The 55,960-nt window shown below is 61.0% G+C and carries 56 protein-coding genes and 1 tRNA gene (2 of these 57 only partly in view); 17 read left to right on the top strand and 40 right to left on the bottom strand.

Annotated elements, in window-relative coordinates:
- Both EPK99_RS14510 and pgi read left to right on the top strand, forming a co-directional pair.
- On the top strand, positions 1-133 hold the 3' end of the coding sequence (locus EPK99_RS14510) for an alpha/beta hydrolase (protein ID WP_128443796.1). It extends 1,112 nt beyond the left edge of the window; 133 of the gene's 1,245 nt are visible here — the last part of the coding sequence; the start codon falls outside the window, past its left edge; its stop codon occupies positions 131-133.
- An 82-nt stretch (positions 134-215) separates the two neighbouring features.
- Positions 216-1,841 carry a glucose-6-phosphate isomerase gene (pgi, locus tag EPK99_RS14505; RefSeq protein WP_128443795.1) on the top strand — a complete coding sequence of 542 codons (1,626 nt, stop codon included), beginning with the start codon at positions 216-218 and terminating at the stop codon, positions 1,839-1,841.
- A 59-nt stretch (positions 1,842-1,900) separates the two neighbouring features.
- Here pgi and EPK99_RS14500 read toward each other — a convergent pair whose 3' ends face one another.
- The 4 genes from EPK99_RS14500 to pyrC all read right to left on the bottom strand — a co-directional run bounded on the left by EPK99_RS14500 (position 1,901) and on the right by pyrC (position 6,001).
- Entirely contained in the window at positions 1,901-2,827 is a 927-nt protein-coding gene (locus EPK99_RS14500) for a carbohydrate kinase family protein (RefSeq protein WP_128443794.1), read from the bottom strand.
- A gap of 62 nt (positions 2,828-2,889) precedes the next feature.
- Positions 2,890-3,585 (bottom strand): orotate phosphoribosyltransferase, encoded by a 696-nt coding sequence (locus EPK99_RS14495; protein ID WP_128443793.1) that lies wholly within the window; start codon positions 3,583-3,585, stop codon positions 2,890-2,892.
- Between the two features lie 84 nt (positions 3,586-3,669).
- Complete coding sequence (locus EPK99_RS14490; protein ID WP_128443792.1) at positions 3,670-4,848, bottom strand: GGDEF domain-containing protein; 1,179 nt, start codon at positions 4,846-4,848, stop codon at positions 3,670-3,672.
- 109 nt (positions 4,849-4,957) lie between these two features.
- Complete coding sequence (gene pyrC, locus EPK99_RS14485) at positions 4,958-6,001, bottom strand: dihydroorotase (RefSeq protein WP_128443791.1); 1,044 nt, start codon at positions 5,999-6,001, stop codon at positions 4,958-4,960.
- Between the two features lie 240 nt (positions 6,002-6,241).
- Here pyrC and EPK99_RS14480 point away from each other — a divergent pair, with 240 nt between their 5' ends.
- Entirely contained in the window at positions 6,242-7,168 is a 927-nt protein-coding gene (locus EPK99_RS14480) for a tetratricopeptide repeat protein (RefSeq protein ID WP_164901777.1), read from the top strand.
- 5 nt (positions 7,169-7,173) lie between these two features.
- Here the strand turns inward: EPK99_RS14480 and EPK99_RS14475 are convergent, their stop codons facing one another.
- From EPK99_RS14475 to EPK99_RS14450, 6 genes are all read right to left on the bottom strand, one after another.
- A complete protein-coding gene (locus EPK99_RS14475) occupies positions 7,174-8,211 on the bottom strand; it encodes a proline racemase family protein (RefSeq protein WP_128443789.1) in 1,038 nt (345 codons plus the stop codon).
- A 14-nt stretch (positions 8,212-8,225) separates the two neighbouring features.
- Positions 8,226-8,933, bottom strand: a complete 708-nt coding sequence (locus tag EPK99_RS14470) for an SDR family oxidoreductase (RefSeq protein ID WP_128443788.1) — start codon at positions 8,931-8,933, stop codon at positions 8,226-8,228.
- A 71-nt stretch (positions 8,934-9,004) separates the two neighbouring features.
- Positions 9,005-10,528 carry a glycosyltransferase family 39 protein gene (locus EPK99_RS14465; RefSeq protein ID WP_128443787.1) on the bottom strand — a complete coding sequence of 508 codons (1,524 nt, stop codon included), beginning with the start codon at positions 10,526-10,528 and terminating at the stop codon, positions 9,005-9,007.
- A 114-nt stretch (positions 10,529-10,642) separates the two neighbouring features.
- Positions 10,643-10,719: transfer RNA gene (locus EPK99_RS14460), tRNA-Arg, on the bottom strand.
- Between the two features lie 132 nt (positions 10,720-10,851).
- Positions 10,852-12,348: a sensor histidine kinase gene (locus EPK99_RS14455; RefSeq protein WP_128443786.1), complete on the bottom strand. Its 1,497-nt coding sequence runs from the start codon at positions 12,346-12,348 to the stop codon at positions 10,852-10,854.
- Between the two features lie 153 nt (positions 12,349-12,501).
- On the bottom strand, positions 12,502-14,526 hold the full coding sequence (locus tag EPK99_RS14450) for a methyl-accepting chemotaxis protein (RefSeq protein ID WP_128443785.1): 2,025 nt from the start codon (positions 14,524-14,526) through the stop codon (positions 12,502-12,504).
- 495 nt (positions 14,527-15,021) lie between these two features.
- Here EPK99_RS14450 and rpmH point away from each other — a divergent pair, with 495 nt between their 5' ends.
- From rpmH to yihA, 4 genes are all read left to right on the top strand, one after another.
- Positions 15,022-15,156, top strand: coding sequence for a 50S ribosomal protein L34 (gene rpmH, locus EPK99_RS14445; protein ID WP_128443784.1), 135 nt, complete (start codon positions 15,022-15,024; stop codon positions 15,154-15,156).
- A gap of 27 nt (positions 15,157-15,183) precedes the next feature.
- Positions 15,184-15,621, top strand: coding sequence for a ribonuclease P protein component (rnpA, locus tag EPK99_RS14440; RefSeq protein WP_128443783.1), 438 nt, complete (start codon positions 15,184-15,186; stop codon positions 15,619-15,621).
- Positions 15,605-17,413 carry a membrane protein insertase YidC gene (yidC, locus tag EPK99_RS14435; RefSeq protein WP_128443782.1) on the top strand — a complete coding sequence of 603 codons (1,809 nt, stop codon included), beginning with the start codon at positions 15,605-15,607 and terminating at the stop codon, positions 17,411-17,413. Before rnpA ends, yidC begins: the two co-directional genes overlap by 17 nt.
- Positions 17,414-17,542: 129 nt before the next feature.
- Entirely contained in the window at positions 17,543-18,202 is a 660-nt protein-coding gene (gene yihA, locus EPK99_RS14430; protein ID WP_128443781.1) for a ribosome biogenesis GTP-binding protein YihA/YsxC, read from the top strand.
- 98 nt (positions 18,203-18,300) lie between these two features.
- On the opposite strand, the gene EPK99_RS14425 is transcribed toward yihA, so the two are convergent.
- The 3 genes from EPK99_RS14425 to EPK99_RS14415 form a co-directional block, all read right to left on the bottom strand.
- Complete coding sequence (locus tag EPK99_RS14425; protein WP_128443780.1) at positions 18,301-18,858, bottom strand: fasciclin domain-containing protein; 558 nt, start codon at positions 18,856-18,858, stop codon at positions 18,301-18,303.
- 188 nt (positions 18,859-19,046) lie between these two features.
- On the bottom strand, positions 19,047-19,775 hold the full coding sequence (locus EPK99_RS14420) for an anti-sigma factor (protein WP_128443779.1): 729 nt from the start codon (positions 19,773-19,775) through the stop codon (positions 19,047-19,049).
- Positions 19,772-20,287 (bottom strand): sigma-70 family RNA polymerase sigma factor, encoded by a 516-nt coding sequence (locus tag EPK99_RS14415; protein WP_245582463.1) that lies wholly within the window; start codon positions 20,285-20,287, stop codon positions 19,772-19,774. The genes EPK99_RS14420 and EPK99_RS14415 overlap by 4 nt, the downstream gene beginning before the upstream one ends.
- A gap of 151 nt (positions 20,288-20,438) precedes the next feature.
- Between EPK99_RS14415 and argB the strand changes: the two genes are divergently transcribed.
- The gene (argB, locus tag EPK99_RS14410; protein WP_128443777.1) at positions 20,439-21,326 is read left to right on the top strand and encodes an acetylglutamate kinase; all 888 of its coding nucleotides are present in this window, start codon (positions 20,439-20,441) and stop codon (positions 21,324-21,326) included.
- Positions 21,327-21,346: 20 nt separating this feature from the next.
- Here argB and EPK99_RS14405 read toward each other — a convergent pair whose 3' ends face one another.
- Positions 21,347-22,249, bottom strand: a complete 903-nt coding sequence (locus EPK99_RS14405) for a DMT family transporter (protein WP_128443776.1) — start codon at positions 22,247-22,249, stop codon at positions 21,347-21,349.
- Positions 22,250-22,356: 107 nt separating this feature from the next.
- Here EPK99_RS14405 and EPK99_RS14400 point away from each other — a divergent pair, with 107 nt between their 5' ends.
- A complete protein-coding gene (locus EPK99_RS14400) occupies positions 22,357-23,070 on the top strand; it encodes a pyrimidine 5'-nucleotidase (RefSeq protein ID WP_128443775.1) in 714 nt (237 codons plus the stop codon).
- A gap of 257 nt (positions 23,071-23,327) precedes the next feature.
- Entirely contained in the window at positions 23,328-23,873 is a 546-nt protein-coding gene (locus tag EPK99_RS14395) for an EF-hand domain-containing protein (protein WP_245582428.1), read from the top strand.
- 101 nt (positions 23,874-23,974) lie between these two features.
- On the opposite strand, the gene EPK99_RS14390 is transcribed toward EPK99_RS14395, so the two are convergent.
- The 3 genes from EPK99_RS14390 to EPK99_RS14380 all read right to left on the bottom strand — a co-directional run bounded on the left by EPK99_RS14390 (position 23,975) and on the right by EPK99_RS14380 (position 28,548).
- On the bottom strand, positions 23,975-26,173 hold the full coding sequence (locus tag EPK99_RS14390; RefSeq protein WP_245582427.1) for a methyl-accepting chemotaxis protein: 2,199 nt from the start codon (positions 26,171-26,173) through the stop codon (positions 23,975-23,977).
- A gap of 227 nt (positions 26,174-26,400) precedes the next feature.
- Entirely contained in the window at positions 26,401-27,309 is a 909-nt protein-coding gene (locus tag EPK99_RS14385; protein ID WP_128443772.1) for a ribokinase, read from the bottom strand.
- Positions 27,310-27,357: 48 nt separating this feature from the next.
- The gene (locus tag EPK99_RS14380) at positions 27,358-28,548 is read right to left on the bottom strand and encodes a DNA recombination protein RmuC (RefSeq protein WP_128443771.1); all 1,191 of its coding nucleotides are present in this window, start codon (positions 28,546-28,548) and stop codon (positions 27,358-27,360) included.
- Positions 28,549-28,659: 111 nt separating this feature from the next.
- Here EPK99_RS14380 and def point away from each other — a divergent pair, with 111 nt between their 5' ends.
- The 3 genes from def to truA are packed head-to-tail and all read left to right on the top strand — an operon-like array spanning position 28,660 to position 30,940.
- The gene (def, locus tag EPK99_RS14375) at positions 28,660-29,175 is read left to right on the top strand and encodes a peptide deformylase (protein ID WP_128443770.1); all 516 of its coding nucleotides are present in this window, start codon (positions 28,660-28,662) and stop codon (positions 29,173-29,175) included.
- A 56-nt stretch (positions 29,176-29,231) separates the two neighbouring features.
- Positions 29,232-30,185 (top strand): methionyl-tRNA formyltransferase, encoded by a 954-nt coding sequence (gene fmt, locus EPK99_RS14370; RefSeq protein WP_128443769.1) that lies wholly within the window; start codon positions 29,232-29,234, stop codon positions 30,183-30,185.
- Positions 30,185-30,940, top strand: coding sequence for a tRNA pseudouridine(38-40) synthase TruA (gene truA, locus EPK99_RS14365; RefSeq protein ID WP_128443768.1), 756 nt, complete (start codon positions 30,185-30,187; stop codon positions 30,938-30,940). The genes fmt and truA overlap by 1 nt, the downstream gene beginning before the upstream one ends.
- A 6-nt stretch (positions 30,941-30,946) precedes the next feature.
- Here truA and EPK99_RS14360 read toward each other — a convergent pair whose 3' ends face one another.
- Genes EPK99_RS14360 through dapD form a run of 3 tightly spaced genes read right to left on the bottom strand, consistent with a single transcriptional unit; the run spans position 30,947 to position 33,583 of the window.
- Positions 30,947-31,543: a hypothetical protein gene (locus EPK99_RS14360; RefSeq protein WP_128443767.1), complete on the bottom strand. Its 597-nt coding sequence runs from the start codon at positions 31,541-31,543 to the stop codon at positions 30,947-30,949.
- A complete protein-coding gene (gene dapE / locus EPK99_RS14355; protein ID WP_128443766.1) occupies positions 31,527-32,723 on the bottom strand; it encodes a succinyl-diaminopimelate desuccinylase in 1,197 nt (398 codons plus the stop codon). The genes EPK99_RS14360 and dapE overlap by 17 nt, the downstream gene beginning before the upstream one ends.
- Positions 32,724-32,728: 5 nt before the next feature.
- Positions 32,729-33,583: a 2,3,4,5-tetrahydropyridine-2,6-dicarboxylate N-succinyltransferase gene (dapD, locus tag EPK99_RS14350; RefSeq protein WP_128443765.1), complete on the bottom strand. Its 855-nt coding sequence runs from the start codon at positions 33,581-33,583 to the stop codon at positions 32,729-32,731.
- Positions 33,584-33,727: 144 nt separating this feature from the next.
- On the opposite strand from dapD, the gene EPK99_RS14345 reads away from it, so the two are divergent.
- Positions 33,728-34,591 (top strand): LOG family protein, encoded by an 864-nt coding sequence (locus tag EPK99_RS14345; RefSeq protein ID WP_128443764.1) that lies wholly within the window; start codon positions 33,728-33,730, stop codon positions 34,589-34,591.
- A gap of 31 nt (positions 34,592-34,622) precedes the next feature.
- Here the strand turns inward: EPK99_RS14345 and EPK99_RS14340 are convergent, their stop codons facing one another.
- Positions 34,623-35,564, bottom strand: coding sequence for a nucleoside hydrolase (locus tag EPK99_RS14340; RefSeq protein WP_128443763.1), 942 nt, complete (start codon positions 35,562-35,564; stop codon positions 34,623-34,625).
- Between the two features lie 178 nt (positions 35,565-35,742).
- Here EPK99_RS14340 and EPK99_RS14335 point away from each other — a divergent pair, with 178 nt between their 5' ends.
- Both EPK99_RS14335 and EPK99_RS14330 read left to right on the top strand, forming a co-directional pair.
- Positions 35,743-36,168 (top strand): Hsp20 family protein, encoded by a 426-nt coding sequence (locus tag EPK99_RS14335; protein ID WP_128444236.1) that lies wholly within the window; start codon positions 35,743-35,745, stop codon positions 36,166-36,168.
- Positions 36,169-36,213: 45 nt separating this feature from the next.
- Positions 36,214-36,471: a BQ00720 family protein gene (locus tag EPK99_RS14330; RefSeq protein ID WP_128443762.1), complete on the top strand. Its 258-nt coding sequence runs from the start codon at positions 36,214-36,216 to the stop codon at positions 36,469-36,471.
- 11 nt (positions 36,472-36,482) lie between these two features.
- Here the strand turns inward: EPK99_RS14330 and trmB are convergent, their stop codons facing one another.
- From trmB to EPK99_RS14245, 17 genes are all read right to left on the bottom strand, one after another.
- Positions 36,483-37,181: a tRNA (guanine(46)-N(7))-methyltransferase TrmB gene (trmB, locus tag EPK99_RS14325; protein ID WP_128443761.1), complete on the bottom strand. Its 699-nt coding sequence runs from the start codon at positions 37,179-37,181 to the stop codon at positions 36,483-36,485.
- A gap of 81 nt (positions 37,182-37,262) precedes the next feature.
- Complete coding sequence (gene metK / locus EPK99_RS14320; RefSeq protein ID WP_128443760.1) at positions 37,263-38,522, bottom strand: methionine adenosyltransferase; 1,260 nt, start codon at positions 38,520-38,522, stop codon at positions 37,263-37,265.
- Between the two features lie 172 nt (positions 38,523-38,694).
- Positions 38,695-39,114 carry a helix-turn-helix domain-containing protein gene (locus EPK99_RS14315; protein ID WP_128443759.1) on the bottom strand — a complete coding sequence of 140 codons (420 nt, stop codon included), beginning with the start codon at positions 39,112-39,114 and terminating at the stop codon, positions 38,695-38,697.
- A gap of 150 nt (positions 39,115-39,264) precedes the next feature.
- Entirely contained in the window at positions 39,265-40,866 is a 1,602-nt protein-coding gene (lnt, locus tag EPK99_RS14310) for an apolipoprotein N-acyltransferase (protein WP_128443758.1), read from the bottom strand.
- Between the two features lie 73 nt (positions 40,867-40,939).
- Complete coding sequence (locus tag EPK99_RS14305) at positions 40,940-42,106, bottom strand: hemolysin family protein (RefSeq protein WP_128443757.1); 1,167 nt, start codon at positions 42,104-42,106, stop codon at positions 40,940-40,942.
- An 11-nt stretch (positions 42,107-42,117) separates the two neighbouring features.
- Positions 42,118-42,627: an rRNA maturation RNase YbeY gene (gene ybeY / locus EPK99_RS14300; protein WP_128443756.1), complete on the bottom strand. Its 510-nt coding sequence runs from the start codon at positions 42,625-42,627 to the stop codon at positions 42,118-42,120.
- A 16-nt stretch (positions 42,628-42,643) separates the two neighbouring features.
- Positions 42,644-43,699 (bottom strand): PhoH family protein, encoded by a 1,056-nt coding sequence (locus EPK99_RS14295; protein ID WP_128443755.1) that lies wholly within the window; start codon positions 43,697-43,699, stop codon positions 42,644-42,646.
- A 22-nt stretch (positions 43,700-43,721) separates the two neighbouring features.
- Positions 43,722-45,134 (bottom strand): tRNA (N6-isopentenyl adenosine(37)-C2)-methylthiotransferase MiaB, encoded by a 1,413-nt coding sequence (gene miaB, locus EPK99_RS14290; protein WP_128443754.1) that lies wholly within the window; start codon positions 45,132-45,134, stop codon positions 43,722-43,724.
- A gap of 82 nt (positions 45,135-45,216) precedes the next feature.
- The gene (locus tag EPK99_RS14285; RefSeq protein ID WP_128443753.1) at positions 45,217-45,840 is read right to left on the bottom strand and encodes a DedA family protein; all 624 of its coding nucleotides are present in this window, start codon (positions 45,838-45,840) and stop codon (positions 45,217-45,219) included.
- A gap of 111 nt (positions 45,841-45,951) precedes the next feature.
- The gene (gene olsA, locus EPK99_RS14280; protein WP_128443752.1) at positions 45,952-46,764 is read right to left on the bottom strand and encodes a lyso-ornithine lipid O-acyltransferase; all 813 of its coding nucleotides are present in this window, start codon (positions 46,762-46,764) and stop codon (positions 45,952-45,954) included.
- On the bottom strand, positions 46,761-47,189 hold the full coding sequence (locus EPK99_RS14275) for a Fur family transcriptional regulator (protein ID WP_128443751.1): 429 nt from the start codon (positions 47,187-47,189) through the stop codon (positions 46,761-46,763). The genes olsA and EPK99_RS14275 overlap by 4 nt, the downstream gene beginning before the upstream one ends.
- A 47-nt stretch (positions 47,190-47,236) precedes the next feature.
- Positions 47,237-47,731 carry a GNAT family N-acetyltransferase gene (locus tag EPK99_RS14270; RefSeq protein ID WP_128443750.1) on the bottom strand — a complete coding sequence of 165 codons (495 nt, stop codon included), beginning with the start codon at positions 47,729-47,731 and terminating at the stop codon, positions 47,237-47,239.
- A gap of 85 nt (positions 47,732-47,816) precedes the next feature.
- Positions 47,817-48,512, bottom strand: coding sequence for a tRNA (adenosine(37)-N6)-threonylcarbamoyltransferase complex dimerization subunit type 1 TsaB (gene tsaB / locus EPK99_RS14265; protein WP_128443749.1), 696 nt, complete (start codon positions 48,510-48,512; stop codon positions 47,817-47,819).
- Between the two features lie 19 nt (positions 48,513-48,531).
- Complete coding sequence (locus EPK99_RS14260) at positions 48,532-49,098, bottom strand: NifU family protein (protein ID WP_128443748.1); 567 nt, start codon at positions 49,096-49,098, stop codon at positions 48,532-48,534.
- 109 nt (positions 49,099-49,207) lie between these two features.
- Entirely contained in the window at positions 49,208-49,699 is a 492-nt protein-coding gene (locus tag EPK99_RS14255; protein WP_128443747.1) for a universal stress protein, read from the bottom strand.
- Between the two features lie 118 nt (positions 49,700-49,817).
- Complete coding sequence (trpS, locus tag EPK99_RS14250) at positions 49,818-50,882, bottom strand: tryptophan--tRNA ligase (protein ID WP_128443746.1); 1,065 nt, start codon at positions 50,880-50,882, stop codon at positions 49,818-49,820.
- 153 nt (positions 50,883-51,035) lie between these two features.
- The gene (locus EPK99_RS14245) at positions 51,036-51,428 is read right to left on the bottom strand and encodes a VOC family protein (RefSeq protein WP_128443745.1); all 393 of its coding nucleotides are present in this window, start codon (positions 51,426-51,428) and stop codon (positions 51,036-51,038) included.
- 353 nt (positions 51,429-51,781) lie between these two features.
- Here EPK99_RS14245 and EPK99_RS14240 point away from each other — a divergent pair, with 353 nt between their 5' ends.
- Positions 51,782-52,222, top strand: a complete 441-nt coding sequence (locus tag EPK99_RS14240; protein WP_128443744.1) for a YcbK family protein — start codon at positions 51,782-51,784, stop codon at positions 52,220-52,222.
- A gap of 13 nt (positions 52,223-52,235) precedes the next feature.
- Here the strand turns inward: EPK99_RS14240 and murJ are convergent, their stop codons facing one another.
- Both murJ and EPK99_RS14230 read right to left on the bottom strand, forming a co-directional pair.
- Positions 52,236-53,804, bottom strand: a complete 1,569-nt coding sequence (gene murJ, locus EPK99_RS14235) for a murein biosynthesis integral membrane protein MurJ (RefSeq protein ID WP_128443743.1) — start codon at positions 53,802-53,804, stop codon at positions 52,236-52,238.
- A 33-nt stretch (positions 53,805-53,837) separates the two neighbouring features.
- Positions 53,838-55,960: the 3' portion of a [protein-PII] uridylyltransferase gene (locus EPK99_RS14230; RefSeq protein ID WP_128443742.1), read on the bottom strand. Its footprint extends 712 nt past the window's final position; only the last 2,123 of its 2,835 coding nucleotides appear in the window; its start codon lies off the right edge, out of view; the stop codon is at positions 53,838-53,840.

Below are 55,960 nucleotides of genomic sequence, written 5' to 3'. Positions count from 1 at the left end.
CGGCGTGGCAAGTGTTGCCGTCAGCACGCCAATTTCGGTCTTCGATCCCGCAACTCGGCGAAGCTACGGCGAGCAGGTGCAAAGGCTGGGCACGGCTGTCGGAAACACGGTGACCACGGCTGCGGGTCAGTAAAGCTTCATCAGGACGCGCTTGATTTGAACAAGAAAGCGAATAGGTTCCCGCTCATCATCTGCCCGAGCGCGAGGAACCCCCTATGCAGGCTATTGTCCAAGAGCTGAAATCAACCGCCGAAAAAACCAATGCCACCGATATCCGGAGCGCTTTCGCCGCAGATCCGGCGCGTTTCGACAAGTTCAGCGCGCGTTTCGACGACCTGCTGATGGATTATTCCAAGACGGCGGTGAACGACGACATTCTCAACCTGCTGGAAAAACTGGCTGATCAGGGCGGCGTTGCCGCCAAGCGCGAGGAGATGTTCTCCGGCGTCGCCATCAATTTCACCGAAGGCCGCGCGGTTCTCCACACCGCGCTGCGCAACCGCTCCAACACGCCGGTTCTGGTCGATGGCAAGGATGTCATGCCGGACGTCAACGCCGTGCTCACAGCCATGGGCGCCTTCGCCGACGGCATCCGCTCAGGCGAACTCAAGGGCGCCACGGGCAAGCCGATCACCGATGTGGTCAATATCGGCATTGGCGGCTCCGATCTTGGGCCGGTCATGGCGACGCTGGCACTCGCTCCGTTTCATGACGGTCCGCGCGCACATTTCGTCTCCAACGTTGACGGCGCCCATATCGCCGATACGCTGAAGCTGCTGAATGCCGAAACGACGCTCTTCATCATCGCCTCGAAGACCTTCACTACCGTCGAAACGATGACCAATGCCGCCTCTGCGCGGGCCTTCATCGCCGAGAAGCTCGGGGAAGGCGCAGTCGGATTCCACTTTGCAGCGGTTTCGACCGCGCTGGACAAGGTCGCCGCCTTCGGCATCGAGAGTGACCGCGTGTTCGGCTTCTGGGACTGGGTCGGCGGCCGCTACTCCATCTGGTCGGCCATCGGACTGCCGCTGATGATCGCAGTAGGCCCGGAGAATTTCGGCAAATTCCTCGATGGTGCGCATGCCATGGACAACCATTTCCGCAGCGCCCCCTTCCGTCAGAACCTGCCCATGCTGCTCGGCCTGATCGGCTACTACCACCGCAACGGGCTCGGCTATCCGACGCGCGCCATCCTGCCCTATGACCAGCGGCTGTTGCGTTTCCCGGCCTATCTGCAGCAGCTCGACATGGAATCGAACGGCAAGGGCGTCACCATCGACGGCACCCCTGTGGAAGGCCAGTCTGGTCCAGTGGTTTGGGGCGAGCCGGGCACCAATGGCCAACATGCCTTCTACCAGTTGATCCACCAGGGAACGAGCATCGTCCCGACGGAGTTCATGATTGCGGCCAATGGCTTCGAGCCGGACCTGCGCCACCAGCACGACCTGCTGATCTCCAACGTGCTGGCGCAGTCGGAAGCTCTGATGAAGGGTCGCAGCTTCGAAGAAGCCAAGAAGCAGCTGACCGACAAGGGCATGGACGACAGCAAGGCGGATTTCATCGCCCCGCACCGCGTGTTCACCGGCAATCGCCCTTCGATCACCTTCGTCTACGACAAGCTGACGCCGTTTGCGCTTGGCCGGCTGATCGCGCTCTACGAGCACCGCGTCTTCGTGGAGGGCGTATTGTTCCGCATCAACTCCTTCGACCAGTGGGGCGTCGAGCTCGGCAAGGAATTGGCAACGGGCCTGCTGCCTGTGGTCGAAGGCAAGGAAAGCGCCGAGGGCCACGACAGCTCCACGCAAGGGCTCGTCAAGACGCTGGCCGGCTTGAAGAAGTAAGGTTCAACTGTGCGGACAAGAGCCTCCCGACCAGCATCGGGAGGCTCTTATTTTATGCGTTAGAGCCCGATTTCTTTAGCAAAGGGCGGATTGGCGCCGGCACGCGATACGGTAACGGCAGCGGCCTTTGATCCCAACCGAAGGACTGCGGCGATCTGGTCTTCAGTAAGGTTTGCGATCTGCGCCTTGGTCAGCAGGTTCTGCATCTTGAGCGAAGCCAGCACGCCCGCATCGAAGGTATCGCCGGCGCCGACGGTATCGACAACCGTCACCTTCTCGCTCGCCACTTCCACCCTATGAGCACTGGTATAGCCGACCGCACCCTGCGCCCCGCGAGTGACCACGACAAGCTTGGCACCGTGATGCAGCCAGTGTCGCGCCAGGGTATCCTCGTCACCGTCCAGCCCGAACCAGGCCAGGTCCTCGTCCGAAAACTTGACGATGTCCGACATGGCGGCCATGCGACGAATGCGCGCCAGATGTGACGCCTTGTCCTTGATGAAGCCAGGACGGATGTTCGGATCGAGCGAGATCACACGCTTGTCGTGCTCACGCATCATCAGCGTTTCATAGGTCGAGCCGCAGGGCTCCGGGATGAGGCTGATGGCGCCGAAGTGAAGGGCCTCGCAGTCGTCTCCAAGTTTTGGAAGATCGGCATCCGTAATCATCCGCCCGGCAGTGCCTTCGTCGTAGAAAGCATAGGTCGCATGTCCATCGACCAGTTTCACGAAAGCGATTGTGGTGGGGCGGGACAGCGTGGCGCAGTAGCTGAAATCAACATGGCTCTGGCGAAGCGTATCGCGCAGAATATCGCCCATCATGTCGTCCGAAAGACCGGTGAAGAAACCGGTCTCGATACCCAGCCGCCCGAGCGCAATGGCGGTATTGAAGATGGCGCCGCCGGCATAAGGCGCAAAGCCTTTTTCGCCTAGCGTCGTTTCGCGCGGAAGCATGTCGATCAAAGCTTCGCCGCAACACAGAATCATGAATTCCTCCCAGAAAAGCGCGCCTCTTCCGTTAATGGATTAAGCGAGCTTTTGTACAAAGGCTAGAGCGAAAGCTCAGTGACGCCACCATTGCGACCGGACCAGGCGAGAGGTGCATCGAGGAAAGCCTCGACCTCCGAGAGAGTCTTGTCGTCGAAAAGCCTCTGGTTGCGGGCAACAGCCAGAACATTGCGCCATGTGGCGATGTAGTGAAGCTGGACCTCGCCTTCGGCAAAGCGAAGCGCGCCGGCATCGAAGATGTCGTAGTAGAAGAGAGCGATGCCGTGATCGACGATCCCGCCCGCGGCGCGGATCGCATCGATGAACTTGAACATGCTGCCTCCGGCCGTCGTCAGGTCCTCGATGACGAGCACGCGGGCGCCTTCCGGCATATGCCCTTCGATCTGGGCGTTTCGGCCGTGGCCTTTGGGTGCCTTGCGCACATAGATCATCGGCAGGCTGAGGCGTTCGGCCAGAATGGCCGCAAAAGGAATGCCGGCCGTCTCGCCGCCCGCGATGCAATCGAAGGTCTCGAACCCGGCATTGCGCAGGATAGTCGCTGCCGCAAAATCCATGATCGCGGAGCGGATACGCGGATAGGACAGGAGCTTGCGGCAGTCGATATAAACCGGGCTCATCATGCCGGAGGAGAGCTTGTAGGGCTTGTCGGCGCTGAAGTGGACCGCTCCGATTTCCCAGAGCATTTTTGCCATCAGCTCTGCCATTACGCCGCGTTCGGGAAATGTGGTCTGGATCATGCGCCCGCTCCTTCTTGAAATACAGGCGCCATATCAGCATGGGGACGATCACGCCAGCAGGCGCAAGCCGCCGCACCGGAATTTTCAAGCGCTGGTGCGGTTCTCGCTGGTTCCGATCGACCGCAGATGCGCGGCCAGCTCGACGCGGTTTCGACCGCCGCGCTTGGCTTCGTAAAGTGCCTGGTCCGCCAGATTGAGCACGGCTTCGAACGGCTGGCCGCCCGGCAGCCCAACTGCGACACCGGCGCTGACCGTGCATCGAAGTACATGGCCACCGATCTCGATGTCACGCGCGCCAAAGCGTCTGCGCACCTGATTGGCGATGCGTTCCGCCCGCCCAGGCATGACCTCGTCGAGGATGAGCGCAAATTCCTCGCCCCCCAATCGCGCTGCAGTGGTCTGTGCCTTCAGGTCAGCCGACAGGTCGGACGCGAAAAGCTTGAGCACAAGGTCGCCGGCAGCATGGCCGTGCTCGTCATTGATGACCTTGAACCGGTCTATGTCGAAGACGACGACCGCGGTCGAAACGCCCAGCATGCGATGACCATGGCCATCGAAAAGCGCACGGCGATTCAGCAGGCCCGTCAGGGAATCTGTCATGGCTTCGTTGCGGTGATGGGCGGCAAGCCGCCACTGATGCAGCGCAAGCGATAGAGCGCCGATGCCGGTCATGCCGGCAATGCACACGCCGAGATTCAGGGTCTCTGCCCAATTATCCGGCGCGTGACCGAGGGTGAGGTTTCCTTCCTGGATTAGAACGGCCGCACACAGGACGAAGGAAATGCCGCTTACGGTATAAAGGATCACCATTCCGCCCAAAGGCACCGGCGCTTCCGCCCTTGCCAGCCAGTATTGGTAGGCTGTTCCCATCAATAGACCTGCAGTTAAGATGTTCATGACAATGAAGCCCAGCCCGTCCAGTCCTCCGGAAATCAACGGAAGCCCCATGCCTATGCTGATTGTTGCCACGGAGAGCGACCGATTCCAGGGACGCCCGCCCTTTCGAAACTGCACGGAAGCCGCATAGATGACCGAGAACCCGGTCATCAGCAGGCCGTAAGCCAGACCTGCGCTCACCAAGGTCGCGTTTACTGTATACGTGCTGTAGACGCCGATGCCCGAGACCGTAAAAAGCAGGGCTATAACCAGCGTCAACAGGAAGAAGTCGGTGCGGCGGGAAAACCAGGTGCCGAACAAGGTGACCATCAGGCACGCCGACGAAAACCCCAGCGCGAGCAGAAGAGAGTGATAATCCAGCATCATGCCAAGCGTTCTCTTCTCAATCGAAGCGGCTACGCGGCAAGCTAGTGATCGATCCTCTCCAAAAGGTTATCAAGCAATATCAACTTGCGCCTTTCAGTTTAATTAGGATTTACTGATCGACTACAGCCCAATGAAGTGGAAACATCGGATCAAAGACGGTTATGGCGCCTGCCCCGGTATGCCGCTTTACTGGAAAATGCACGGCCTCGTCTTGCTTGGCAAGTGTCATTGTTTCCTCGTTGAGCGGCAGCGCGTACCATTGCGGCCCATTGAGCGATACGAAAGCTTCCAGCTTGTCCAAAGCACCATCCTGCTCAAAGACATGGGCAAGGCAACTCATCGTATTCGGCGAGGTGTAGATGCCGGCGCAGCCGCAGCCGCATTCCTTTGAGGGATCCACATGCGGTGCCGAATCCGTGCCGAGGAAGAACCGCGCGTCGCCGGAGGTCGCGGCAGCCCGAAGCGCCAGCCGATGGTGTTCGCGCTTGGCGACCGGCAAACAATAGTAGTGAGGACGGATGCCCCCGACGAGGATGGCATTGCGGTTGATGATCAGGTGATGGGTGGTGATCGAGCCGGCAAGATTGCTGGCGGCGGACTTGATGTAATCGACACCGTCCTTCGTGGTGACATGCTCCATCGTCACCTTCAGCTCCGGCAGCCGCCGACGCAGCGGATCGAGAACAGTTTCGATGAACACCGCTTCCCTGTCGAAGATATCGACCTCCGGCGTCGTTACCTCGCCATGCACGCAAAGCGGCAGGCCGATCGCAGCCATGCGCTCCAGAACCGGCATGACCTTGTCCAGGTCGCGCACGCCGCCATGGGAATTCGTGGTAGCGCCGGCAGGATAAAGCTTCATCGCGGTAATGAGCCCGCTGCGCTTTCCCTGCTCCACATCCTCGGGATCGGTATGCTCGGTGAGATAAAGGGTCATCAACGGCTGGAACCGATGACCCTGGGGCAGCGCCGCCATGATGCGTTGCCGATAGGCTTGCGCGTCCGCCGTGGTCACCACCGGGGGCACGAGGTTGGGCATGATGATGGCACGGGCAAAGTGAAGACTGGTGTCGCCGATAACGCCCTCCATCACGGCGCCGTCGCGCAGGTGCAGATGCCAGTCGTCCGGGCGGCGGATGGTGATGGTCTTCATGACAGGTCCGTTTTGTCTGATCGACCTGCCTTAACATCATTGGTTCCACCAAGACAATCGCCTGACGCGAGAGCGAGATGAGTCGGCAATACTTGGCAGGACTTCAGCTCCCACCATGCCTCTCACGAAAATGTGCAGAAGATGAAGCTGATTCGCCGCCAAAGCACCGAAAGCCCAGGAACCAGAACGGAACTTGGGCGTTCGTTAAACAAATCGAAAGATATGGGATCGGAGCCGAAGATGAAATCCCGGGCAACCAAAGTCAACAGGGGATTTGCAATACTCACAGGCGCAACCGTCGCGCTCTGCGCCTTGACTGTTTCCCCCGATGCGGCGGAACGCGGACAGCTCGTTCTGGCCTCTGCAATGCAAAACGAATGCGACCAATTGGCAGGCAGCCCCTACGACGAACAGCGCAATGACGCTTTTTCTCCTGTGGATATCGCCAAGATCGGCAACCAGGCCGTCGATGCCTGCCGCGTCGCTTTCGAAACCTCCGGAAACCCCCGCTATGCCTACCAGCTCGGCCGCGCCCTCAACAATGCCAATCAGCCTGACCAGGCGATGAGCGCCTACGACGCTGCCGTCAAGGGCGGTTATGCTGCCGCCAAAGTCAATTTCGGCATGCTGATGGGGCGCCTCGGCGACGAACAGGCCGAGTTCCAGCTCTATACGGAAGCCGCCACCAGCGGCAACCGGCTCGCAGCCTACAATCTCGGCGTCGCCTATCGCGACGGCCTCGGTACGCAGCCGGACGTCAAGAAGGCGCTGAACTGGTTCGAGAGAGCGGCGGCTGCAGGTGACGATACCGCCGCTTTCAACATCGGCGCCATATATGACGAAGGCCACCTGGTTCCGCAGGACGACCAGACAGCCATCGCCTGGTACGATCTTGCCGCACAGCGCGGCAATACGGACGCCATGATCAATCTCGGCCTGATGTACGAATCGGGCGAAGGCATATCGGCCGACGCTAAGAAGGCCGCCGAAATGTATCGCGAAGCCGCACAGAAGGGCGACGTGTTCGGCGCCTACAAGTTCCTGCAGTTCCAGCAGGCCGGCGTCGTCCCCGCACCTTCCCAGGATGCAACGAGCGAAGGTGTCAACACGCTGGTGCTGAAGCAGGGCGACGTCGAAACGCCGGCTGACGCTGCCAAGGAGATCTAACGTCCTCAGATCTCTCCGGCGGACGGTCCCCAAACGTCTGTCATCGCGAAGCCATCGGCCAGCGGATCGAAGGGATCGAGAGCGACCTGATGCAGACCGAAGGTGAAACCGCGGCCGGTAATCGTCGGGATGATCGCGGAGCGACCTGCGACGATGGTTTCAGCTAGCAAACCCACTTCGAATTGCGTGCCGATGATGGAGCGCGACTGGAATATGTCGCCGACCTTGGCCTGTCCACGTGCATGAAGAGCCGCCAGATTCGCGGAATTCCCCGTGCCACAAGGTGAACGGTCGGCCCGGCCCGGCCACATCGTGGTGCAGGTGCGCACCGTGCCATCTGCTTCCGTATCTCGGAACATGACATAGGCGACGCCGGAGATCGCTGGAATTTCCGGATGGACAACGGAGACCTGCGCGTTGATCAGTTCCTTCAGCACCATGCCAGCCTTTACCAGCCCCGCAGCATTGGCTTTTTCGATGGTCAGCCCAATCTGTGCGACGTCCACCAAGGCATAGAAGACCCCGCCATAGCAGAGATCGACCTTGATCTCCCCCCATTCCGGCGTTTGCAGGCCGACGTCCAGTTCATGGACGAAGGACGGCACCATGGTGAGCTTGACCTTTTCGCAGCGCCCGTCGCGGCAGGTTGCCACCGCCTTGACCAATCCTGCCGCCGTTTCCAGCGTCACGACCGTCTCCGGCTCCTGCATCTCGACAATGCCCGCTTCCAGCAGCGCCGTGGTGACGCAGATGGAGTTCGAACCGGAGCTCGCATGCGCCTGATCCGGCTGCAGGATGATGAAGGCCGCATCCGCATCCGGATGCTTGGCCGGCAGCAGAAGATTGACGGAGCCAATGGGAGCACCGCGCGGCTCGAGACACAGGAAGCGGCGAAGCTCCTGGCCTTTCGGATCGGAGTTCAGCCAGGCCAGCTGGTCGGCGATCGTATCGCCTGGGATTTTCGGAACGCCACCGATAGCAACGCGGCCGATCTCGCCTTCAGCATGGACATCCAGAAGCTGGATCGTACGCTTCCACCTCATCGTCTCTCTCCTGCTCAGACGTGACGCGTCACGCCGCCATCGACCCGGATGTTCTGGCCGGTGATGTATCCGGCGCCGTCGGATAGAAGGAAGGCCGCGGTCTTGGCGATTTCCCGAACCTGGCCGATGCGCTTCATCGGCACCTTGTCCGCCGTCTCCGGCTTGTGGTTCAGGCTGTCGATATAGCCGGGCAGGATGCAGTTCATGCGAATATTGTCGGCAGCGTAGCGGTCGGAATATAGTTTAGTGAATGCGCCAGCCGCCGCCCGGTATGTGCAGGATACCGGGAAGACCAGTGTCGGTTCATAAGCGGCGAACGTGGTGATGTTGACGAAGGCGCCCCCGCCCTGGGCCAGCATGATCGGCGTCACCAGACGCGCCATGCGCACCAGCGACAGCACCATCATGTCCGAGCCGAGCGTCCAGGATTCGTCCGTGATGTCGAGAAGATCGCCCTTCGGCGGATGTCCCGTATGGTTCACGACCGCGTCGATGCGGCCGTAGCTCTTCATCGCAAGATCGACGATCGCCTGAATGTCCTCGGCCTTCTCCGCTACGCCGCGGGATGCAACGCCACCGAGCTCATCAGCGAGCTTTTCGCAGCTTTCCGACGGCGACATCAGCGCCAGGCGGTAGCCCTGCTCATGCAGTTCGCGGGCAATTGCTTCGCCCATTCCCCGCCCACCGCCGGTGATGAGCGCTACCTTCTGCGTGTCAGCCATGTGTCAGCTCCCGATTCAGCCTGTTCAACTGCCGTCAGATATATCAACGGCAGCGCCTTTGCATAGCGGGTTCACTGCAGCCAGGCATAGGCGAGCTTCCACAGGGGTCTATTCCCACGGCTGAAATGATAGGGAAGCTCCAGCATGCCGGTAGCGGATGGAGACAGTCCTCGTTCCTGCGCGATCGCAGCCAGATCGGGCACCGTTTCCGACGAGCCGGCATCCACAGGAAGCCAGACAACCAGAACCGGTCCTGGCGGTTTGACCGAAGCCACGGTGGCATCCCTAAGGTCGCTGGCGTCGATGACAGGCACATGAGGGAACTGAAGACGCATATTACCGGCAAGGTGCATGCCCTCAGCGATGATCAAAGCCGGTTGCCGCTCCGCGCCCAGCCGTTTCGCTGCCACGTCGAAGGGCATGTTCATGCGCCCATAGGAGCCGGTCACGCCCGCCCCAAATGTCTTCGCCGCCGAAGGCAGCAACACGACGACCATGATGACGAGAAACAGCGGCACGAGACGTGCAAACGCCCGGCTGAAATCGGCCCCGGCTCGCTGAAACTTGAGGAGAAGGTAAAGCGGCAGGGGGAGCAGATAGGGGTCGAGCCAGCGCTCGGTGATCTTGGTCGTGCCCGCAATCAGTATCACCATGACGACGCCGATCAGCGAAAACAGCATGATCCTGGCAAGCAACTGTGTCCATTGGTCACTTGCCTGCCAGGCTTCGGCAACGGACCGGCGCATGGCCAGCCCAAGCACGACAACGGCCAGCGCGCCGAAGGCAATGCAGGCGAGAACCAGCGAACCGAGTGCCCGCGCAATCCGCGCAAGACCATGTGGCGCATTGGCTTCGACCATTTTGGCAATCGTGCCACCGGTTGCCAGATCCACATGGTTCTTCAGCCAGAACGCATGGGGCAACACGATCGCGAGCGCGAGCGCTATCATTAGCAAGACACGCAGGTCGAGCAGGCGCGTGCGCCAGTTCCTGTCGCAGAGGACGGCGAGCAACGTCGCAACCGGCAGAAGTACAAAATTGTATTTCGAGATTGTGCCGATGCCGATGGCCAAACCCAGGATCGCGTAACCCTGCCAGTCAGGCCGCGACAGGGTTCGGGTGAGCCCATAGAGAAAAAGGGAAGCGGCCATCAGAACCGCGACAGTGTGCGTCAAATCCTGTTGCGGCATGTAGGAAAGCTGCGGCAGCGCAAGCAGGCTCAGCATGGCGAGCGAGATGAAGACCGGCCGGTTTGATATCTCGCGGGCCGCAAGGCCATAGAAGACGTAGCATAGGAAGAGCATCAGAAATTTCGGCAGTGCCAGCGACAGAAGCGACATGCCGAGGAGCGAGACGACTGCAGTCTGGACCCAATTGTAGAAGGGCGGCTGCGGGCCATAGCCAAGCAGCCAATTCTGCGAAGAAAGGGCCTGTTCCGCCTCGTCCAGCGTCAGCCCGTGCGGCAGCATCAGGCGCACGAAAATGCTCAGGATGAAATAGGCACCGAAAAAGATCGCCGTAGGCTCCAAGCCGCCGGCCAGGAAATGGGCCAACCCGCTATCCGTCTTCGATCCTGCAGAACGCATCAGGGCCATGGCTCCCATCCATCTTCCGGCTTACCACCGCGCAAACAGCAGGTGGCACGCAGACGGTGCGCGATCAACCACTAAATATGCGGCAGGAATACAAGAATATTGTGAGGGAGAAAATGGCGCACCCGGAGCGATTCGAACGCCCGACCCCCAGATTCGTAGTCTGGTGCTCTATCCAGCTGAGCTACGGGTGCGGCTGCAATCGGCGTGACCGGCTGCGTGGCGATCCTCTAAAGGCTGCCGCAGAGGATTGCAAGAGGTTTTACCGCGAGCAACGTCATTTTCATGTCACGATATTTGCAAGGCACTGATTTCATTACCAATTGTCAGGCTCTGGCGCGGTAGTCATCCAGTGCAACCGGCCGGTCGGGGATCTCGATGCGAAACTGCGTGCCCGGCCCCGGCTTTTCGACAAGGCCGATCGTGCCCCCATGGGCAAGCACCAGTTCTCGTGCGATCACAAGCCCGAGCCCGGTGCCGCCTGACCGGGCCGAGCCGCGGAACGCCGAAAACAGGTTCTCGCGCGCCTTGCGGGGCATGCCTGGTCCGGTATCGTCGACCGTAATGCTGACAACGCTGCCCACCCGGTGTGCGGTCAGCGTAATGCGCCGGGTCATGGCACCATCCGAACCATCCAGGTTCACAAAAGCCTGCAGCGCGTTCCGGCACAGATTGTGGATCACGCGGAAAATCTGCTCACTGTCGCAATCAATCTCGATATCGGCAGGCACCTGCTCCAGGAACTCGATGCCCGCTTCGGGATCGATCGCCAGGATCTCGCGTACATCCTGGCAGAGTTCGGACAGCTGAACGCGCCGGCGCCTTGGTTCGGCCTCCGAAGCCTGCCCGTAGGCCAGAACTTCCGTCGTATAACCCACCGCCCGGTCGATGGTGCGCAGGAGCTTCGGCGCGAAGCTGCGCACCATGGGGTCATCGACGTCGGTCAGACGGTCGGACATGAGCTGCGCGGAAGCAAGGATATTGCGCATGTCGTGATTGATCTTGGAGACGGCGAGGCCGAGATCCACCAGATTCTTCTGCTGCCTGAGAGTGCGCTGCAATTCCCGCTGCATGGCGGTGAGGTGCCGTCCGGCCACGGCCAGTTCGCCCCGCGAGCGGTCGGCGCTGAAAATCCGGGATGGGTCGTCCGGCTGCTCGGAAAAGTTCTGCATGCTGAGCGTCAGCCGCCGGATGGGCGTGATCATCATGCGGTTGATCGCCACGAAAATCAGAATGGCTGTGATCAGGGAAATCAGCAGCGACAGAAGGAACATCATCTTGGCGTATTTCAGCATTTCCTTGCGGAGCGCGTTGTCCGTCATGACAAGTTCGATCTGCATGTCGCTGTCGCCGATCGGTCCGAAAACACGCATGACCTGATCGCCACCGAAGAAGAGCGTGCCGAGCGCCTCGCGCATGGAAGAGAGCAGCGATGTATGGGCGAGGTCGTATTGCGCATCGACCTGCGGCGGAAGGTCCGTTGCGGCCAGCAGGCGCGACGTTCCGTCCTTCCTGAGCGCGATGACCTTGGTGCCGGTGGCGAGCAGCGTATCGTCCTGCACGGCGCGGGGAAGCTCCGCCGGCTGAAGTCCGTCTATGACGATGCCGGCCGCAGCGGCCGTATCGAGGCGATCGCGCAACCAGTTCGTCCGCATCCCCGCTATCGAGGGAACGAAGATCAGGATTTCCGCCAGCATCACGAAGATCACGGTCAGCCAGAGCAGCCGTCCGGAAAGACCGTGGAACAGACGCGGCATTGCCTCCGGACCCGCTCCGTCCGGCCAGGCTTCGCTACGTCCCGAGGTCCGCGCCTCGTCGTCCATTACGGTCTCCACTTCAAAACTGCTTCGGGTGCCTGCGCCGAAAGCTGTTCGCAGCCATTCTATCTTTTTGGTTCGCCTTTGCCAGCCCTCTCCCCAAAACAGAAAACAGGGGCCACATGACCCCTGTTTATTCGTGTCTAAGATGGGTTTGGATCAGAATTCCTGCCAATCGCTCGGTGCCGTTGCCGCTTTTCCTCCGCCAAAGGCGCGGGCAAGCGTCCCGGCCATAGCCTTGACCGGCGATACGCGCGGCCTGTGCCCTTGCGTCGCCGCAACGGGCCGGCTCTGCTGCCAGGCGGGTTCGCCGGCCGAATGAGCATCCTCACCGATCTGGAAGTGCGAGATCAGGTCGAACAGGCTGTTGGCTTCCGATGCAAGCTTGCTTGTCGCCGCCGAGGTTTCCTCAACCATGGCCGCATTCTGCTGAGTGACCTGATCCATTTGGTTGACGGCCGAGTTGACTTCGCCGAGCCCGGTCGCCTGTTCGCGCGAGGCGACGGCGATCGAGTGGATGTGGTCGTTAATCCGCAGAACCCGGGTTTCGATTTCGGCAAGCGCCTCACCCGTCTTTTGCACGAAAGCAACCCCGCCGGCCACTTCCTCGCCGGACTTGCTGATCAAGCCCTTGATGTCCTTGGCAGCGCTTGCGGAACGCTGCGCCAATTCGCGGACTTCCTGGGCGACGACTGCGAAACCCTTGCCCGCTTCGCCGGCGCGTGCCGCCTCGACCCCTGCATTGAGTGCCAGAAGGTTGGTCTGGAAGGCGATCTCGTCGATGACATTGGTGATCTGGGCGATCTCGCGGGATGCCTGTTCGATGCGACCCATGGCTGCGACGGCGTTTCGCACCACCTCCCCCGACTGAACGGCGCTCTGATTTGCCTCGCCCACCATGATGGTGGCTTCCTGCGCGCGCTCGGTCGACGTCTTCACCACGGCGGTAATCTGGTCGAGCGCGGCTGAGGTCTGCTCCAGCGCGGCAGCCTGCTGCTCGGTACGCTTGGACAGATCATTGGTCGCCATGCTGAGTTCGTTGGTGCTGCCGTTCATGGAACTCGTCGCCTGGCGGACATTGCGCATAGTGCTGCGCAGAGTTTCCATCGCGCTATTGACGTTCTGCTGCAGCTCGGCAAAGGTTCCCTTGAACTGGCCGTTCATGCTGTCCATAAGATTGCCGTCCGCAAGGCTCTCCACCACCCGCCGGGTTTCGGAGATACCGGCATCCACACTGCCCATCAGATGATCGACGTTGCGGGCGAAGGCATCCAGGGTCTCCTCCCCCCATTGCTTGCCGATCCGGCCGGTGAAATCACCTTCCGCGGCAGCCGCCACCACGGCGGACATGCGCTTCTGCAAGTCGTCGCTCTTGGTTCGTAGGGCGAGGTCGGATGCGTTCATGCGGGCAACTTCCAGACCATTGGTCTTGAAGATCTCCATTGCGGCTGCCATGTCGCCAATCTCATCCTGGCGACCGGCGGAGAGCACGTCCGTATCGTAATTTCCCTCGGCGATCTTCTTCATGGAGGAGGTGAGATCGAGGATCGGCTGGCTGAGCTGCCTGCGGGCAATATAAAGACCGCAGGCCAGACCGCCTACAACGCCCAACAGCGTTACAAGGAGAACGATATAGAAGACCGCCTCGCCAAAGGAGGCCATCTGCGCGCTGAGGCTGTCCAGTTCGGCCTGGTCTGCCTTGACGATTGCGTCGATCTCGGCCTGATACGCCTTGCGATTGCTGCGATTGGCGTCGTTATTGCCCTGCGCGCTTGCCGCCTGTGGCCCTTCCGCCTGGCCGAGCCTTGCAGTTTCGGTACGGAAAGCCTTGAACTCCTGGAAGCGGGCGACGAGCTTGTCAAAGCTTTCCTTTTGCTGCGCCGGCACCTGTGGCTTCCACTGCGCAATCAACTTCTCGATATCGTCGAGCGACTTCAGAAGGCTCTCGCCAAAGGGTTTGGCAGCAGCGACATCCTTGGCCGCGTAAATGCCGCGCGAGTCCATCACGACGGCTGTCACAAGGCGATTCAGATGCTCACCTTTATAGGCGCGATCAGCTATATCGGCATAGTTCTCACTCTGCGTCTGATACTCGCGGACAGCAAATAGCGCCACGCCACCAATTACGCAGGTTACCAAACTCATCATGCCGACAAGAAGGGTCACTTTTAATCCGATTTTCACTCAGGCTCTCCTAGCAGGCACGCGAAGGGCAATCTTGGCTTTTGCACAGAATACCAGCCAGACCTTAACAACACTTCATCCGTGCAGCCTGACTTACGGATGGCGACTGGGCTCATTTGCCAAGATCGAGTGCATTTTCTGGCCCAACGGCAATTAGGTTCGCAGAACTGCTGGCACTGTGAATTTTTATCCCTTATTTTCGAGAGTGCTGTAACAGCAATGCCGTTGTCATCGTCCTTAATGGGATCAAGCGGATTTTAGTTGACGAGCGATACTCGATGCCGCGCCTTCGCCGACGGCTCGAATGACGTCCAGCGTAGTGCCTTCTTGTCGGCTCCAATTGACTTTTCCGTGTCATTCCCCTTATAAGCCGGCCACGTTCAGCTCTGGCGGGCTTGCACGCGTGCATCTGCCTGCGCTGATCGTCAATCCGAAACGCTCTTGCTTCCTTGCGAAGCAAATCAAAGAAGGGCCGCACACCGCGGCATTAAAAAAATGAAGCGTACCTACCAACCGTCCAAGCTTGTTCGCAAGCGCCGTCACGGCTTCCGTGCACGTATGGCCACCAAAGGCGGCCAAAAGGTTCTTTCTGCTCGCCGCGGACGTGGCCGGCAGCGTCTCTCGGCTTAAGGCCGGGATGCCCGAAATGTGCGGGCGATGACGAAGGAAACGAACGACACGAAAACTGTCGGCCGGCTGAAGAGCCGGCCGCAGTTCCTTGCCGTGCGGAACGGAGAGGTTCGCCGCGGCCGAGCCTTCCTCTTGGAGGTGCTGGATCGGCACCAGCCGGAAGATCCCCCGCGGGTTGGATTTACCGTCACCAAGAAGCACGGCAACGCGGTGGAACGAAACCGCATGCGGCGTCGCCTGAAGGCGGCGGTCAGGCAGTCTGCCGCAATTGCAATGAAGAACGGACACGACTATGTCATTGTCGCGCGGCGGGACGTACTGAACACGCCCTTTGCCGAGCTGACCGCACGACTGGTCGAGCGCATTGAAAGCACTCCCAAGCAAAACGCGTCCAGACAGGGCGGGTCGAGACAGGGGGGTCCGAGGACACCTGTTCCAGGAAAGCATGATGGAAAAGAATCGTAACTACTTCATCGCGATCGCGCTTTCGGTCGTGATCGTCCTTGCCTGGCAGTTCCTCTACATGGGCCCGAGGATGGAGGCCCAGCAACGCGCCGATGAGGCCAAGCAGGCCCTTCAGCAGCAGTCGGGCCAGCAGGCCGGGCAGAACTTCACGCCGGAAAGCCCCGGAGCGGCAACGACGACCGGCAACCTTCCCGGTGCCAGCCAGGCAGAGGCGACCGCGACGCGCGACCAGGCGCTGGCCAAGTCGCAGCGTATCCAGATCGACACGCCCGCCATTTCCGGCTCGATCAACCTGACCGGCGCCCGCTTCGACGACCTGAAGCTCAAGGATTATCATGAGACGGTCGATGACAAGAGCCCGCTCATCACGCTCTTTTCTCCCGCAGATACCAAGGACGGCTATTTCACCGAGCTCGGCTATGTCGGCAGCGACGCCAGCGGCGCCACACCCGGCCCCGGCACGCAATGGACGCTTGCCTCCGGCGACAAGCTGACGGTGCAGACGCCCGTCACCCTGTCTTTCACCAACGACAAGGGCCTGGTCTTCACCCGCACCATTTCCGTCGATGACCACTACATGCTCACGGTCAGCGACAAGATCGACAATCCGACCGGCGCGCCCGTGACGGTTTCGAGCTATGGCCGCGTGACGCGCAACAACAAGCCCGCGACACCGGCTGTCTGGGTCATACACGAGGGCTTCCTCGCCGTGCTCGGTACTGGCGGCAGCCTGACCGAACCGACCTATGCCAATGTCGAAAAGGCGGCTGTCACCAACGAAAAGGCAACCGGCGGCTGGATCGGCATCACCGACAAATATTGGGCGGCCACCATCGTACCGCCTCAGTCGGTCGCCTACGACTCACGCTTCACGCACTTCACCGACGGCCAGCCGCGCTACCAGGCGGACTACAAGAGCGACGGCGTCACCATCCAGCCCGGCCAATCGACCGAGCTCAAGAACCTGGTCTTTGCCGGCGCCAAGGAAGTGCCGCTAGTGGATGCCTATGTGGATCAGTATTCCATTCCGCATTTCGACCTGGTGATCGATTGGGGCTGGTTCTATTTCATCACCAAGCCGATGTTCAAACTGATGGACTTCTTCTTCCGCCATGTCGGCAATTTTGGCGTTGCCATCCTGCTGACGACCGTTGTCGTGAAGCTCCTGTTCTTCCCGCTCGCCAGCAAGCAGTATGCTTCCATGGCCAACATGAAGCGCATGCAGCCGAAGATGGCAGAGCTGAAGGAGAAGTTCGGCGACGACCGCATGGCCCTCCAGCAGGCTACGATGCAACTCTACAAGGAAGAGAAGATCAACCCGATCGCCGGTTGCTGGCCGGTCGTGCTGCAGATCCCGATCTTCTTTTCGCTCTACAAGGTCATCTACACCACGATCGAGATGCGGCATGCGCCCTTCTTTGGCTGGATCCAGGATCTGTCCGCGCCCGACCCGACCTCGCTGTTCAACCTGTTCGGCCTGCTGCCCTATGACGTGCCGCATTTCATGATGATCGGTGTATGGCCGATCGTCATGGGCATCACCATGTTCCTGCAGATGCGGATGAACCCGACCCCGCCGGACCCGACCCAGGCTGCCATCTTCACCTGGATGCCGCTGATCTTCACCTACATGCTGTCGTCCTTCCCGGCGGGTCTCGTGATCTACTGGGCCTGGAACAACACGCTGTCGGTGAGCCAGCAGGCGATCATCATGAAGCGGCACGGCGCCAAGATCGAATTGTTCGACAATATGAAGGGCCTCTTCAAGCGAAAGCCGGCGGCCTCGAAATAGCCTGAAGGACCCCGCTTCGGCGGGGTTTTTCATTTGGGCCTTCGGCCCGAGGTGTCGATGTTGGGCAGCAAAGCTTGACATGCCGGAGCAAAACCCGGATTCCGAACCCTACCATTGAAGGAAACGATCATGCCGACCGACCCGCGCGCAGAGGAAAAGCCCTTGTTCGGCCGCCCCTGGATCTTCATCCGCGGCGTGCCGGCCTTGAAGTTCCTGCCACCTGAGGGGCCGCTGGAAATCGCCTTTGCCGGCCGTTCCAATGTGGGAAAGTCGTCGCTGATCAATGCGCTTGTCGGCCATAAGGGGCTTGCCCGTACATCCAACACGCCGGGCCGCACCCAGGAACTCAATTATTTCGTACCGGAAGGCTATTCCGGAGAAAGCGGCGACCTGCCGCCGATGGCGCTGGTCGATATGCCGGGCTACGGCTACGCCCAGGCTCCGAAGGAACAGGTGGATGCCTGGACGAAACTCGTTTTCGATTATCTGCGCGGACGGGCGACACTGAAGCGCGTCTACGTGCTGATCGACAGCCGCCATGGCCTCAAGAAGAACGACGATGACGTGCTTTCTCTGCTCGACAAGGCAGCCGTTTCCTACCAGATCGTGCTGACCAAGACGGACAAGATCAAGGAGCCCGCAGTTCCCAAGCTGATTGCCGAAACGACGGAAAAGATCCGCAAGCGTCCGGCCGCCTTCCCGGAAGTGCTCTCCACCTCGTCCGAAAAGGGCGAAGGTCTCGAGGAACTGCGCCAGGCTATCGCCAAGACGGTCGGTCATCCCGTCTGACTAAAAAAATCCGGCCGCCCGTGGAGAGCGACCGGATCGGGTGCGGGCATACCTTCTACGTTACGCCTCGCACGCTTGGGGCCTATTCAGGCCCAGCCTTACATCTTCGGCAGCAGAACCTTGTCGATGACGTGAATGACGCCGTTCGACTGCTTTACGTCGGCGATCGTGACATGGGCGACGCCGCCGGTTTCATCGGTGAGGGTGATCTTGCCGCCCATTTCCTTTGCCTTGAGGATGCAGCCGCCAACCGTCTTGACGTCATGCGTGCCCTTGTCGTCCTTGATCATCTTTTCGATGGCGGAAGACATGGCGTCGGCTGCAACGACATGGCAGGTCAGCACCTTGGTCAACTGGGCCTTGTTTTCCGGCTTCAGCAGGGTCTCCACCGTGCCCTTGGGCAGCTTTTCGAAGGCTTCGTTGGTGGGTGCGAAGACCGTGAACGGTCCCTTGCCTTGCAGCGTTTCCACCAAGCCCGCTGCTTTCACGGCGGCGACCAGCGTTGTGTGATCCTTCGAGTTCACAGCGTTCTCTACGATGTTCTTGTCTTCGTACATGGCAGCGCCTCCCACTTTGGGGTTTGCCGCGAAAGCGTTGGCCGTGACGACGGAAAGAACGGTGGCAAGTGCGAGTGTGCGAAATGCAGACTTGTTCATGGTGTTTCTCTTCCTCTTCAACAGCCCGATCGCCCCGGCGCAGATGCGCGCCTCCCAAAGACGTCAGGCGTCCCGACATTGGCGGGTACAAATCAAGGGACGAGACGCGGGGAGAAAGAGTTTCAGCAGTGGCCCAAAAAATCTTGCCGACCCGCACTTTTTTCAGGCGTGCGGATCTGCGGGATTGTTCAGGGACGACGCGCCTGGCCGACCGCCACGATCGGGCCGGTCCGTGCTCCGTTCGGAGAACCGCCAAGCGGTTCCAGGCTGACGGCGAAGGTTACCCCCTCGCCTAGTCTTGGCCGCAGCTGCGGCGGAACGTCCACAGCGCCTTCACCCGTCTGGGGCAACACGCCCAGCGAAATGGCAGGATCGTCACCGCCGGGCACCAGCCAGAGTTCCAGCGAGTGCTGCTGCGCGGGACCGACGGACACCGGCGCAAGCTGCAGGCGACCGCTGTCCGCATCGTAATGGGCCATGAGCGTGAGGCTGCCCTCTTGCTGGCCGCTCAACTCCGCGACGAGCGGCGTGCTTGGGATCGATCCGCCGATCCATTCGCCGTTATAGGCCAAGTAGGCGACCAGGGCCGCCGAGCAGGCAAAAGCGAGGCTGCGCCAGAGCAGCAGGGAATTCCATAAAGACACAGCAGAGGAGGACGTCCCGGCGCTGGTGCCAAAAAGCCTTGACTCGATCCTGGCATAGGTTTCAGCAGGCGGGGTCACTTCGGCATATTCGGCATTCAGGGCCGAAAGGTTGTCCTCCCACCGGGCGACTGCCGCGGCCAAGGCCGGCTCCTGCCGAAGACGTGCCTCCACACGGCGTCGGTCCTCAAGCGACAGCACGCCCAGCACGTATTCGCCGGCCAGCAGGTCGTCGCGGGGGCCGTCCGGTTCGCTGTCATCGGAGGTGGTGGTCATCGATCGAGGCACTCTCTAAGCTTCATAAGACTGCGCCGGAGCCAGGTGCGCATCGTATTGAGCGGAACCGAATGGCGGTCCGCCAGCTCCTGGTAGCTTAATCCTTCCACATAGGCGCTCCGAACGGCGCCCGCCCTGTCCGGCTCTAGCTCCTGCATACACCTGTCAACGCGCCTGCCCTCTCCCTTCAGCACTGTTTCCGCTTCCGGACTGCGCCCAATGTCTGCGATTGCGTGGGCCTCATCAAGACTTTCACTTGCCGGTCTGCGGGAGCGCAACCGATCGATGGCATGGTTGCGGGCAACTGCTACCAGCCAACCTACCGGACTCGTTCCTGCAGCGGCGAAACGGTCGGCGCGCTGCCAGATCTTGATGAACACCTCCTGAAGCGCGTCTTCCGCATCCGGCCTATTCCTCAAGATACGCAGACAGACGGAAAAGAGTTTCGCTGAAACGGCGGGATAAAGCTGCGCAAGCGCCGCCCGGTCGCGCAATGCCACCCGCTGGATCATGCTGGCGATGTCGGCTTCGGTGGACACGCGGCTTCCCTCTCTTCGCAAGGCTGGGTCTGCCGATGGTTACGTGCAAATCTTGGGCCTGGATTATTTCCCCGGTTTAAAACATGCGCTACAAGGCCTCCACTTCAAGATCACGAGGAATACAATGTCAGTTTCCGAAAGCGAGCTTCAGGCCAAGCTTCTGGCGCAGGCGCTGCCCTATATGCAGCGTTACGAGAACAAGACGATCGTCGTGAAATACGGCGGCCATGCCATGGGCGATCCGGAACTCGGCAAGGCTTTCGCAGCTGATATCGCGCTTTTGAAACAGTCCGGCGTCAACCCGATCGTCGTCCACGGCGGCGGCCCGCAGATCGGCGCCATGCTGACCAAGATGGGCATCGAATCCAAGTTCGAAGGCGGCTTGCGCGTCACGGACCAGAAGACGGTCGAGATCGTCGAGATGGTTCTTGCCGGCTCGATCAACAAGGAGATCGTGGCGCTGATCAACCAGACCGGTGAATGGGCGATCGGGCTTTGCGGCAAGGACGGCAACATGGTGTTTGCCGAAAAAGCCAAGAAAACCGTGATCGATCCGGATAGTCACATCGAACGCGTTCTTGATCTCGGCTTCGTCGGCGAAGTGGTGGAAGTGGACCGCACGCTCCTCGACCTACTCGCCAAGTCGGAGATGATCCCGGTGATCGCTCCCGTCGCTCCCGGCCGCGACGGCGCCACCTACAACATCAATGCCGACACGTTTGCCGGCGCAATTGCCGGCGCGCTCAATGCCACCCGCCTCCTCTTCCTCACCGACGTTCCTGGCGTCCTCGACAAGGACAAGCAGCTCATCAAGGAGCTGACGGTGGCGCAGGCTCTCGAGCTGATCAAGGATGGCACGATTTCGGGCGGCATGATCCCCAAGGTCGAGACCTGCATCGCGGCGATCAAGTCAGGGGTCCAGGGCGTCGTCATCCTGAACGGCAAGACGGCCCATTCGGTCCTGCTGGAAATCTTCACCGAACACGGCGCCGGCACGCTGATCGTTCCCTGAGACCGGGGCAACCTCGGCCTTCAGGAAAACAGGAGGCCGAGAATGCCGCAGACGATCAGCAGGCATCCTGCCAGTTCCATGCGGCTGACCCGCTCGTGGAACAGGAAGTATGAAGCCATGAAGGTGAAGACGAGCTCGATCTGACCGAGCGCCCTGACATAGGCCACCTGCTGCAGGGTCATGGCCGTGAACCATCCGGCCGAGCCAAGCACGCCGGCCAGCCCCACAAGCGACGACGAGCGCCAGGTCCGCACCACCTGGACGATCTCCTGCTTATCCTTCCAATACATCCAGACCAGCATGAAAGCTGTCTGGAACGTGGTAACGCAGGCGAGTGTCACGGCTGCCTGCATGACCGGCCCCGGACCATCGAGGGACAAGGATGCCTTGCGGTAGGCGACTGCGGAAATGCCGAAGACGGCGCCCGAAGCGATGCCGATCAGCGCCGTTCGGCCAGTCAATGCGACCAGGAGGTTACGCCAGGAGAGTGGCAGCTTTGCCATGGAAATGAGCATCACGCCGATCACGCCGACGATGATCGCGACGATCGAACCGGCGCTCAGCTTTTCACCAAGCAGGATGAAGCCGAAGATGGCCGCCTGCACGGGCTCCGTCTTGGAATAGGCGGTGCCCACCGCGAAGTTCCGGAGCGAGAACAGGTAGACCAGCATCATCGTGGCGAAGATCTGCGCCAGCCCGCCGATGACCGACCATAGGGCAAAGCTGAGGTTCAGGGCAGGAAAAGCGTAGCCTGCAAACAGATGAAGGCAGGTGACATAGACCACGGCGATAGGGAAGCCGTAGCCGAAGCGCACGAAGCTCGCCGCACGCGTGCCAAGCCTGCCCTGCAGATGTTTCTGCAAGGCGGACCGCAGGTTCTGCATGAATGCAGCGGCGATGGTGATCGGTATCCAGAGTTCCATGCGGCTCGGAGTAACATGCAGTTTCACACGGCGCCAAGGCCGGTTTGGCGGCAAACGGATCGCCTTTTCGATTTTATTCGCCGGCTGGAGCGTGCATAAGGCACGTCATGGAAAAGATGCCGAAAACTTCGCCCGACCCCACCGACTTCGCCCATGTCCGCGCGTGGGTCTTCGACCTCGACAACACGCTCTACCCCCATCACATCAATCTGTTCGCGCAGATCGACCGCAACATGACGGCCTATGTGCAGCAACTGCTGCAGCTGGAGCCTGCAGAAGCCAGAGCGCTTCAAAAACAATATTACCATGAACATGGCACGACGCTGCAGGGGCTGATGCTTCATCACGGCATCGATCCGGACGGATTTCTGGAGCAGGCTCACGCCATCGACTATTCCGCCCTGCTCCCCGATCCTGCCCTGGGTGACGCCATCAAGGCGCTTCCGGGCCGCAAGTTCATCTTCACCAATGGCAGCGTGCCGCATGCGCAAGCGGCGGCGCGGGCGCTTGGCATTCTCGACCATTTCGACGACGTGTTCGATATCGTTGCAGCAGGTTACCTTCCGAAGCCGGCCAGCGCGACCTATGACAAGTTCGCTAGCCTCCACAAGATCGACACGGCGCACGCAGCCATGTTCGAAGACCTGCCGCGCAATCTGCAAGTGCCGAAGGCACTCGGCATGCGCACCGTCCTGCTCGTGCCGCGAAACCTGGAAGCGGTCGTCCTGGAGCGGTGGGAGCGGCCAACGACGGAAGACGATCACATCGACTACGTGACCGACGATCTTGCGGCCTTCCTGACCGGCATCATGGCGGCTTGAAGATTAGCCTTACGAAAAGTTCACTCACATTACAGATGTTTAAGTGGTCGCGGCCGGTTGCGAAGCCTAACTTCCAGGCATCGGAATGAACCGGAAAGGACCACCCCATGAACGTCAGAAAAATTGCTCTCGCATCTCTCGGAGCAGCTTTGATCGCCGGGGCATCCATCCCGGCATTCGCCGCGCCGCCACCTCCCGGCCCAGCAGGTCAGGATCGTCCAGGACCTGAAGGCCACCGTGGGCTAGGTCGAGGCATGATGAACGAGCTTCTCTTTGTGCGCCTGTTGAAGTCTGCCGACACCAACAAGGATGCTAAAATCTCCAAGGACGAAATGACGGCCTGGCAGGATCAGCTGTTTACCCAGATCGACGCCAACAAGGATGGCTTCGTGACCCGCGGTGAACTGCTCGACTTCCGGACCGCCAAGATGGAGGATTTCCGCAAGACCCACCCAAAGGCCGAGGGTGACGACAAGCATCCAGGTCCGGGTCCTGCCGACGACGCAGACGACAATGAGCCTCGCGGCCCCCGCGACCACGACCGGGCTGATCGTCATGGACCGCACCGTCACGGCGAACGCCATCATGATCGGCGCGACGCCCGCGACATGGGTCCGGGCGGCAAGATGGGCGGCCACGGACCGATGATGGGACCGCGCTTCTTCCGCATGCTCGATGAAGATCATGACGGCAAGATCAGCAAGGCTGAAGCGTCCGCTGCAACCGACAAGCTCTTCACCATGCTGGACACCGACAAGGACGGCCAGATCACTATTGACGACATGCCGGACCGCCCCCTCTAGTTCTCCGCCCCCTTTGAACTAGTCCCGGCAATCGTCAAAGATGAACCCGCTCCTGTCGCCAGGGGCGGGTTCATAGTTTCAGGCCTTTTGTTGCCCAGATCTTAGGCGTAGCGGCGCTGACGTCCCACCTGCTGCGCACCGTAGCCCTGCTCGGCAAACGAGGAGGAGATACGGAAGCGAGCAACGAGCGATTTCAGCGTTTCCGCCTCGCCGCTCAGAGCGGCGCTTGCCGCCGTTGCTTCTTCCACCATGGCGGCGTTCTGCTGCGTGACCTGATCCATCTGGTTTACCGCAGAATTGACCTCCTTGAGGCCGGTTGCCTGTTCCGCTGCGGAAGACGAGATCTGACGGATCAGCCCGTTGATCTGCATGACCTGCACCGCGATCTTCTGCAGCGCATCGCCGGCCCGGCCGACCAGATCGACGCCCTCGCCCACCTGGGTGGTGGAGGCGTGGATCAGCGTCTTGATCTCCTTGGCGGCATTGGCCGAGCGCTGAGCGAGTTCGCGAACTTCCTGCGCCACGACTGCAAAGCCCTTGCCCGCCTCCCCTGCGCGGGCCGCCTCGACACCTGCATTGAGGGCGAGAAGGTTGGTCTGGAAGGCGATCTCGTCGATCACGCCAATGATGCGGGAAATTTCCTGAGACGATTGCGCGATGCCCTGCATGGAGGCGACCGCCTTCTGCACGACCTCACCGGACTTTTCGGCATCTTCGCACGCCGAATTAACGGTGGAAGCTGCGGCGCTGGCGTTCTCGGCACTGGAATGGACCTGGGCCGTAAGCTCGTTGAGTGCTGCTGCGGTCTCCTCCAGGCTGGCCGCCTGCTGTTCCGTCCGACGCGACAGATCCATGGCGCTCGAGGCGATTTCGCCGGTGCCGCTTCCGATCGTATCGACCGCAGAGTTCACGGCAGCCACCGTCTCTTCCAAGCTTGCAAGCGCCTTGTTGAAATCCACCTTCAGCTTGGCATATTCGCCTGGGAACTCCGCCTGGATCCGGTAGGAGAGATTGCCGTTCGAAAGTTCCGCAAGGCCCGCCGCCAAGGAGGCGACGATTTGGGATTGCTCTCTGGCATTCTCCTCACGCTGACCTTCGGCGCGCCGCCTTTCTTCGTTTGCTGCGCTGCGCTGCGCTTCCGTTTCGCTCTCCAACCGCCGGCCATCGGCCAGCGAATGGCGGAAGCCGTCCAGCGCCTTTGCGAGCGAACCGATCTCGTCCGTGCGGTCCTGGCCCTTTACGGCAGCGTCATAACGGCCCGCGCCGAGCAGCGCCACGCTGTCCAGCACAGCCTTCAGCGGGCGACGGACGAAGGAGCCGCTGGCGAAGTAAAGCGTGACGATGACGCCGGCGAGAAGCAGGACGCCGCTCACCACCATGGCGAAGGTCTGATCCTGAACCGGCCCAGCCATGACGCTCTGGGGCACGTCGACGACGATTGCCCAATTGGTATTGAGGTCGGGAACGGTAAAGGGGTAGACGACGCGTTCGTAGGGTTCCTTGGCTTCGGCCGTCATGTCGGAGATATTGGCGGGAGCGCCCGATTTCAGCGCAGCAAGCAGCTTGTCGGCAGCTTCGCCTTCGACTGGCTTCATCAGATTGGCCGGATCGACGGGAACGATCCACTTGCCGCCCTGCGACACCAGCAGCACGCGGCCCGAGCCGAATGGGCGCATGGCCTGCAACTTCTTCGTCAATGTGGCGAGCGAGACATCAAGGCCCGCGACGCCGATGAATTTGGAACCGGACATGACCGGGTAGGCAACGGAACTCATGGCCGTGTTGGCGCCGGTCGTGCTTTCCACATAGGGCTGGGTCAATGCGCCCTTGCCGGACTTTGCCGCTAGTGCATACCACTCCGCCTGAGTATCGACGTCGAAGACGCTATAGGCGATCTCGCCGGTCTTGCTCTTCGTCCAGTATGGTGCAAGCTCACCCTTTTTATTGGCGCCCATGTCCTTGTTGCCGACAAGTTCGGCATTCTTGCCGTCGAACATGCCGGGCGATTCGGCAAACCAGCTGCCGTAGGCGAAAGCGTTCTGCTCGAGATTGGCCTTCAAGGCATCCGTCACACCCTTGCGATCGAGATAGCCCCCAGCATGCCCGCGGCCGATGACACCGGCGATGGACCGGGCGGCGCCTGCGAGCTGGCCCATGTCTACAGCCACCTCGTTGGCGATCGCCCGAGCCTGCTCTTCCGCTTGAGCAACGATGAGGCTGGACACGCGGTCTCGGGTCTGGACAATCAGGAAGGCATTGGAAATCAGGAGCAGCAGGGCAATCGTAACGCCTGTCAGCATTATTAATTTGGTGGAAAGCGATCTCAACTTGATCGGGAAAAACATGGGCCGCCTCGCATCGCGATTGGGAGAAATGACGACATGGCCCATCATCGCCCCATTCATGGGGCCGCCGCGGATGGCGGTATGGAACTCGGCTCCGCGAATTGCGCCACGCTTACGCTAGGCTCAAGGTCTTAACTTTGAATAAAATCCGAATGACCGGGCGATAAAGGATGCAGGCGCGGCTAGTTCCGCTGGAGCCTGTCGCTGACGGCCTGCGCCAGCGGAATGGATGGCTGCGCGCCACGAGCAAGACAGGCAAGCGAACCTGCGACAGCAGCTCGCCGCAAGGCATCCACAAAGGAAAGCCCCTGGTCGAGACCGGTCGCCAGATAGCCGCAAAAGGTATCGCCCGCCCCAACTGTATCCACCGGTTCGATGGCGAGACCCTTGGCCGAGGTGAGTTCGCCGTCACGAATGGCGATGACGCCGTCGGCGCCGAGCGTGACCACGATCGTCTGTCCGGTTTCCTGATGGAGCTGGCGCAGCGCCTCCTCCCGCGCCGCATTGTCCCGCAGCTCGCGTCCCAGCAGCAGCGCGAACTCGGTTTCATTGGCGACGACGATGTCGGCCAGGCGAGCCAGGTGCGGGGCATCGGCGGTGAGCGGCGCCGTGTTGATGACCGTGACGACGCCTTTCTCACGAGCGCCATTCAGCGCGGCTTCCACTGAAGCAGGTGGTATTTCCAGCTGCAGCATCATGATATCGCCCGGCGACATGGCGTACAGTGCCGCTGCAGCATCGGATTCGCTTACCGTGCCATTGGCGCCCGGAACCACGGCGATCATGTTCTCCCCCGTCCCGCCAACCAGGATGAGCGCTGTGCCAGTCGCCTCCTGGACCCGCGCGACACCGGAAAGATCGACACCCGCTTCTTCCAGAAGGGCCAGAGCCGGTTCTGCAAAGCCATCCTCTCCGACGGCGCCTGCCATGCGGACAGTGCTGCCGGCGCGGCGGGCTGCCAGAGCCTGGTTGGCACCCTTGCCGCCGGCCGCCGTGGAGAACTGCGAACCGGACACGGTTTCGCCCGGCTGCGGCAGACGATCCGTCGTTGCGATGAGGTCCATGTTGATGGAGCCGAAGACGGTAATCATGGTGCTGCCTGCCTTGATGCTTGTTTTGACCGACTCTGCCCGAGAGGCTTACTCCTCGTCAACCACCCTCAGCTTGAGAAGACCGGTTCGGCTTTCCACCGACCTTGTGGACTGCGGCGCCTCGGCAGGCGTCGCCGGGGCCTCCAGCTCCAGCGCTTCGATCTTTGCTCCGCGCCGGTTGAGCTTGTCGCTGGAGGTCAGGATCTGCTCCACATCCTTCTGTGCTGCCAGGAAATGACCTTGAAGCTTGCGCGTCCGGTCATCGAGGCGGCCGAGATCCTCCATCAACAGCGCCACCTCGCTCTGGATCAGATGCGCCTGTTCGCGCATGCGCTGGTCCTTGAGGACCGCCTGGATGACCTGGATGGAGAGCATGAGCAGCGAGGGCGAGACGATCACGACATGCGAGCGCTGGGCCTTGGTGACGGCCGCCTCGAAATGCTCGTGGATATCCGCGAAGATGGATTCCGAGGGCACGAACAGGAAGGCCATATCCTGTGTCTCACCGGCAATCAGATATTTTTCCGAAATATCCCGGATATGCCCCTCCAGGTCCCGGCGGAACTGCTGGCCTGCCGCCCGGCGCGCTTCCGGCGCCGCTGCCTCGCGATAAGCGTTCCAGGCTTCCAGCGGAAACTTGGCGTCGATCACCAGCGGCGGCACACCGTTCGGCATCCGGATCGTGCAGTCCGGCCGCAAGCCGTTCGACAGGGTCGTCTGGAACGAGAACGCGCCCTGCGGCAGTCCATCCGCTACGATCGCCTCCATCCGACCTTGGCCGAAGGCGCCGCGGGTCTGCTTGTTGGACAGGATCGCCTGCAGGCCCACGACATCCTTGGCCAGCGTCTGAATATTGTTCTGTGCGGCGTCGATGACCGCAAGCCGCTCCTGCAGCAGTCTCAGGTTCTCGTGGGTGGACCTGGTCTGCTCCGAAAGGGTAGCGCCGATCCGGTGGGTCATGCCGTCCAGCCGCTGGCTGACCACCTGGTTGAGCTCCGACTGCCGGTTCGAAAGGCCCTCCGCCATTACCGACAGGCGGCCCTGCATTTCCCCCTGCAGCCTGATGAGTTCGGCCAAGCGCTGATCCGCCTCCGCTGCTCTCCGTTCCGCCTCCCTCCGGTGCCGCCCGCTGCCGAGAAGGGCCAGGATCACCGCAAGCAGCAGTCCGACGACGGCTGCGGCGAGGATCGCGGTCAAAGTGCTGTTGTCGGTGGGAAGCAAGGCGGCCAGCTGGTTCATGTGTCCAAGCTAGCAGAAATCCGTCTCCAGGGAAGATCAAATCATGAACATTGGTCGTTGAGAGGGTGCAAATGCTGTTTCCTCCCTCAAAAAGATGGGTTATGGGGAGCGATGACCATCAAGCCGCTTATCATTCTTCCCGAGCCGATCCTGCGCCAGGTGTCCACCCCTATCGAGCGTGTGGATGCAGAGATTCTGACGCTTACAGACGACATGCTGGAGACGATGTACGATGCACCGGGCATCGGGCTGGCTGCCGTCCAGATCGGCGTCGCCCGCCGTCTGCTGGTGGTGGACGTGGCGCGCGAGGGAGAGGAAAAGAACCCGCAGGTTTTCATCAATCCGGAAATCGTAGCATCCTCCGAGGAGCGCTCCGTTTACGAGGAAGGCTGTCTCTCCATTCCGGAATATTATGCTGAAGTCGAGCGCCCGGCGGCGGTGACCGTCAAGCATATCGGCCGCGACGGCAAGGAGCATGTTGTAGAAGCCGACGGGCTGCTCGCCACCTGCCTTCAGCACGAGATCGACCACTTGAACGGCGTGCTTTTCATCGACCATATCTCGCGCCTGAAGCGCGAAATGGTGATCAAGAAATTCACCAAGGCCGCTAAGGCAAAGCCCGTCTGAACAGACGCCTTGGATCCTTACGCAGAGGCGCGTCCCTGAAAGACGCGGGAGTGTGAATGTCGCTTCGCATCATCTTCATGGGCACGCCGGAATTTTCCGTTCCGACATTGCAGAGCCTGAAACAGGCCGGCCATGATATCGTCGCCGTTTACACGCAGCCGCCGAGGCCTGGCGGCCGACGCGGGCTGGATCTGGTGAAGTCGCCGGTGCATCAGGCGTCGGAACTGCTGGGCATCCCGGTGCTGACGCCGCTCAATTTCAAGGCCGCGGAAGACCGGGAGGTTTTTCGGGCTTTTCATGCGGATGTGGCGGTCGTTGTGGCCTATGGCCTGCTGCTGCCTGAAGCGATCCTCAGCGGCACCCGGCTCGGCTGCTATAACGGCCATGCGTCGCTCTTGCCGCGCTGGCGCGGGGCCGCTCCCATCCAGCGGGCGATCATGGCGGGCGACGCCAAGACCGGCATGATGGTCATGAAGATGGACAAGGGTCTGGATACCGGCCCTGTCGCCCTTGCCCGCGACGTCGAGATCGATGACGCCATGACTGCCGGCGAGCTGCATGACAAGCTCATGCTGGTCGGTACGCACGCCATGGTCGAAGCCATGGAAAAGCTCGAGGCTGGGGATTTGCCGCTGACCCCTCAGCCACAGGACGGGGCCGTCTACGCCGCCAAGATCGACAAGGCCGAGACCCGCATCGACTTCGGCAAGCCGGCGGAAGCCGTACACAACCATATCCGGGGCCTATCGCCGTTTCCGGGCGCCTGGTTCGAGGCCGAGATCAATGGCCGGCCGGAGCGGATCAAGGTGCTCTCCTCGGCTGTCGGCGAGGGATCGGGAGAGCCCGGCACGGTTCTGGACGAGGCGTTGACCGTGGCCTGCGGGACGGGCGCCGTCCGGCTGCTCCGGCTTCAGCGCGCCGGAGGCAAGGCACTTGCCGTGTCCGACTTTCTGCGCGGCACCCCGATTCCCAAGGGCACCCGTTTCTTGCCGACAGCAGGACAGGACTGATGCCGCGCTACCGGATGATCGTGGAATATGACGGCACGCCCTATGTCGGCTGGCAGCGGCAGAAGAACGGCCACTCGGTTCAGACGGCTTTGCAGAACGCGGTCCTGGGGCTGACCGGCGAAACGGTCGTCATTCGAGGTGCGGGGCGTACCGATTCCGGCGTGCATGCCATGGGTCAGGTCACCCATGTAGACCTCTCCCGCGACTGGCAGCCGGACAAGCTGCGCAATGCCGTGAACGCCTATCTGATGACCGCTGGCGAAAAAGTATCGGTTATCGACGTGCAGGCGGTCGAAGCAACATTCGACGCCCGCTTCTCGGCCATTCGTCGTCATTACCTCTACCGCATCCTCAACCGTCCCTCGCCGCTAGCGCTCGAAGCGAAGCGGGCCTGGTGGGTGTCGCGCGATCTCGATCACGAAGTCATGAATGCGGCGGCGCAGACCTTGATCGGGCGTCACGATTTCACGACCTTCCGCTCCATCCACTGCCAGGCGACGAGCCCGATCCGCACTCTGGACCGGCTGGATGTGTCGCGCACCGGTCATCTGATCGAGATCAGGGCAACTGCCCAGAGCTTCCTGCACAACCAGATCCGCTCCTTTGCCGGAACGCTGAAGCTCGCGGGCCAGGGCAAGATGACGCCGCAGGATGTCCGCGCTGCCCTGGACGCGCGTGACCGAAAGGAATGCGGTCCGGTTGCTCCCCCAGACGGGCTCTACTTCATGCAGGTCGACTACCCGGACGACGCGTGAACCGTTTTAGTTGAAGGATATGCCGAGATATTGCTGCAGGACGACCGTCAGCAGCCAGTCGGGCACGAAGAGCAACAGGACCATAGCGGTCACGGTCAAGGTTTCCGGGCCGCAAATGAGGCGGAGTATGCGGGAACTGCATGCGACGCCGGCAAACAGCAACGCCATCTCCAGGACGGCGAAGAGATGCGATGCGCCCGGCAGCAGCGTCACCCCCAGCATGAGCACGGCGGACACATAGGCAAAGGGGACCGACAGCCAGTTCATGGCAACGACGATGGCCGGGAATTTGCGCGCCAGACCCAGCAGCAGGCACAGGGCACCGATCAGGATCAGCGGCACGATCCAGTTGATCGCCTCGATCATGGCGAGCCGCAGGAAGAAGGGGAAGCCTGCCCTGGTTTCCGGCGGAGAGGCCTGAAGGAAGGAAAGCCGCATCCAGCCCCAGGACACTGCCATGGCGGGCACGCACCAGAGATAGGCCCAGAAGGAACGCGTAATGCCGCGATTGGAGATATCGAGCAGGCGGAAACCCTGCGCATCGCCTTTGACGAGCAGCCAGAGGCCGCTCAGGTATAGCCTGACTTCATGATAGGAGGGCATTATCGAACCAGCGGGAGAGGAAAGTCCCATAGATCTGGGTGAGTGTCTCCAGATCGGCAAGGGCAACCCGCTCATCCACCATGTGCATGGTCTGGCCCACCAGCCCGAACTCCACGACCGGGCAGTAATCCTTGATGAAGCGGGCATCGGATGTTCCGCCGGTGGTCGATAGCGCGGGTACTCGCCCGGTCACCTCTTCGACCGCACCCGACAAAGACGCAATCAGGCCGTTGTTGCGGGTCAGGAAGACATGGCTCGGCCGTTCCGCCCAAACGATCTCGTAGCGCGCCGGCGCGCGCCCAGGCCGCAGAGGGCTTGCCGTGGCGGCCTTATCGAGCCGCCGGATAATTTCCGCCTTCAAGGTCTCGGCCGTCCAGGTGTCGTTGAAACGGATGTTGAATGCGAAACCAGCCTTCGCGGGAATGACGTTGGTGGCTGGGTTGCCGACATCGATGGACGTCACTTCGAGATTGGAGGCCGGGAATTCCGGCGTGCCCGTGTCGAAGGGCTCGTCCATCAAGGCGGCAGCCAGTGGCAGCAGGCTGCGCACCGGGTTATCGGCAAGATGGGGATAGGCTGCGTGGCCCTGAACTCCGAACACCGTGACCTTGCCGGAGACGGAACCACGCCGGCCGATCTTGATCATGTCGCCCAGGACATCCGGATTGGTAGGCTCGCCGACAAGGCAGGCGTCCCAGCGTTCGCCCTTTTCGGCTGCCCACTTGAGCAGCTTCTCGGTTCCATTGACCGCCGGTCCTTCCTCGTCGCCGGTGATCAGGAAAGAGATAGAGCCCTTTGGAGGGTCATGCTCTTCGATATGGCGGGCAACAGCGGCGACAAAGCAGGCAATGCCGCCCTTCATATCGACGGCACCTCGTCCAAACAGTTCGCCGGCATCGATTTCGGCCGCGAAGGGAGGATGGCGCCAGCTCGTCTCATCGCCGGGCGGCACCACATCCGTGTGGCCGGCAAACATCAGGTGCGGACCGTCCGTGCCCAGCCGCGCATAGAGGTTTTCGATATCCGGCATGCCCGGTTCCGAAGCCACTATACGCTCGACGGCAAAGCCGAGCGGCACGAGCATGGCTTCGAGCGTCGAAAGCGCGCCGCCTTCGGCCGGCGTGACCGACGGGCAACGGATCAGCGTCTGGAGATTTGCGACCGGATCGGATGCAGACATCTGGGTCAGTCGCGTAGCAGTTCGTTGATGCCGGTCTTGGAACGGGTCTGCGCGTCGACGCGCTTGACGATCACCGCGCAGTAGAGGCCTGGCCCCATGTCTCCGTTCGGGAATGGTTTGCCCGGCATCGCGCCGGCGACAACCACAGAATAGGGCGGCACTTCGCCGTAAGTGATCTCGCCCGTAGCGCGATCGACGATCTTGGTCGATTTGCCGATGAAGACGCCCATGCCGAGCACGGAGCCTTCGCGGACGATGCAGCCTTCCACGACTTCCGAACGGGCGCCGATGAAGCAATTGTCCTCGATGATGGTGGGGCCGGCCTGCATGGGCTCCAGCACGCCGCCGATGCCGACGCCGCCCGACAGGTGTACGTTCTTGCCGATCTGCGCGCATGAACCGACGGTTGCCCAGGCATCCACCATCGTGCCCTCATCCACATAGGCGCCGAGGTTGACGAAGGACGGCATCAGGATGACGTTCTTCGCGATGAAGGCGGAGCGGCGCACGACGGCGTTCGGCACGGCGCGGAGACCCGCGGCGCGAAACTGGTTCTCGCCCCAGCCTTCGAATTTCGACGGGACCTTGTCCCACCAGCTCGAATTGCCAGGGCCGCCCTTGACCACTTCCATGTCGTTCAGGCGGAAGGACAGAAGAACCGCCTTCTTCAGCCACTGGTGAACCGTCCAGGCGCCGTCTTCGGCACGGGTCGCGACCCGTGCCTTGCCGGCATCCAGCAGGTTGAGCGCCTCTTCCACCGCATCCCGGATTTCACCCCTGGTCGTCAGGTTCACGCCATCGCGGTTGTCGAAGGCGGTTTCGATCGTGTTTTCCAGGGCGGAGAAGTCCGGGCTGCTCATGATGGTTCCTTAAACGACGCGCGGTATCGTGATGGTCGGAGGAGGCCTTGTCGGCTGGCCAAATGATGTCATTTGCTCTAAGCGACCGCCACTCCAGCGTCAATGCGAATTGGCGTCGCAAGTGGCGTCAGAAGGATGATAGGCATGGCAAGGCTGAAGAGTGACGGGCCGCGGCGCAAGGATGGCGTATGGGACCCGTTGAAGGACAACAAGGCGGACAAGCATGCGGCTGCCGGCCAGCCAAGGACGCCGCAAACCGAATCTCCGACCTACCGCCTTGCCTATGCAGACGAAGATTTCCTCAGCCGTGAGGAGTTGCGGCCGGTCCGCCTGCAGCTGGAACTGACCAAGGCGGAGATGATGCTCACCGAGCGCGGCATCAAATCCACCGTCGTTCTGTTCGGCGGCGCCCGCATTCCGGCTCCCGGACAGGCGCCCTGGGCAGCCCAAAACGAGGTGCAGCGCAACAGCCTGCAGGCCGCTTCCGTCTATTATGAGGAGGCGCGCAAATTTGCAGAACTTTGCGGCACGCACTCGGCCCAGTTCAACCATCAGGAATATGTGGTCGTAACCGGCGGCGGCCCGGGCGTGATGGAGGCGGGCAACCGCGGCGCGGCAGATGCAGGCGCACCCAGCATCGGGCTCAATATCATGCTGCCCCATGAGCAGGCGCCAAACCGATACGTCACGCCCGAGCTCAGCTTCAACTTCCACTATTTCGCGATCCGGAAAATGCACTTCCTGATGCGGGCGAAGGCGGTCGCCGTCTTCCCGGGCGGTTTCGGCACGCTGGACGAAATGTTCGAGGCACTGACGCTGATCCAGACCAAGCGGATGGAGCGCATCCCGCTGATCCTGTTCAGCGAAGGCTTCTGGCGCGGCATCATCAATTTCGACAAGCTCGCGGAATTCGGCACGATTGCGCCCGGCGATGTGGACCTGATCAGCTTCGTGGAAACGGCCGACGAGGCCTGGAAGATCATCACCGACTTCTATGGGAAGCGATAGGCGGAAGGGTGATCCTTCCGCCTAATAAATCTCAGAGGCGTGCGACGCGCTCGGCCAGAAGATCGAAGAAGCCGTCGGCATCCACCTGGCGCATGACCTTTGCATTGGGCTGCCGTTCCGAGACGTGCCACCAGTCAACGACGGTCATGCCGACCGTCAGTTCCGACTGCGTCTCGATCTCGACATTGCAGTCACGACCGGAAAACAGTTCCGGCTTCAACAGGTAGGCAATGACGGAAGGGTCGTGTAGCGGGCCGCCGTCGGAGCCGTATTTTTCGACGTCGAAGCGCTCGAAAAAGGCCAGCCACTCGACCAGAACCTGAGCGGGACGGTTGCTGAACGCAGCGATCTTGGATACCCGCGCCTTGGTGGTCATCAATTGGTGCGTCACGTCGAGCGGCATCATGACGATCGGCATGCCGGAGGCGAAGACCGTTTTCGCGGCATCCGGATCGACATAGATGTTGAACTCGGCGGCGGGCGTGATGTTGCCGCCTTCGGAGAAGCCGCCACCCATCATCACCAGTTCCTTGACGCGTCCGGCAATATCGGGCGCCTTGGCAAGTGCAGTCGCTATATTGGTCAGCGGCCCGAGCGTGCACAGCGTAATCGTGCCTTCCGGCTCGCGTCGCAGCGTGTCGATGATGAAATCCACCGCATGCGTGGACTGCGGCAGCATGGTGGGCTCGGGAAGCTCGGCGCCGTCGAGGCCGGTGCGGCCATGGACGTGCTCGGCCGTCACCTGGGGACGGTTGAGCGGCTTCAGCGCCCCTTCGTAGACCTTGGCGTCCGGCCGGCCACAGAGTTCGCAGACGATCCGCAGGTTCCGGCTCGTGAACGAGAGCGGCACATTGCCTGCCACAGCAGTCAGGCCAAGCACTTCCAGCTCGTCCGGACTGCCAAAGGCCAGCATGATGGCGGCGGCATCGTCCTGTCCGGGGTCGGTGTCGATGATGATCTTTCTGCGCTGCATGCGATGTCCCCCTGGTTTCGTCGGTTTTGTTGGTCATGGCCAGGGCGTTGTCAAGGGATCGTTCGACCGCGGCTGCCGCCGCTCCGTCTTGCGAAGGCAGATGGGATTTCCCATATGGAGGAATGACGGCGCGCCGAAATCCGGGCGTTGTCTCAGTCGCTTGCTGCAGGGACGATCGATGAGCCGAATGACACCATTCGCCAGCCCCCTCCTCCTCGGTTTTGATTCGATGGAGAAGACCCTTGAGCGTCTGGCCAAGGGCAATGACGGTTATCCGCCCTACAATATCGAACGCATCTGCGCCGATGCCGGCGAACCACAGCGCCTGCGCATCACATTGGCTGTTGCCGGCTTCTCGCAGGACGAGCTCGATGTGACGACGCAGGAGAACCAGCTGATAATCCGGGGCCGGCAGGCCGAGCAAGTGGACCGTGACTACCTTCATCGCGGGATTGCCGCGCGTCAGTTCCAGCGGGTCTTCGTGCTTGCGGACGGGATGCAGGTGGCAAGTGCGAGCCTGAAGAACGGGCTCCTGTCCGTCGACCTCATCCGTCCCGAACCGGAACGCATGGTGAGAAAAATTAACATTTCCGTTTCACAGTAGTTCGACGGCGCCAATGCCGTTGCGTCCTCACTGCTGGAGGCTGAAATGTTGATGAAAGAAGCGAATTCGCGTTTGACGCAGTCCGAACTTGCTCACCTGGGCGCCGGAGAAGTCGGATATATTCGCAAGATGCGGTCGGAAGAAGTGTTGCGCTGCTTTCCTGAAGCACCCGAGATCGATCCCGCTCTTGACCTCTGGGCTCTGTTCGGTGCCGATGGTACGCCGATCCTGCTGACCGACAACCGCTCCAGCACTTTCTTCAAAGCTGCTGAAGACGACCTGAAGACCGTCAGTCTTCACTGACCGATCCCGCTCTAGATCTTCCGAAATGTCAGATAGGCCGACGACCGGCCCTCGCGGCGGGCCTTGTTTTCGTATCGCGTCCCCGGCCAGCCGGCGAAAGGCGTCAACCAGTCCGATGACTGTCTGGCCTGCCATTCGAAGCCGCCATGATCGCGGCAGTGGATCAGCGTCCAGTTGACATAGGTATCGATGTCGGACGCAAAGCAGAACAGGCCACCTGGCTTCAGGACGCGGTGAAACCGCACCAGGTTGACCTGAGACACGAACCGCCTTTTCCAATGCTTCCGCTTCGGCCACGGGTCCGGATAGAGCAGGTCTATGCGATCGACTGAAGCATCTGGAAGCCAGTCCAGCACTTCCGTCGCATCGTCGTCGTAGACCCGGATGTTATCAAGCTTTAACTCCTCCACCCGTGACAGAAGCTTGGCCATGGAATTGACGAAGGGCTCGACGCCGATAAAGCCGGTATCGCGGCTTTCCTGAGCACGGTGGATCAGGTGCTCGCCCCCGCCGAAGCCAATCTCCAGCCGCACATTTTCGACTGCAACCGGAAAGATCTGCTTCAGGTCCGCTGGAGCTGGCGACTGCAGATCGAGCCGCAGGGCCGGAAGCAGTTTTTCCATGCCTTCAGCCTGCCGCTCGCGAAGCGGCTTTCCCTTGCGGCGGCCGAAAAAGGCTTCCGTTGCGCGGGTCGGGTGCTGGTCGGTCATGGCGTCTCTCATCAAAAAAAGCGGGTGCCCCATCGGAGGCACCCGCTTTAGCGTTTTATCGAACAGGGCGTAAAGAGCCTATCAGGCTGCCTTCAGCGTCTCGTCCTTCAGGGCATCCTTGAGCGGCTTCACCAGATCGGTCTTCTCCCAGGAGAAGGAGCCGTCACGCCCGGCCTTGCGGCCGAAATGACCATAGGCGGATGTCTTGGCATAGATCGGCTTGTTCAGATCCAAATGACGACGGATACCCGAGGGCGATAAGTCCATGACCTTGCGGATCGCGGCTTCCACCTGATCTTCCGTTACGTTCTTGCCAGTGCCGTGCAGGTCCACATAGATCGACAGCGGCTGGGCGATACCGATCGCGTAGGAAATCTGGAGGGTGCAGCGGTCGGCGAGGCCCGAGGCGACGACGTTCTTCGCCAGATAGCGGGCAGCATAGGCAGCCGAACGATCGACCTTGGTCGTGTCCTTGCCGGAGAAGGCACCTCCGCCATGGGGCGCGGCACCGCCATAGGTATCGACGATGATCTTACGACCGGTCAGGCCCGCATCACCATCCGGTCCGCCGATCACGAACTTGCCGGTCGGGTTGATGTACCATTTGCAGTCCTTGTCGATCGGCAGATCGCCAAGGGCTTCGCGGATATAGGGTTCCACGACCTGGCGAACCTTCTTGGAATCCCAGCTCTCATCGAGGTGCTGGGTCGAAAGCACGATGGAATCGACACCGGCCGGATGGCCGTTCTCGTAACGTACGGTAACCTGGCTCTTGGCGTCCGGGCCGAGCTTGCCGGCATCGCCTTCGCCCTTCTTGCGGGCGGTTGCGAGCAGTTGCAGGATCTTGTGGGAATAATAGATCGGTGCCGGCATCAGGTCCGGCGTTTCTTTGCAGGCATAGCCGAACATGATGCCCTGGTCGCCTGCACCTTCGTCGCCCTGACGGTCAGCGGCACTATCGACGCCCTGCGCGATGTCAGCCGACTGGGAGTGGAGGAGTACATCGATCTTGGCCGTCTTCCAGTGGAAGCCGTCCTGCTCATAACCGATGTCACGGATGGCCTTTCGCGCAGCAGCCTTGAACTTGGAAGGATTGATGACGTCCTTGCCATCCTTGTCCTTCTTCATCAGGCTCGGCGGCAGACGGACTTCGCCGGCAATGATGACGCGGTTTGTAGTGGCAAGGGTCTCGCAGGCGACGCGCACCGTCCATGGGTCAACCCCAGTTTTGGCCGCTTCGCGATACACCAGATCAACGATTTCATCGGAAATGCGGTCACAGACCTTGTCCGGATGCCCTTCGGCCACCGACTCGCTCGTGAACAAGTAACTTGCGCGCATGTGCGGGATTCCCCTCAAGAATTGACCCATCTTGTGTAATGAGTCCGCTTTGCAAAGACAAGCGTAGAACCACATAAATATATCTTTATGTGTTGGCAACTGCTTTCCCGAGGATGTGCGTACGCATAAAAAAACGGCCAGACGGCCGCTTTTTCTCATTATGAGCGGTGGCTTACTCCGCGTCGGCTTCGGCAGCCAGAGCCTTTACCAGATCGACCAGGCGCCGACGGACCTTCGGATCGGCGATCTTCACGAAAGCACGGTTGAGTTGAAGTCCTTCGGAGGACGACAGGAAATCAACGACGTAGTTGGAGCTCGATGCTTCGGCCATTCCGTTGCCGGAACCATTCGAGTCACCGGGCGCATCCTCGAAAAAGAAGGACACGGGTACGTTGAGAATGCTGGAGATATTCTGCAGTCGGCTGGCGCCGACACGATTCGTGCCCTTCTCGTATTTCTGAATCTGCTGAAAAGTAATGCCAAGACTTTCGCCCAGCTTTTCCTGGCTCATACCAAGCATGGTGCGGCGCAGACGAATCCGACTACCGACGTGAATGTCTATCGGGTTCGGCTTCTTCTTATTCTCAATCATAACGCTGTCCTGACGAATTTGCTGTTTCAATCCTCAACCCGGTCCGCGTGTGGAAATACACTTCGTGAGGTTAGGCACAAGGAGTCCAACATGAGAAGCATACGGCAGGACGAAAGGCTGGAACCACTATGCAATTTTAGGGGTTTCCGGTCAATTCTTTCCGATTTTAAAACCTGCGCGCGAGATGGCAGCAATCGCCACCATCACTGCTATGATCAACCAGAAGTTATTTTGGCGGGCCGAGTTGTTCCAATGTGGGATGAAGTTGCCGCTAAGGGTTGAGTCAATCACGCCCTTTTGATTATAGGCGAGGCCATTGCCGATCCTTCCAAAAGGATCCACGGAGGCCGAAATGCCGGTATTGGCAGCGCGAATCAGTGGCAGGCCAGTTTCTACAGCGCGCAGCCGGGCTTGCTGAAAGTGCTGGTAAGGGCCGGGCGTCGCGCCGAACCAGCCGTCATTGGTGACATTAAGCAGAGCCTTCGCACGCTCCAGATCGCTGCTGAATTCCTCCGGAAAGATCGCCTCATAGCAGATCAGCGGGTAGAAACTCAGGCCGCTCGGCAGGGTCAGCAAGGAACGCGTCGAGGCAGCGGTAAAGCCGCCGGGCATGGCAATGGCATCGCCGATCCCGAGGTAGCGCAGGAAATCTTCGTAAGGAACGTATTCGCCATAAGGGACAAGGTGGACCTTGTCCGAGGCGGAAATGATCTGCCCCTGGCTGTCGACGACGTAGATCGAATTGTAGTAGCGCGTTGCCGAGCCGGGGCCTGCCTCTTCGGAGCGCACCGCACCAGTGATGAGGATCTGGCCGTCCTGCAACACGTCAGCTATACGCGACAAGGCGTCCGGATTGTCCGTCAGGATGAAGGGGACCGAGGTTTCCGGCCAGACGATCACGTCAGGGCGCTTGCCCCCATTCTGGGGCGGCAGCGAAGACAGGGCGAGATGCTCTTCGAAGATCGCCGATCGCTCAGCGTCGTCGAGCTTTCGGCTTTGATCGATGAGCGGCTGAACGATGCGCACTATGCTGGCGTTCGAACTGGCGGATGCAAGCGCGGCATCGGCGCCTGCCAGGCGCCAGGCGCCAAAGCCGAGATGAACGCAGAACAAAAGGGCAGCCAATGCAAGCCCAACGCCCATGCCCTTTCGCGTGCCGATCAGCGCAGGGGCGGAGAAGACGAAGACGGCGAGAACCGTGACCCCGAAGATCCCCAGCACCGCAGAAGACTGCATCATCAGCGGAATGGGCATCGCGCCATAGCCGATCGTATTCCAGGGGAAGCCGGTCAGCACGAACCCCCGCAGCCATTCGACGAGACCGAATGCTGCGGCGAGCGCCGCCAGACGGCCGAAACCATCGGACCAGAGGAAGCCGGCGAGAAGCGTCGCCAAACCGTAGAAGAGGGCGAGAAAGGCCGGCAGGCCAAGGACGGCCAAGGGCAAGGCCCAGGCGAATTCATCCGCATCGACCAGAAGCGCGTTGCCGAGCCACCAGAGGCCGGCCACGAAATAGCCGAAGCCGAACAACCAGCCGAGCAGGAACGAGGAGCGGAATTTGGTGAATACGCCACCATCGGCGCTGCCGGTCGAGCCGTCCATGAGCCAGACGAGTAGCGTGAACGAGATGAAGAGTGCGGCGAAGATATTGAAGGGCGGGAGCGCCAGCGCACCTATTGCACCGGCCAGAACGGCAAGGGCAATGCGCGGCAAGCCCCACAGAAGCATGATCCTGCCCGCCAGCCGCTCCATGAATGTCCCTTTCCCGCGAATCAGCCGCAGTCTTCCAAATAAACTGTGGCTTGTCCCGATACGGCTGCCGAAATCAGCCGTTCGGACGCTCGCCGTCCTGACGAGGCGGGGGCAGGAGAACCGTCGGCGTCTGGTCGGTCAGCAGCACCTCGCCATCGCCTTTCTGGCGGCGTCTTGCGAGGGCGCGCTTGCGCAGGATGCGGACCCGCTTGATCCGGCGTGGATCTGCGTCGAGAATCTGGAACTCGAAGCCGGGAACGGCCTGGACGACTTCGCCCCGCACCGGAATGCGGCCGAGCGCCGAGAAGATGAGGCCGCCCAGCGTGTCCACATCCTCGAGCCGATCGCGAATGTCGAAATCCGAGCCGACCGCCTTGGCGATCTCCTCGAGCTCGACGCGCGCATCGGCGACGAAGACATCCTCGCTGACCTGAGAGAAACGGACTTCCTCGTCGTCGTGCTCATCCTCGACGTCACCGATGACCATTTCGACAATGTCTTCATGTGAGACGAGACCGTCCGTGCCGCCGTACTCGTCGATGACGAGGGCGAGCTGGGTGCGGGCCGCCTGCATGCTCTGCATGAGATCGGACGCGAGCATGGAAGGCGGAACGAACAGGATCTTGCGGATCAGCCCGGCTTCCGCCACCGTCTGCTCCAGATCGACACGGCCCAGATCGAAGGCTGGCTTCGGCGTGCGGGCAGGCCTTTCCGCCTTTTCAGCGGTGGGACCGGTTGCGGATGTCGCACTCGGGCGGCCGCCGGCGCGCCGCTTGTTGCGGGCCTGTTTGGCGAGGTAGGACAGGAGATCGCGGATATGCACGAAGCCGCGGGCATCATCCAGATTGTCGCCATAGACGGGCATGCGCGAACGCCCGGTCTCCTCAAAATGAATCATTAAATCGCCGATGGTGATGTTCATCTCCACCGCTTCGATATCGGCACGCGGAACCATGATGTCCTCGACGCGAACTTCCCGGAAGCGGAGGATGTTGTGCAGCATGGCCCGTTCTTCAGGCGAAAACGCGCTGCTGACACTTGTGTCGGTCATCAGGGCATCTGCGAGGTCCTCGCGCAGCTGCTCTCCCTGCGAAGGGCGCAGCAGGCGGACTGCCCGTGACCAGAAGGTGCTGTGATGCCTCTGATGGGTATCCGGTTTAGACGGACTACTGCCATCCTCCGAAGAGGAGGATTCGGCGTCCCTGCCCTCACGGGCGTGGCTTGTCGAAAAGTCGTTCATAATCTCTCAGACTAAAATATCGGGTCCTGCCCTGCGTAAGGATCAGATAGGCCAAGTTGGGCCAGAATGCGAGTTTCCAGATCTTCCATTTTTTCCGCCTCGCCCTTTTCCATGTGATCGTAGCCGAACAGATGGAGGAATCCGTGGACAAGAAGGTGAGTCAGATGATCGCTGAAACTCTTCTCGAGATCAACCGCCTCACGCTCGACCGTTTCCCGGGCAATGATGATATCTCCGAGCATCGGCCCCGGCATCTTGCCAGGCTCTAGCGGAAAGGCCGGGAAAGACAGGACATTGGTCGGCTTGTCCTGAGACCGCCATTCCGCATTGATCTCACGAATGGAGGCATCATCGGTGAAGACCAGCGAAAGCTCCGTCGCCGCTTCCGGGAAGGGCTGACCTTCCTTCGCAGCAAGAAAATCGGCCGCCGCACCGAGCGTATGTTCGCTCAGCGCCAGAAGCGACGGCTCATCCGGCCATGCTTCGTCTTCCCTGCTGATCTGAATATCGAGTTTGGGCATCGGTGCGATTACGGCATCAGTTGCCGGAACCCTCGCTTTCCTCGTGAACGGCGTACTGCGCGTCATAGGCGCGAACAATGCGCCCGACCAGCGGATGACGCACCACATCGACATCCTTGAACCGGACGACCGAAATGCCTTCGACGCCGTGCAGGATCTGGAGAGCCTCCACGAGGCCCGACTTGACGCCGCGCGGCAGGTCGACCTGGCTGGGGTCGCCGGTGATGATCATCCGCGCATTTTCGCCAAGCCGCGTCAGAAACATCTTCATCTGCATCGATGTGGTGTTCTGCGCCTCGTCCAGGATGACGGCGGCGTTGGACAGGGTGCGTCCGCGCATGAAAGCCAGAGGCGCAATTTCGATCACGCCCGCCGTGATGGCACGCTCGACCTTGTCGCCGGCCATCATGTCGTAAAGCGCATCGTAAAGCGGGCGCAGATAAGGATCGACCTTTTCCTTCATGTCGCCGGGCAGAAAGCCCAGCCGCTCACCCGCTTCGACCGCCGGGCGAGACAGGATGATCTTGTCGACCGCACCGCGTTCCAGAAGCATGGCTGCATGGGCGACGGCGAGGTAGGTCTTGCCGGTGCCGGCCGGGCCTACACCGAAGACGAGCTCGGACCGATCGAGCGCCCGCATATAGGCGTCCTGGGTCGGCGTGCGGGCTATGATCGTCTTTTTCTTGGTGGAGATCTGGCTCATGGAGAGCTTGGCCTTTTTCTCCATCGTCGGCAGCTGGAGCTGATCGTCGGCGGCCTGCGCCATGCGTATTGCACCTTCCACGTCGGACACCTCTACCGTACCGCCCTTTTGCACCCGCTCATACAGGAAGTCCAAAGCGCGCCGTGCCTGATTGGTTGCGGTAAGATCGCCGGAAATCGCAACGGAATTTCCTCGCGGGCGGGCATCGATATGCAGCCGCTGCTCCAGGAGTTTCAGGTTCTGGTCGAATTGACCGAAGAGCTCGCTTGCGAAGCGGTTACTCTCGAACGTCAGGACAAAGTGATTGGCGTCGGTCGCGGCGGTTCGGGTCGGGCGCGCGGGTGAAGTAGCCAATTCATGTCCGTTCAAGTAGGCAAGCTCCCCAAATGGTTCAGGCCCCCATCAAACGCTCAGCCGGTTCGGCAAACAAGCTGTTGGGACCAGTCCCGATGATTCGTACAGGAATAATGTCACCGATCTGCGATGTTTTTGCATCAACATTCACAGATTGTAGCCATGGAGAGCGTCCGATCACCTGCCCTGGCATGCGCCCGGGCTTCTCCAGCAACAAATCCATGACGCTTCCTACGCAGGAAGTGGCGAATCGGGCCTGCTGTTTCAAGAGCAGGGCCTGCAGTCTTTCAAGCCTTTCTGCCTTCACCTCTTCGGAAACATGGTCTGCCAGATCGGCGCCGGGCGTTCCGGGACGCGTCGAATACTTGAAGGAGAAGGCCTGGGCGTAATTGACCTCTTCCACGATGCGCAGCGTATCCTCGAAATCCCCATCCGTTTCACCGGGGAAACCGACGATGAAATCTCCCGACATGGCGATGTCGGCGCGGGCGGTACGGATGCGTTCGACGAGCCGCAGATATTCCTGCCCCGTGTGACGGCGGTTCATGGCCTTGAGAATGCGATCCGAGCCCGACTGCACCGGCAGATGCAGGTACGGCATCAGCGTCCTCAGGTCACGGTGCGCATCGATCAGCCGATCGTCCATGTCGCGCGGATGGCTCGTGGTATAACGCAGGCGGGCCAGTCCGGGAATTTCCGCCAGACGATAGAGAAGATCGCCAAGGCTCCAATCCCGGCCATTCGGGCCTTCGGCGCGCCAGGCATTGACGTTCTGGCCGAGCAGAGTGATCTCGCGGACCCCGCTTTCCGCCAGCCGCTGCGCTTCCGCGACGATCTGGGCGACCGGACGCGACACTTCCGAACCGCGCGTATAGGGCACGACGCAGAAGGTGCAGAATTTATCGCAGCCTTCCTGCACGGTCAGAAAGGCCGTCACGCCGCGGCTGCGGATGGTCGCCTTTTCCGTCGCCGGCAGATGTTCGAACTTGTCTTCGACGGCATAGTCCGTATCGACCACCGGCTTGCCACCGCGCGCGCGCCGCAAGGCCTCCGGCAGGCGATGATAAGTCTGCGGCCCGATGACCACATCGACTGCGGGTGCCCGACGAATGATTTCCTCGCCCTCGGCCTGGGCCACGCAACCGGCGACGCCGATCATCAACTCCCTGCCCTCAGCGGCGCGCGCCTTCTTCATGTCGCGCAGGCGCCCAAGCGCGGAATAGACCTTGTCGGCGGCCTTTTCGCGGATGTGGCAGGTGTTGAGCAGGATGAGATCGGCCTCGCCCATCTCTTCGGTCGTCACATAGCCCTCGCTCGCCAGGGCATCGCCCATGCGCGTCGAGTCATAGACGTTCATCTGGCAGCCGTAGGTCTTGATGAAGACCTTGCGGCTGTTTTTGATCTCGCCAGCATCAGGGGCGGCGACCGGAATGGAGACGTGTTCGTTCATGGCCCGCTCATAGCGCAAGAAGGTCCGGAAATGAAGCCTTTCCGCACCTGCCTGCTGGAAGGTATCTCAGGACGGCCCGGGATTACCGATTTTCCGCCAGCTTGGCGCGCCGCCAACGGCGCCAGACGAAGAAGGCGATACCTTCGCTCACCATCAGGATGATCATGACCTCGAGGGCGAGCGTGGTGATGTTGCCGCTGAAGGAATAGCTGGCGCAGATATAGCCGATAATGAAGAAGAGCCCGTTCCAGATGGTCACGCCGATGCCGCTCGCAAGCGCAAAGGGGCCTGGCCGCACCTTCAACAGGCCGGCAATCGCCGGCGCCACAAGCCGGATGGTCGGAATGAGCTGCGATGTGAAGGAGAGCGCGGACTGATTGGTTCTGAAGTAGACGATGAGGCTTTCCACCCGTGCCGAAGAGGTCCCGAACAGAAGCGCGAAACGGATCAGGAAGCGGGTCGCCCGCTCCACCGGAACGCTGACGGCCATCAGGTAGTAGATCGACCCGCCGACATAGCTTCCAGCCACCGCGGCCATCAGCCCTGCCGGCGCGGCCCAGGCGCCGGACTGAGACGCGATCCCGATCGCGACCAGGATCGCATAGGACGGGAAGATCGGCACTATCCGTTCGGAGAAGGCGACGAGGAACACCCCAAGCAGCCCATATTCCGCAGCCCAGGCGATCAGTTGTCCAAGTGGATCCATTGTTCCTACAAACTGCTTTTAACGAAAGATATCGGTGGATGATCAGCGGCTGTGCAGCCAAATGCGTATTCGTAAGGCCACGCGCAAGACGACGCCGTGAAGCGGTTTGCGTCAGTCGGCTGTCATGCCGTCATAATCGCGGCCGCGCAAGTGCTTGATCAGCATGCGGCGGAGCCTGCTCGTGACGGCTTGGCTGAGGTGCTTGCGGTTGTCGCCTGCACGGAACTCTATGGCATCGCCAAAGGCTACGTCCACATCGATCGCTCCTTCCCTCATGACGCCCAGAAGATGGGGGGCAAGCTCGACATCGCCCGGCCAGGCTGCAATGGGACGATGAAACCTGCCCATCGCCATGCCATGCACCCGCGTATAGGCGATTGCGACGGGCTGAACATGCACTATCCCTTCGGGTGTTTCCGGGGCGGCGGCAGCGGCGGCACCGAACAGCGAGGATTTCACCTCCATCAGCCGGTTGCCGTCGGATGTCGTGCCTTCCGGGAACAGCACGACGATTTCGCCCGCCGTCATGCGCGCGGCGATCTCGTTCACCTGCTTGCCCGTTCCGCGTTTGTCCTCCCGCACCACGAAAATACACTTCTGAAGCTTGGCAAGCGTCCCGAAGATCGGCCAGCCGGCAACTTCGGCCTTGGCTATGAAGATCACGTCGGCCACTGCTCCCAAAACCAGAATATCCTTCCACGATACATGGTTGGAGGCCAGCATGAGCGGGCGCCGCGTTTCCAGCCGGCCGTGGACATGGATACGGATGCCCAGCAGGAAGCAGGCCGCCCTGTGCCAGTAGCGCGGAACATAGCGGCGGATCTTGAGATCGAAGGCAAGGCCGGCAAGCTGGAACGGCAGGAGGACCAGCGTGACCACCACAAGAGCGATGACGATGAGACCGATCCGAAGATTGGTGATCACGTCTCGTCCTTGTCCAGCGGAATGCCATAAAGCTCCAGCCGATGTCCGACGAGGCGGAAGCCATGCTCACGGGCGATCCGCTCCTGCAGCGCCTCGATCTCGGCCGAGCGGAATTCTATGACGGTGCCGGTATTGAGGTCGATCATGTGGTCGTGATGCTCTTCCGGCACGGTTTCGTAGCGGGAGCGCCCGTCGCGAAAGTCGTGACGTTCGATGATGCCCTCGTCCTCGAACAGCTTGACCGTTCGGTAAACGGTCGAAATCGAAATGCGAGGATCGACCTTGGAGGAGCGTCTATACAGCTCCTCGACATCCGGATGATCGTCGGACTCCTGCAGTATGCGGGCGATCACGCGCCGCTGGTCGGTCATGCGCATGCCCTTTTCGGCGCACAGCTCCTCCAGGGTCTTGGAAAGCTCTGTCATGACACTCGGCCTTTGGAATATTGCGGTATATCGGTGTTGCTTAGGGACTAGCGAAGAACACGGCTCATGACAAGCGCAGAGGATCGCGTCCCATCGGCCGCTTTATAGTAGGCAGGCCTCTCCCCAACCGTGTGGAAACCGAGCTTACCGTAGAGCCTTACCGCAGCCTCGTTGGCAGCCTCCACCTCCAGGAACATGCTTTCGGCGCCGCGGGACGAGGCTTCCCGGAGCGCTGCCTGCATGAGGCGCCATCCGAGGCCCTGGCGGCCAAACTTTTCGCCGACGGCGACGGTCAGGATCTCGGCTTCGCCCGCCGCCTCGCGCGACAGGACAAAGCCGCCCAGGGGCTGGGAGAAGAAAGCATTGGTCTGGCGTGCCGCAAAACCGAACACACCGCCCTGCAAGAGCAGGTTCTGAAATTCGCCATCGTTCCATCGGCGTGGGAAACGCTGGCCGTGGAGTTCGGAAATCTCGACGCAGTCCTCGACCTTCATCGGGACGATCTCGAAAAAAGGCTTCCAGCTGAGATAGTCTTCAAACATGGTTCATTCGCAAAAGGCTGGCGCCGCATCCTCGATGCCCGAAGCAACTAAAGGCCGCGGCAGAAAACAGGATACTACAGGCTCGTCAATCCGCTGTGAATGTTGCCTTGCGCTCAAGCGCAAAACCTGTCTGCGGTTTGGCATCGGGACCGCGGAGGTAGAGCGGTTTCGGGCGGTCGGAGGTCTGCGGCTTTCCGGCGCCGATGCGCGCGACGACGGCGATATCGAAGCGGTCGCGACCTGCGAATTCCGGATTGTCGTCGGCGACTGGGTGTTGCTCGGGCCGAGGCGCCCAGGACCCGGTGACATCTGCGGACAAAACTCTTGCAAGCTCGGCCACGTCGTCCGGCGAAATGGCCGCGGGGCCGTTCAGCGGATGGCTGTCGGCGCCGAATGCCTGTGTATAGACCTCGTTGCGCTTCGCATCCATGGCGACGACCACCGGCGAACCGGGGTGCTCAACCTGATAGGTATGCGCCAGAACTTCGAGCGTCGTTACACCGACGGCGGGCACACCAAGCGCGAGCGCAAGACCGCGCGCCGCTGCAACCCCGACTCGGATGCCGGTAAAGGAGCCGGGACCGACCACGACTGCGATCCGCTTGACCGAGCCAAGTTGAAGGTTGGCCTCGGCCAATGCCTGATCGATAACCGCCATAAGGCGTTCCGCATGGCCCTTGCCGATCGGCTCGGAGACGACAGACAGGACACGACCGGCCGCGCTGTCATACAGCGCAGCAGAGCAATCCACCCCGGCGGTATCGAGGGCCAGAACAATCATGATGCGAGCGGCAGCGTCCTCAGAGAGCTTCGACGGCCTGAACTTCAGGCACGAAGTGCTTGAGCAGGTTCTGGACGCCGTGCTTCAAGGTTGCGGTCGAGGACGGGCAGCCGGAGCATGCGCCCTTCATGTTGAGATAGACCGTGCCTTCGCGGTAACCCTTGAAGGTTATATCGCCGCCATCCTGGGCGACAGCCGGGCGAACCCGCGTTTCCAGCAATTCCTTGATGGTTGCGACGATCGTCTCGTCGTTCGCGTCGAAGAATTCGCCTTCTTCGTCAGATGCCTCCGCAAGGCTCGACGTTCCGCCCATGACCGGCTGGCCGGACATGAAATGCTCCATGATGGAGCCGAGAATGGCCGGCTTCAGGTGCTGCCACTCGGCACTATCCTTGGTGACGGTGATGAAGTCGTAGCCGAAATATACGCCTGTCACACCGCCGATGCCAAACAGCCTGCCGGCCAGCGGCGAGGCCTCGGCTTCTGCCGCATTCCGGAAATCGGCCGTCCCCTTTTCCATCACGACCTTACCCGGCAGAAACTTCAGGGTCGTCGGGTTCGGTGTGGCTTCCGTTTGAATGAACATGGCATGTCTCCTGCCGCAAAGGCCGTCAATTTAGAATTCTTCAAAAGAAGATAAGCCCGATCAGCTTTTCGTTCAAGTGCGCCTTTGGCCGTTTCCGGTCAATACAAGATCAAGCCAGAGCGTCGATTTCCTCGTCAGTCAGCGTATCGGGCAGGACGGTGACGGGAATGGGAAAGGCAGCGCCCCGGCCGGCGACTGCGGAGACCAGCGGCCCCGGCCCTTCCTTGGCGGAGGCGGCGGCCAGAACCAGGATGGCGATGTCCTGGTCTTCCTCCACAAGCTGGTTGATCTGTTCGGTGGCATTGCCTTCGCGAATGACGATCTCAGGGTCGAGGCCTACCGTGTCGCGCACCCGCTGGGCGGCTTTTGCCATTAAGGCTTCCGCCTCTTCCCGCGCTTCAGCCCGCATGATCTGCTCGACGCCCAGCCATTGCTGGAAATCGCCGTCCGGGATCACATAAAGCAGGACCATGCTTCCATTGGTGTTCTTGGCGCGGCGCCCGGCGTAATGCACGGCCTTTTCGCATTCCGGCGTGCCGTCCATGACGGCCATGAACTTGCGCCTGTGACCCTCCAGCCGCGACAGCCGTTTGGAAACCATGCCTTCCCCCCTCGCCACATCCTGACGACCGTAAGGCCGTATCTTCGAGCTTATACCAACCCATGAAAATGAAAACCCGCCGCGGGAGCACGGCGGGTTCGGATGAAAGTAGGTCGGCTCAGCGCAGGAAGCCGACGATGTCGAAAACGTCGTTCATGACCAGCTCGGCGCGCTCCCTTGCGCGCTCTCCGCCGTCCTTAAGGATCGCGTCGATATGGCTCGTGTCGTCCATCAGCCGGCGCATTTCCCCGGTGATCGGCGACAGGACAGTGACGGCAAGATCGGCAAGTGCGGGCTTGAAGACGGAGAACTGCTGGCCGCCGAACTCCTTCAGAACTTCCGCCTTGCTCTTGTCGGACAGCGCCGCATAGATGCCGACGAGGTTTGCCGCTTCCGGCCGGCCTTCCAGCCCTTCCAGTTCGCTCGGTAGACCGTCCGGGTCCGTCTTTGCGCGGCGGATCTTCTTCAGGATCTCATCGGCATCGTCCATCAGGTTGATGCGCGAGAGATCCGACGGGTCTGACTTGGACATTTTCTTCGTGCCGTCGCGAAGCGACATGACGCGCGGCGCCGGACCGTCGATCAGCGGCTCCACCAGCGGGAAATAACCATGGATCGGTTCTTCGCCCACGACCATATCGACGCCAGTGCCGGTGGCGCGGATCTTGTCCTGGAAGTCGATATTGAACTTCTGGGCGATGTCGCGGGCAAGCTCCAGGTGCTGTTTCTGGTCGTCGCCAACCGGCACATGCGTAGCGCGGTAGACGAGGATGTCGGCGGCCATCAGGCTTGGATAGGCCAGCAGGCCGAGCGAGGCGTTTTCGCGATCCTTGCCGGCCTTGTCCTTGAACTGCGTCATACGGTTCATCCAGCCGATACGGGCAACGCAGTTGAAGATCCAGGCGAGTTCCGCATGCTGCGGCACGGCCGACTGGTTGAAAACGATATGCGTCTTCGGATCGATGCCCGAGGCGATGAAGGCGGCGGTGATGGAGCGGGTCTGGCCACGCAGGTCCTCGTGGACCAGCTGGGCGGTGATCGCGTGAAGATCGACCACGCAGTACATGCAGTTGTTGTTTTCCTGCAGCGCCACGAATTTGCGGATAGCACCGAGATAATTGCCCAGGTGAAGATTGCCGGTGGGCTGGACGCCCGAAAAGACTAGCGGCTTGAAGCTGTTCATATCGTCCTCGATCAGGCTGGTGGAAGGCCCCAGGCCTTGGGATTGCGCGGCGCCGGAAGGTTGGAATGCCTCCGGTTGTCGCGCCCCGCGGGCCATGTTGCTAACGGGCGGGCTTATGCACGGCCCGCAGTCAAGGATCAAGAGGATGTTTGCTTAGGCGTGCTGGATGAGATCCCAGAGGTTGCCGTAGAGATCCGCAAACACGGCAACCGTGCCATAAGGCTCGTGGCGCGGCTCCTCCAGGAAGCGGATACCCTTCTCCAGCATCGCGGCATGATCACCGGCGAAGTCGTCCGTCTTCAGGAAGAAGCTGACTCGTCCGGCCGTCTGGTTGCCGATCGCCGTCTGCTGCGCCTCTCCCTCCGCCAGCGCCAGCAGCAGTGCTGCGCCTTCTCCACCGCCCGGCTTTACGACAAGCCATCGCTTGGCGTCCGGCAGTGAAGTGTCGAAGACGCATTCGAAGCCGAGCAGCCCGCAATAGAAGCCCTTGGCGCGGTCATAATCATCTACGATGAGGGTGACGAGAAACAGCGATCTGTTGGACATGGCAGGCTCCCTTTGGCGTATCAGGACCTGCGGAGGCCTAACAGAACATGCCGCGTTACTCCAGTTCCACCGCTGGCGGCGCTTCCGCCAAGGTGGGAAGCCAAGAATCTTTGCCGCATCCGGACAGTGTAGATGAAGCTCTTCGTCTTGGCCCTAAAGCGCTGAAATCCAAGGCTCAAAAGCAAAAGCGTTCCAGCACTTTGCCATGAATGGTTAACCCCGATTAACTCCTGCGGCCAACAATTTCAAAATTGAAGCAAATTGCTCCTTATTGACGTCACTTTTTGGAATGAAATGCTCCCGCTGAAGCAAGTGGCCAACCATGACGGCTGGTCCATTTTCAGGAGATATACATGCGCATCTTGTTTCGTGTCGCGCTCGCCGGTCTTTTGTCCTTGAGCCTTGCCCTACCGGCCTTTGCCGCTGACAGTCAGAAGCGCCGCGGAACCAGCTTCAAGCACGATTACTCAGCCTTCTACACGGTCCAGCGCATCAGTGTCCGGACGAGTTGCTTTCCGGAAAAGCTGGAAGCGGTGCTTGCCCATATCGCCCAGGATGTGGGACGCAAGCCGATCGTCACCTCCGGGCATCGCCCGCATTCGGGTGGCTCCCAGCACAGTCATTGCTATGCAGCCGATATCCGGGTGCCGGGCGTTTCCGATCGGCAGGTTCTCGCCGCCGCAGCGGAATCGCCGGGTATCGGCGGCATAGGACAATATTGCAACGGCATCATCCATGTGGATGTCGGCCCGAAGCGCACCTGGAACTACTGCAGCAAGCGCAAGCGCCGCTAGGGCCTGTGGACAGTCATGTCTTCGCCCGCCGCTTCATGTTGCGCCGGATCATGCCGAGATCGGCACCGCCGATCAGGAAGGCGATGGCGAAGTAGACGACCATCGACAGGCCCAGGAGAACGCCAAGCGCGGCGATCTTGTGGAGCAGCGGTGAGCCGGAGGCGAGCCAGGGTGCCGCATGAGGCAGCGCGTAGATGAGCACCGCCGACATGATCGCCGCCGATACCAGCAGCAGACCGGCGCGGCGGGCCAATGCCCAATCCCACACGAGATGGCCGCGCCAGACGAGGGTCGAGAACAGCAGGACGGTGTTGGTCCAGCCGGCCGTGGCCTCGGCGGTCGCAATGCCGCGCTCGGCGATCAAGGGGAAGAGCGAGATCGCCAGGCCCGAATTGATGACGACGGACAGCATGGTGAAGCGCATCGGCGTTTTGGTATCCTCGCGCGCATAAAACCCCGGCTGCAACGCCTTGATCATCACGAAGCCCGGAAGTCCCAGGCCGTAAATCGCCAGGATGGAGCCGACGACTGCCGTATTTTGCGCTGTAAATTGACCGCGCTCGTAGAGGACGCGAATGATGGGGTCCGAAAGTATCCACAGGCCGGCCGCAGCGGGCAGCGTCAGGAACAGCACGAATTCGATGGAGCGGTTCTGGATATTGGCTGCTTCCTTCCCGTGGCCGGCCTTCAGGGCACGCGCCAGTTCCGGTAGGAGCACGACGCCCACGGCAACGCCGACGACACCGAGCGGCAGCTGGTAGATGCGGTCGGCATATTGAAGGGCCGCGATGGCGCCCTCCTTGCCAGAGGCGATAGCCTGGCCGATCATCTGGTTGATCTGCGTGATGCCGCCGGTGACGGCCGCAGGCACGGCCAGAACGAGCAGCCGCTTGACATTGGGCGTCATCCGCGGCCGCCGGAAGCCGATATTGATGCCGGCATGGCGCACACCGGCATAGACCACGGCCATCTGCAGGACGCCTGCGAGCAGCACGCTCCAGGACAGATACCAGGCGATCGTGCGCGGATCGGCATGGATCCAGAGCCCGTAGAAGAGGGCCGCGATCATGACGACGTTGAGGAAGACTGGCGCAACGGCTGCGGCAAAGAAATGGTGCAGCGAGTTCAGCATGCCGGAGAGCATGGCCGTCAGCGACATGCACATGAGATAGGGGAACATCACCGCCGCCATGCGAACGGTAAGCGAGGTCTTCTCCGCGTCGTCTGCAAAGCCCGGCGCAATCACCCACTCCACCAGCCACGGCATCATCAGTTCCATGACGATGGTGATCAGCAGCAGGGCAGAGAACAGCACCCCGAAGACTTCCTCGGAAAACCGCTTGGCGCCCTCCACGCCGTTCGCTTCGATCTCCTTGGAGAACAAAGGCACGAAAGCGGCGTTGAAGGCACCTTCGGCAAACAGCCGGCGGAAGAGGTTGGGAAAACGAAAGGCTGCGTAGAAGACGTCGGCCATGGGGCCGGTCCCCAAAGCTGCGGCCATGAAGGTCTCGCGGGCAAAACCGAAGATGCGGCTGCCGAGCGTGGCGCCGCCGACGGTCGCGAATTTTCTGACGAGGCTCATGACGTTAGGCTCACCGGTTCACGTATTCGGACCTCACGCGCCGGTTTTGACACGGCGTGAGGGTGTGGCTTGCGGCAGCGGCGCCGGAGCGATGATGCCGGATGGCATGCCGGTGCGCAGTTCGTCCTCCTGTTCGGCCATGACGGCCTTGAGGCGGGCCGTGATGCTGCCCTGGCGGTTCTCGTTGGTCACTTTGAGGCCCACCAGATCCGTCACATAGAAGGTATCGATGACCTTCTCGCCGAAAGTCGTGATGCGCGCCGAATGAATGTCCAGCGACAGATCCGCAAGCACCGCAGTGATGTCCGCAAGGAGACCCGGGCGGTCGAGGCATTCGACCTCGATGACCGTGACCTTGTTCGACAAGCCGTTGGAGATGATGACCGATGGCGGAATGTTGAACGTCTTGTTTCTCTTGCGGCCCTTTGTCCGCGTCGCGATAACTTCCGGCAATCGCTTCTTGCCCGACAGCACGTCCTCGATCATCCGGCTGATCGTTCCGGCGCGGCGCAATTCGTCTTCGCCGATCTCGAATTCCCGGTTGATCAGGATCGTATCGAGCGCCCGGCCGTCCGACGTGGTGAAGATATGAGCATCGGCAATGTTCGCACCCGCTGCCGCACAGGCGCCGGCGATAATCGATAGAAGCCGCGGATGGTCAGGCGCCAAGACCGTGATCTCGGTAATGGCGTGAAAGCTGTCCGTGCGCACCATGGTGGCCAGCGCCTGGCCCTTCTTGTCCGTTTCGCGGATGAACCTGGTATGCCGCACCTGATCCTCGAGAGAGACGGAGAGCAGATAGGGATGATAGTGCAGCTTGGCATAGGTGCGGCGGTCCTTGCTGCTCCAGTCGTCAAGCGCCCCGATAAGGGCTTCCTCCGCGACCTTGGCGCGCTCCTTGCGGGACACTTCCGAAAAGCCGCCGGAGAGCAGAAGCTCCGTCTCGTAGTAAAGCCCGCGCAGGAGCTGGCCTTTCCAGCCGTTCCAGACGCCGGGGCCGACGGCGCGAATATCGCAGATGGTGAGGATCAGCAGCAGCTTCAGCCGGTCCATGGACTGGACCTTCTCGGCGAAGTCGGTGATCGTCTTGCGATCGTGAAGGTCGCGGGTCTGCGCGGTCATGGACATCAGGAGATGTTGCTCGATCAGCCACACCACAAGCTCCGTCTGCTTGACGTTCAGGCCGAGACGCGGGCAGAGGCGCCGCGCAATCCGGGCACCTGCAAGCGAATGATCCTCCTCACGGCCCTTGGCAACGTCATGCAGCAGCACCGCGACGTAAAGAACCTCGCGCTCCTCGATATGAGGCATGACCTTGTTGGCGAGCGGATGGATGTCGGCGGCTCTGCCCTGGTCGATTTCAGCCAGCGCATCCACGGCGCGGATCAGGTGCTCGTCGACCGTATAGTGATGATACATGTTGAACTGCATCATCGCGACGACCTTGCCGAATTCCGGAATGAAGCGGCCGAGCACACCCGCCTCGTTCATGCGGCGCAGAATGAGTGCCGGGTCGCGCCGCGACGTCAGCATGGACAGAAAGAGCCGGTTGGCTTCAGCGCTTTCCCGCACCGCATTGTCTATGAGGGCGAGTGAGCGGGTCATGCGCTTCAGGGCGTCCGGGTGGAGCTCCAGGCCCGCCAGGTCGGCCACATGGAAGAAGCGGATAATACTGACCGGGTCGCGCTTGAACACGTCCGGATCGGCCAGCGTGATACGGCCGCGATCCTCGACGAACTCCAGCGTCCCGGGGATCTTGTGGAGCCGTTTGGTGAAACGCGAGATGACCCGCCGGGTCAGGCCCGGAGCGGCCATGGCCTGCTTTTCCTCCAACGCCGAGCAGAGGATGCGAGTGAGATCGCCGACATTCTTGGCGATCAGGAAGTAGTGCTTCATGAAGCGTTCGACCGCCGACAGGCCCGGCCGTGGCTGGTAGCCCAGGCTTTCGGCGATCTCACGCTGGATGTCGAAGGAGAGCCGTTCCTCGGCCTTGCCCGTCAGGAAGTGCATTTGGCAGCGGACCGCCCAGAGGAAATCGTCCGCTTTCTCGAACGTCCGGGCTTCTTCGCGCGATAATACGCCGAGCTTCACCAACTCAGTCGTCTCGCGCACCCGGTAATAATATTTGGCGATCCAGAAGAGGGTGTGAAGGTCGC

Origin of the sequence: Neorhizobium lilium (genome assembly GCF_004053875.1) — a bacterium.
GTDB lineage: Bacteria > Pseudomonadota > Alphaproteobacteria > Rhizobiales > Rhizobiaceae > Neorhizobium > Neorhizobium lilii.
Note: the sequence above shows the minus strand (reverse complement) of the source record. Positions and strands in the feature narration are given on the sequence as shown.

Bases quoted from the DNA above. Each gene is read 5' to 3' on its own strand.
- truA (WP_128443768.1), top strand. From the start codon at position 30,185: ATGCCGCGCTACCGGATGATCGTGGAATATGACGGCACGCCCTATGTC.
- dapE (WP_128443766.1), bottom strand. From the start codon at position 32,723: ATGTCTGCATCCGATCCGGTCGCAAATCTCCAGACGCTGATCCGTTGC.
- murJ (WP_128443743.1), bottom strand. From the start codon at position 53,804: ATGAGCCTCGTCAGAAAATTCGCGACCGTCGGCGGCGCCACGCTCGGC.
- EPK99_RS14330 (WP_128443762.1), top strand. From the start codon at position 36,214: ATGTTGATGAAAGAAGCGAATTCGCGTTTGACGCAGTCCGAACTTGCT.
- EPK99_RS14275 (WP_128443751.1), bottom strand. From the start codon at position 47,189: ATGACAGAGCTTTCCAAGACCCTGGAGGAGCTGTGCGCCGAAAAGGGC.
- EPK99_RS14455 (WP_128443786.1), bottom strand. From the start codon at position 12,348: ATGGACGACGAGGCGCGGACCTCGGGACGTAGCGAAGCCTGGCCGGAC.
- EPK99_RS14245 (WP_128443745.1), bottom strand. From the start codon at position 51,428: ATGTCCAACAGATCGCTGTTTCTCGTCACCCTCATCGTAGATGATTAT.
- EPK99_RS14260 (WP_128443748.1), bottom strand. From the start codon at position 49,098: ATGTTCATTCAAACGGAAGCCACACCGAACCCGACGACCCTGAAGTTT.
- EPK99_RS14490 (WP_128443792.1), bottom strand. From the start codon at position 4,848: ATGATGCTGGATTATCACTCTCTTCTGCTCGCGCTGGGGTTTTCGTCG.
- lnt (WP_128443758.1), bottom strand. From the start codon at position 40,866: ATGGAGCGGCTGGCGGGCAGGATCATGCTTCTGTGGGGCTTGCCGCGC.
- EPK99_RS14340 (WP_128443763.1), bottom strand. From the start codon at position 35,564: ATGCAGCGCAGAAAGATCATCATCGACACCGACCCCGGACAGGACGAT.
- yihA (WP_128443781.1), top strand. From the start codon at position 17,543: ATGCCGACCGACCCGCGCGCAGAGGAAAAGCCCTTGTTCGGCCGCCCC.
- EPK99_RS14380 (WP_128443771.1), bottom strand. From the start codon at position 28,548: ATGAACCAGCTGGCCGCCTTGCTTCCCACCGACAACAGCACTTTGACC.
- tsaB (WP_128443749.1), bottom strand. From the start codon at position 48,512: ATGATTGTTCTGGCCCTCGATACCGCCGGGGTGGATTGCTCTGCTGCG.
- EPK99_RS14480 (WP_164901777.1), top strand. From the start codon at position 6,242: ATGAAATCCCGGGCAACCAAAGTCAACAGGGGATTTGCAATACTCACA.
- EPK99_RS14345 (WP_128443764.1), top strand. From the start codon at position 33,728: ATGGCAAGGCTGAAGAGTGACGGGCCGCGGCGCAAGGATGGCGTATGG.
- EPK99_RS14415 (WP_245582463.1), bottom strand. From the start codon at position 20,287: ATGATCCAGCGGGTGGCATTGCGCGACCGGGCGGCGCTTGCGCAGCTT.
- trpS (WP_128443746.1), bottom strand. From the start codon at position 50,882: ATGAACAGCTTCAAGCCGCTAGTCTTTTCGGGCGTCCAGCCCACCGGC.
- EPK99_RS14500 (WP_128443794.1), bottom strand. From the start codon at position 2,827: ATGATTCTGTGTTGCGGCGAAGCTTTGATCGACATGCTTCCGCGCGAA.
- rnpA (WP_128443783.1), top strand. From the start codon at position 15,184: ATGACGAAGGAAACGAACGACACGAAAACTGTCGGCCGGCTGAAGAGC.
- trmB (WP_128443761.1), bottom strand. From the start codon at position 37,181: ATGACCGACCAGCACCCGACCCGCGCAACGGAAGCCTTTTTCGGCCGC.
- ybeY (WP_128443756.1), bottom strand. From the start codon at position 42,627: ATGCCCAAACTCGATATTCAGATCAGCAGGGAAGACGAAGCATGGCCG.
- EPK99_RS14360 (WP_128443767.1), bottom strand. From the start codon at position 31,543: ATGCCCTCCTATCATGAAGTCAGGCTATACCTGAGCGGCCTCTGGCTG.
- EPK99_RS14395 (WP_245582428.1), top strand. From the start codon at position 23,328: ATGAACGAGCTTCTCTTTGTGCGCCTGTTGAAGTCTGCCGACACCAAC.
- EPK99_RS14420 (WP_128443779.1), bottom strand. From the start codon at position 19,775: ATGACCACCACCTCCGATGACAGCGAACCGGACGGCCCCCGCGACGAC.
- EPK99_RS14470 (WP_128443788.1), bottom strand. From the start codon at position 8,933: ATGGCTGACACGCAGAAGGTAGCGCTCATCACCGGCGGTGGGCGGGGA.
- EPK99_RS14400 (WP_128443775.1), top strand. From the start codon at position 22,357: ATGGAAAAGATGCCGAAAACTTCGCCCGACCCCACCGACTTCGCCCAT.
- EPK99_RS14495 (WP_128443793.1), bottom strand. From the start codon at position 3,585: ATGATCCAGACCACATTTCCCGAACGCGGCGTAATGGCAGAGCTGATG.
- pgi (WP_128443795.1), top strand. From the start codon at position 216: ATGCAGGCTATTGTCCAAGAGCTGAAATCAACCGCCGAAAAAACCAAT.
- EPK99_RS14240 (WP_128443744.1), top strand. From the start codon at position 51,782: ATGCGCATCTTGTTTCGTGTCGCGCTCGCCGGTCTTTTGTCCTTGAGC.
- EPK99_RS14385 (WP_128443772.1), bottom strand. From the start codon at position 27,309: ATGATTACCGTCTTCGGCTCCATCAACATGGACCTCATCGCAACGACG.
- EPK99_RS14285 (WP_128443753.1), bottom strand. From the start codon at position 45,840: ATGGATCCACTTGGACAACTGATCGCCTGGGCTGCGGAATATGGGCTG.
- metK (WP_128443760.1), bottom strand. From the start codon at position 38,522: ATGCGCGCAAGTTACTTGTTCACGAGCGAGTCGGTGGCCGAAGGGCAT.
- EPK99_RS14475 (WP_128443789.1), bottom strand. From the start codon at position 8,211: ATGAGGTGGAAGCGTACGATCCAGCTTCTGGATGTCCATGCTGAAGGC.
- argB (WP_128443777.1), top strand. From the start codon at position 20,439: ATGTCAGTTTCCGAAAGCGAGCTTCAGGCCAAGCTTCTGGCGCAGGCG.
- EPK99_RS14305 (WP_128443757.1), bottom strand. From the start codon at position 42,106: ATGAACGACTTTTCGACAAGCCACGCCCGTGAGGGCAGGGACGCCGAA.
- fmt (WP_128443769.1), top strand. From the start codon at position 29,232: ATGTCGCTTCGCATCATCTTCATGGGCACGCCGGAATTTTCCGTTCCG.
- EPK99_RS14255 (WP_128443747.1), bottom strand. From the start codon at position 49,699: ATGGTTTCCAAACGGCTGTCGCGGCTGGAGGGTCACAGGCGCAAGTTC.
- EPK99_RS14335 (WP_128444236.1), top strand. From the start codon at position 35,743: ATGAGCCGAATGACACCATTCGCCAGCCCCCTCCTCCTCGGTTTTGAT.
- EPK99_RS14465 (WP_128443787.1), bottom strand. From the start codon at position 10,528: ATGGCCCTGATGCGTTCTGCAGGATCGAAGACGGATAGCGGGTTGGCC.
- EPK99_RS14405 (WP_128443776.1), bottom strand. From the start codon at position 22,249: ATGGAACTCTGGATACCGATCACCATCGCCGCTGCATTCATGCAGAAC.
- EPK99_RS14425 (WP_128443780.1), bottom strand. From the start codon at position 18,858: ATGAACAAGTCTGCATTTCGCACACTCGCACTTGCCACCGTTCTTTCC.
- EPK99_RS14315 (WP_128443759.1), bottom strand. From the start codon at position 39,114: ATGATTGAGAATAAGAAGAAGCCGAACCCGATAGACATTCACGTCGGT.
- pyrC (WP_128443791.1), bottom strand. From the start codon at position 6,001: ATGAAGACCATCACCATCCGCCGCCCGGACGACTGGCATCTGCACCTG.
- dapD (WP_128443765.1), bottom strand. From the start codon at position 33,583: ATGAGCAGCCCGGACTTCTCCGCCCTGGAAAACACGATCGAAACCGCC.
- miaB (WP_128443754.1), bottom strand. From the start codon at position 45,134: ATGAACGAACACGTCTCCATTCCGGTCGCCGCCCCTGATGCTGGCGAG.
- EPK99_RS14390 (WP_245582427.1), bottom strand. From the start codon at position 26,173: ATGCTGACAGGCGTTACGATTGCCCTGCTGCTCCTGATTTCCAATGCC.
- yidC (WP_128443782.1), top strand. From the start codon at position 15,605: ATGGAAAAGAATCGTAACTACTTCATCGCGATCGCGCTTTCGGTCGTG.
- def (WP_128443770.1), top strand. From the start codon at position 28,660: ATGACCATCAAGCCGCTTATCATTCTTCCCGAGCCGATCCTGCGCCAG.
- EPK99_RS14270 (WP_128443750.1), bottom strand. From the start codon at position 47,731: ATGTTTGAAGACTATCTCAGCTGGAAGCCTTTTTTCGAGATCGTCCCG.
- rpmH (WP_128443784.1), top strand. From the start codon at position 15,022: ATGAAGCGTACCTACCAACCGTCCAAGCTTGTTCGCAAGCGCCGTCAC.